The following is a 46,057-nucleotide window of genomic DNA, read 5'->3' as shown; positions in this document are numbered from 1 at the left end:
CCGGGCGCCACCGAGCCCGCCCTGGCCCAGGCCACCGACCAGGAGGCCGCCGGCGGCAGCACCGCCCGCGAGGCCACCGAGGGCCCCGCCTGCGCCGACTCCGATGGACCCGGCGGGCGACGCACCCACGCCGCCTCCGGCGGCCGGCGCGAGCGGACCCGCGCCACCGCCGGGCAGGCCCGGACCCTGCGGGACGCCGGGACCGGGGTTCGGGCCGGGGGTGAGACCGGGCCCCTCCCCGACCGTGACCGGCGGTGGGGTCGGCGTGGGCGTGGGGGTCGGCGTGGGCGTGGGTGTCGGCGTCGGGGTCGGGGTGCCCGTCGGCGTGTCCACCGGGTGGAGCTCCGCCAGCGGCGTCGGCCGACGGCTGCTGCTCGGCGGCGTACCGCCTCCGCCGCCGCCCGGCTGGTGCTTGATCGGCGGCTCGACCGGGTCGGGGATGCCGTGGATCTTTTTCATCACCTCGGTGGAGCCGGTGAAGGTCGTCTCCATGTGGGTGTTGGCGTCGCGGGCGACGCGCTCGTTGTGCTCGTAGTCGGCCCAGAACTTCGCGACCGCGGAGTCGTGGTCCTTCTGCGCCTGGACGTCCTGCTCGGTCGTCGACCCGGGGCTTCGCGACGGGGCCGTCGGCATCACCAGGTCGCGCAGCTGCGTCCTGGCCTTCTCGCCCTCGCGGATCGCCGCGGAGGCCGCTGTCAGCGCGATCTCGGCGTCCTCGAGCTCCTTGTGCTTCTTGCGCAGCGCCTCGGCGGAGACGGTGAAGGCATTGGCGACCTCCGGGCCGGTGCGGCCCTCCATCGCTTCGCGGGCGCGCGGTGCGACCTCGTTCTCCAGCCGGGTGGCCACGCCGTCGAGCGCGCGGGCGGCCAACATCCAGCTGCGCTTGCGGGTCTCGATGTCCTCGGCTGCCGAGGCGTCGATCGTCGCCTCGAGCCTGAGCTGCTCCGGCCCCTTCATCAGCCCTCACTCCCGCCCGGCGCGACGCACTGGGGTGCACTCGAGCTGTTCTGGTCCGCGATGGTCCCCGTGATGCAGTCGGTCGCGACCTGGAGCGGCGCGACGTTCACCGTGCTGACCTCCTCGTCGGTGGCGAAGACGTCCTTGCGGTAGCTGTCGACGTTCTCGGCGTAGGTCTTGAGGCCGGTGATCACGTCCTGGATCGCCTCGATGACGGTGTCCCGAGCCAACGTCGTGTGGTGACCGAGCTCCGTGGCGGCCGGGAGGTTGCCGAAGGAGCCGGGAGAGATCGACTCGACCGGCCGCGCCTTGATGTCCTCGACGGACTCCTCGAGGAACTCGATGACCTGGTTGACCTGGATGGCGTCGACCGCCATGTCGATCAGGCGGTCCAACCCGAGAATGCTCACCCGCATCTCCTTCTCTAGCAGCGCGCCCCGTCCGCGGCGGCCGATCCCTGCGACGAGGTGCTGCCTACCCGCTCCCGCGTCGGGCAAAACGCCTCGGTCGTCCCTTCGTTCCAGTGGACGACGATCGCGTCGTCCGCCCCACCCTCCGTGGCGGGCCGACCGGTGTCCAATCCGGCTGAGGTCCGGTCCGCCCCAGGTCCGCCGCCACCTCCCGATCGCGGGCGCCTGGCGACCGGGGCGGTCCTGGCTAGGGTGAGGCCGCCGCTCGACCCTCGCTTCCGGGAGACCCGCCCTTGCCGCACCGTCCCGCCCTCCGACGTGCCCTCCTGCGCGGCCACGCTGACCTTCGCCCTGCTGGTCGCCGGCTGCGGGTCCGGGGACGACGAGCCGACGGCCGACCCCGGCGCGTCGACATCGAGCGGAGCCACGGGCTCCGCGTCGCCGTCGGGCGACGGGTCGACGGCTCCCTCGGAGGACCCCTCGCCGTCCTCCACCTACTCGGTCCCTCCGGCGACCGGCCCGGAGGTGGAGTCCGACGCCTTCACCGCGAACCTCCCGAAGGGGTGGCTGTTCGACAAGGCGAACAGCTCGGGCACGATCAGCCTCGGCTACGAGCCGGGCATCGGCGCCGACGTGACCTTCGGCTACTACCCGACCGAGCCCGGCCTGTCGCTCGACGACTACGAACGGGCCGCCCTCAAGACGTGGACGTACGACGACGGCAGGCCGGACATCCGGCCGCGGGTCGAGGTCGACGGCGTGGAGATGTTCCGGCACACCGGGAACACCGGCGGCGGCCGGGTCGTCGAGGTCTACGGCGTGCCGTACGAGGGACTCGCCGTCGAGGTGGAGTTCCACCTCTCGGAGACCATCCCCCAGGCCGAGCAGAAGCGCCTGGTCGAGTCCACCCTCGCCAGCATCCAGTGGAAGTGAGCCCGCCATGACGACCAGACGAGCGCCCCGACACCTCCTGCCCGCTGCGCTCCTCGTGGCGCTCCTTGCGACCGGGTGCGGCTCCGACGACGGCGAGTCCTCGGCCGACCCGAGCACGCCCGCTGCCTCGACCGCCGACACCGCGTCGACCAGCCCGTCGGCCAGCGCATCGGCGTCGACCTCGGCGTCCACGTCCGCCGCACCGGCGGCCGGGGCCGCCACCGGGCCCGTCGTCGAGTCCGAGGTGGTCACCGTCAACCTCCCGGACGAGTGGGAGCTGGACGAGGTCAACAGCGACGACACGATCGTCATCGGCTACGACCCCGCGACCGGCGCGGACATGTCGTTCACCTTCTTCGAGGCCGCCAGCGGCACGGACCTGGACGGCTACGAGCAGGCTGCGCTGAAGACCTGGGGCTACGAGACCGGTCCGAAGGTCCGGCCGCGCGTGGACGTCAACGGCGTCGAGATGTTCCACCACACCGGCTCGAAGGGCGCGGGGCGGTCCGTCGCGAGCTTCGGGACGCCGTACGACGGTGTCGCCGTCGAGATCGAGTTCTACCTGCCGTCGACGATCCCCGGCCCGGAGCAGCGAGAGCTCATCGACTCCGTCCTCGCGAGCGTCGTCTGGAAGTGACCCCGGACCCGGAGTGGCCGCGCGGTCAGCGCGACCCGCTGACCGCCACGCGGTCCGACGGCTCCGGGACGACCGCCGGCCGGCGACCCCAGCCGCACGCGGCCGCCGCGAGGGCCGTCACCCCCGCACCCACGAACGCCGCGCCGAGCCCCACCCCGTCGGCCACGGCCCCGGCCGCGGCGGACCCGGCCGCCTGACCGAGCACCAGGGCCACGAACACGGCCGAGGTGCCGGCGGCCGCACGACCCGGCGCGAGCTCACCGACCCAGGCGATGAGGGCGGAGGTCGCCGCGACGAACGCCCACCCGAACATCGCGCACGCGAGCACGGCCCCCGGCAGCCACCCGGGTGCGGCGAGCCCCGCGACCGCTACGGCCACCCCGACGGTCGTGAGCATCCAGGCGCGGGGCGCGGGCCGGGCGCTCAGCGCGCCGGCGGTCACCACCGTCGCCGCTCCCCCGAGCCCGAGGGCGACCCAGGCCAGCACCGACCCGGTGTCGCTCGCGCCGGCCCCCACCAGGTGCGAGCGACCGTAGGTCCACACCGTCGCCGAGGCCGCGCCGAGCAGGAGGGCCCCGGCGAGCGGGCGTCCGAGCGCGCCCAACCACGTCCGACCGCCCGGCGACGTACGACGGGGGGCGGGGTCGGCACCCGCCACGTCCGTTCCCACGCGGTCGAGCAGCAGCACGCCGATCCCCGCGGCGGCGGTGAGTGCCGCGCTGATCGCGAACCCGGCCCGCCAGTCCGGCACGGCCAGCGCGAGCACGCCCGCGCCGACGAGCCCGGGCCCGGTGCCGGAGTTGACGGTCGCCTGCGCCCGGGCGACCAGGTCCGCGTCGAAGCCACGGGCGACGACGCCCACCATCCCCGGCGAGGCGAGACCGGCACCGGCCGAGGCGAGCACCACCGCCGGGACGAGGAGGCCCACACCGGGAGCCAGGGCCATGCCGAGCGCGCCGACCGACGCGGTGGCGAACGCCCCCACGACCAGCAGACGGGGGCGGTCGGCCGCGACCACGCCGACCACCGCGCCGAGGCAGTACGACGCGGACGCGCCGGACGACACGTAGCCCGCGAGGGCGGAGCCCAGCGGCACCGAGGCCTGGATGTCGGGCAGGAACAGGCCGTAGGCCAGCCGCACGAGACCGTAGGTCCCGGCGATCAGGCACGTGCCGAGCACCACGAGCGCCGTCGCACGCAGCGACCCGAACGAAAACGATCGTTTCACTTCGCCAGCCTAGACTCGGCCTGGTGAGCACCCGGGAGAGCACGCGCGCGCGACTCCTCGACGCGACCGACGAGGTCGTCTTCGCAGCGGGCGACGCCACGGCCCCGGTCGACCGGATCCTCGAGCACGCGCGGGTCTCCCCCGCGACGCTCTACCGCGCCTACGGCAGCAAGGAGGCGCTCGTCGCCGCGGCGCTCGACCGTCGGCACGCCGAGTGGCTCGACGTCTGGGACGCGTCCGTCGAGCGCGCGCGCACCGACCGCGACCGCCTGCTCGCGGTGTTCGACGCGCTCGACGACTTCCGCGGCCGCGCGACCGGGGCGCGGTGGTGCGCCTTCCTCGGCACCGCGGCGGCGTACGCCGACCCGCCGCCCGTCCTCGCCGCAGCCGTCGAGCAGGAGACCGCGTCGCTGCGCGCGCGCCTGCGCCGGCTCGCCGAGCCGGTGGCCGGGCCGCGCGCGGACGCGGTGGCCGACGCGCTCGCCCTGGTGTTCTCGGGCGACCTGGCGATGCGGCTGCGCGACGGCGTACCGCCGTCGGCCGGGACGGCGCGGAGGGTGGCCGCCCTCGTGGTCGACGCCGCCCGCCCCTGACCGCGCAGGAGGGAGGGCCCCTCCCCGTGCGGCATACTTCGGGGCGGATCGACGCCGGACGTCGAGGCTCTCGGTCCCCCGCCTCCGTAGCTCAGCTGGACAGAGCAGCGGCCTTCTAATCCGCCGGTCGCAGGTTCGAATCCTGCCGGGGGCGCCCACCACCAGCGCTGCACCCGCGTTGGTTCGCGGCGGCCCGCCGTGCTGTCCTGCCTGCCATGGCACGTGTTTCCAGCGCTGCCGATCCTCGGGCGCTTCCGCTCGCACTCGGCCCGCGCTGCCGCCCGGCGAGGGACGAAGCCCAGCAGGATCTGGCGCGTCGCGCGTGCGGGCGTCTCGCGGCGCCGTCGACGTCCTGGCACACGGTCGAACCTCTAGTCCTTCCGTGCCGCCCAGCGGCTCGGGTCCTGGGCCGGTGTGTCACCGCGTGGTGGTGAGGCGGCTGAATGCCTCGACGCGGTCGCGGGGTCCGGAGACGATGATGTGGTCGCCGGATCGGAGGACGGTGCTTGCGGTGGCGTAGGTGAACTCTCCGTCGGCGCTCTTGACGCCGACGACGGTGACGCCGTACTGCTGCCGGACCCCGTAGCCGGCGAGGCTGCGGTTGAGCAAGGCGGGCGGGGGTGTCGTCTTCGCGAAGGCGTAGCCGTCGTCGAACTCGATGTACTCGGCCATGCCGCCGCGCACGAGGTGGGCGACACGCCTGCCCATGTCGTGCTCGGGGCGTACTACGTGGTGGACGCCGATCTGGGACAGGATGCGGGCGTGGGCGCCGCTGATGGCCTTGGCCCACACGTCCGGGACGCCGAGGTTGATGGCGACCGACGCGGTGAGGATGCTGGACTCGAGGTCGTTGCCGACACCGACGACGACGATGTCGAGGTCAGCGATGCCGAGCTGGCGCATGGCGTCCTCGTCAGTGGTGTCGGACTCGACGACGTGGGTGAGGCGTCCGGCGAGGGACTGGACGATGCGCGGGTCGGCGTCCACGCCGAGGACCTCGACGTCGTCGCTGGCGAGCTCGAGGGCGAGGGAGCGTCCGAACCGGCCGAGACCGAGTACGGCGACGCCGCCGTTCGACTTCCTAGCCAATGATGGGTCGTCCTTCCGGGAGACGGTGCAAGGTCGGACGTTCGCGGAGGGCGAGCGCTGAGACCAGCGTGATGGGACCGAGTCGCCCCAAGAACATGAGCGCGGTGAGGACGAGCTGGCCGGAAGCAGGCAGGTCCGCGGTGATGCCTGTGGACAGGCCCACGGTGGCGAAGGCGGAGACGGCCTCGAACAGCACCGCCTCGGTGGTCTGCTCGCTCACTTCGAGCAGCACGAGGGTCGAGGCCACGACGGCGGCGACGCCGAGGAGCGCGATGGTGAGCGCCTGACGGATCGTGCGGTCACCGATGCGCCGCTCGAACGCCTCGACGTCGCGGTCGCCGCGCACCTCGGCCCAGATGACGAGAAACAACAGGACGAAGGTCGTGACCTTGATCCCCCCGGCGGTCCCGGCGGAACCTCCCCCGATGAACATGAGGATCTCCGTGGCCAGCAGTGTGCCGTCTCGCATCGCACCGTAGTCGACGCTGTTGAACCCCGCTGTCCGAGGCATCACGCCGTGGAAGAAACCTGCGAGCAGTCGACCGGGCGGGTCGAGCGCTCCGAGCGTGCCCGGGTTGCTCCATTCATTGGCGGTGACGAACACCGCCCCGGCGACCAGCAGTCCGGCTGTCGCGGCGAGGGTCATCTGGGTGTGCATGCTCCAGCGGCGGGGCTGGCGAACGTGTTTGTGCAGCTCGAGCCAGACGGGGAACCCAAGGCCCCCGGCGATCACTGCGAACGCGACGGGCAGGCAGATGTACGGGTCAGTGACGAACGGGGTCAGGCTGTCGGACCAGAGCGCAAAACCGGCATTGTTGAAGGCCGAGACGGCGTGGAACAGCCCGAGGTATGCCGCGCGGTCCCAGGGCTCGTCGTACCCGAGGGCGAACCGCGCAGCGAGGAGCGCGGCGGTGATGGCCTCGAAGACCAGGCTCGTGATGACCACACCCCGCACGACCGACCGCACGTCGCCGAGCCCCACGGCCTTGGTCTCCGCCGCAGCGGTCAGCCGCGACCGCAGCCCGAGGCGACGCCAGACCAACAAGCCGAGCAGGGAGGCGAAGGTCATGATCCCCAGCCCGCCGAGCTGGATGAGGACGAGGATGACGCCCTCTCCGAATGCGGACCAGTGCGTGGAGGTGTCGACCACCACCAGGCCGGTCACACACACGGCCGAGGTGGAGGTGAACAACGCGGTCAGCAGCGACGTCCCGCCCGGCCCTGTGCTGGACAGCGGCAACATCAACAAGCCCGCTCCCAGTGCCACAGCGGTAGCGAACGCGGCGACCAACGCCTGCGCCGGGTGCAGCGAGAAACGCCCGCCCTGCCCGGCAGTCGGCGCAGACACCCGACCCCCGCGTCGCGTCAAGACGATTGCCCTTCAACCATCGGAGTCAGCGGCCCAGCCACCGCCGTTGGCACCAAGCGCCGTCGAGGACGATAGACCTCCGGCCAGCGGCCCGTCGCAAACCCCCCGACAGCACCTCGGACGGTCCGCCTACCGGCCAGCGGAGGGTCCGGGAGATCCCGGTGGGCGAGCACGAGCACCTCGTGGGCCCCGAGCGCGTCGCCAGGGTCCGCCCCGCCTCCCCGCCGCCGAGGAAGGCGACCGACTCACGGGGACGCCACCACCGCGTTTCGTCCCACCTCCGGCCGGGCAAGTGCGCTCCGTCCGACGAACCGGGAGGTGCGGCGTGGCCGACGAGAACCACCGCGAGCACGCCACCCTCCGCCGCGGCGACGCCGCGCTCAACCGCGCGGTCAAGCGGATGTCGCTGTGGACGCTGCTGCGCGGCATCGTGCCGCTGCTCGCGGTCAGCGCCTCCCTGGCCGGCATCTACCTGGTGATGGGGCTCGGCACCAGCCAGGAGCAGACGCTGTACGGCGTGCCGCTGCTCCTCGGCGGGCTCGTCTGCGCGGTCCTCGGCCTGCGGCGGCGCCTGGCGGACTACCGCACCGCCGACGACCCGACCACCCATGGCTTCGGCCTGGTCTTCCTGGGCTGGGCGCTGACCGTGGTCGGGATGCTCCTGCCGTGGTACCTCGTCGCCTGACGAACGCGGGCGATCGTGGCGGGCGCGAGGGGACGTCCCGGCCACCGGGCCCACCCGACTCGTAGGCCGGGGCCCCCGGGCCGGTTCACGTCGGCGGCGCGCTGCTTGGCAGGATGGGGCGGCCAGCGACCTCACCCTTGTGGGCCAAAGGTGGCGAAAAGCGCCGGATCGCCCCCGGGGTGCCTGAGACTGTGCCCGCCGCACCCAGCACGATCCCAGCGCCACCCCCAGCCCGACCCCCAGCACGATCCCAGCCGACGCCCGTTCCCCCTCTCGGAGACAGCGACCTGCCATGACGTCCGACGCCTCGAGCGAGGAGCAGCTGAGCCTGCGCGTCGAGCACCTCGACGGGCACGCCGTCGTCGTCGGCCGCGGCGAGATCGACCTCGCGACGGTGGGCGGCTTCCGGCTGGTGCTCAACGACCTCATGGTCGACGGCCACGTCCGGGTGGTGGTCGACCTGACCGAGGTGCCGTTCATCGACTCCTCGGCGCTGGGCGCGCTCGTGGCCGCCCACCGGCGTGCCCGCGGCCTGGGCGGCTCGCTCGCGGTCGCCGGCATCCAGCCGCCGGTCGCACGCATCCTCGAGCTGACGGGTCTGGACCGGGTGCTCGCGTCGTACGCCACGGCTCGCGACGCGGTCGGCCGATGAGCGCAACCCCTGCCGGGACCTCGATGACGGAGGTCCTGCGGGCCTCCGGTCGGATCGGGCGGGACCTCCTGGAGGTGGACTGGTCGCGCACGACCGTGGGCGAGCCGGACACCTGGCCGCTGAGCCTGCGCAACGCGGTGCGGATCATGCTCAGCTCGAAGTTCTCGATGTGGATGGCGTGGGGCGAGGAGCTGACGTTCCTCTGCAACGACGCCTACCGCCGCGACACGCTGGGCACGAAGTACCCCTGGGCCCTTGCGCGCCCCGCCTCGGAGGTCTGGCGGGAGATCTGGCCCGACATCGGCCCGCGCATCGACCGGGTCATGTCCACCGGCGAGGCGACCTGGGACGAGAAGCTGCTGCTCTTCCTCGAGCGCAGCGGCTACGTCGAGGAGACCTACCACACCTTCTCCTACAGCCCGCTCTCCGACGACGACGGCTCTGTCGCGGGGATGCTGTGCGTGGTCACCGAGGACACCGAGGAGGTGGTCTCGACGCGTCGGATGACCACCCTGCGTGACCTCGGCATCCGGGTCGGCGCCGCGGGCAGCGAGGCCGCGGCGGTGGCCGCGGCCTGCGAGCACCTCGCGGGCAACTCCGCCTCGCTGCCGTTCGTCGTGGTGTACCTCTTCGGCGAGGACGGGGCCGTCGCCCACCGCCGCGGCCTGGCCGGCATCTCGCCGGAGCACCCGGCCGCCCCGCCGGTCATCGAGGTGACCGCGCCGGACGCCGTGTGGCCGCTGCACAGCGCCTGGCGCGGCGAGGACGTCGTGGTGGGCGCCATCGACGAGCTGTTCCCCGACCTGCCGACGGGCGCCTGGTCCGAACCGCCCACCCGCGCCTACGTGACCGCGCTGATGCAGCCGGGACAGGGCACGCCGTACGGCGCGCTGGTCGTCGGCCTCAACCGCTACCGCCCGCTCGACGGCGGCTACCGCGACTTCCTGGAGCTGCTCGCCGCGCAGCTGTCGGCCGCCATCGGGGACGCGCGGGCGATCGAGCACGAGAAGGACCGCGCGGCGGAGCTCGCCCGGCTCGACCAGGTCAAGACGGACTTCTTCACCAACGTCAGCCACGAGCTGCGGACCCCGTTGACCTTGCTCCTGGGGCCGGCCGAGGATGCCTTGAACGACACCGCCCAGCCGCTGCCACCCGGGCAGCGCGCGCGGCTCGACGTCATCGCGCGCAACGGGCAGCGGATGCTGCAGCTGGTCAACACCCTCCTCGACTTCTCCCGCCTGGAGTCCGGCCGGGACGCGTCGGACTTCGTCGCGACCGACCTGTGTGCCTACACCGCGGAGCTGGCGGCGATGTTCGAGTCGGCCGCCGAGCGCGGCGGGCTGGACCTGGCGGTGCACTGCGACGGCCCCCTCACGGCGTACGTCGACCGCGAGGCTTGGGCGAAGGTCGTGCTCAACCTCGTCTCGAACGCGCTGAAGTTCACCTTCGAGGGCGGCATCACCGTGCGGCTGGGCTCCGAGGACGGCCGGGCCGTGCTCAGCGTGACCGACACCGGCAGCGGCATCCCGACCGCCGACCTGCCGCGCCTCTTCGAGCGGTTCCACCGGGTCCAGGGCACACGGTCGCGCACCCACGAGGGCACCGGGATCGGCCTGGCCCTGGTCCGCGAGCTGGTCGAGCTGCACGGCGGTCGCGTCGGCGCGACGAGCCGGACCCAGGGCCCCGCCCGCGGCACGACGTTCACCGTCACGCTGCCCCTCGGCTGGGCGCACCTGCCGGAGGACCGGGTCCGCCACGCCGCCGACGAGCCGCTCGACACGGGCGCCGGCGAGCGGGCCCGGGCCTTCGTCGAGCAGAGCTTCCGCTGGCTGCCCGGGGCGGACTCGGCTCGTGACGGCTCCCCCGGCGGCACGGCCGGCGAGGTCGAGGGCGCCCGCGCCACCGGAGCGCGCGGCGAGGAGGACCGACGCGGCCGGGTGCTCGTCGTGGACGACAACGAGGACATGCGTCGCTACATTCACGACCTGCTGGCGCCGGCGTACGACGTCCGCACGGCCGTCGACGGGCTCGACGCCCTGGCGCAGATGGCCGAGGACGTGCCCGACCTGGTGCTGACCGACGTGATGATGCCCGAGCTGGACGGCTTCGGGCTGCTGCGCCGGATGCAGGCCGACCCGGCGCTCACCTCGGTCCCCGTCATCATGCTGTCGGCGCGGGCCGGCGAGGAGGGCACGCTCGAGGGGCTCGAGGCCGGCGCGAACGACTACCTGGTCAAGCCGTTCTCCGCCCGCGAGCTGCTGGCCCGCGTCCGGGTCAACCTCGAGCTCGACCGGGCGCACCGGGTCCGCATCGCCCTCGAGCGCAGCCGCGAGCTGCTCGACCAGGCACAGCGGCTGGCGCGCCTGGGCAGCTGGGAGGTCGACCTGGACCGCGACTCGATCACCGGCTCGCGCACGTTCTTCGACATGCTCGGGCTCACCCGCGAGGACGCCGAGGAGCGCGGCGCCCGCGCGACCATCACCCAGCTGGTCCACCCCGAGGACCTCGGGCTGGTGCTGGACCGGCTGCGGGCCGCGACCGGGGGCGAGACGATCGTCTACGAGGTCCGGATCGTGACGCCGTCCGGCGAGGTCCGGCTGTTCCAGTCCTTCGGCGAGCCCGCCGTCGGCCCGGACGGCAGCCGGCTGGTGCGCGGCTCCTTCCAGGACATCACCGACCAGCGGGCGCTGCAGCAGCGGCTCGTCGCCGCGGAGGCCGAGCGCGAGGTCGTCGAGCGCGAGCGGCACATCGCCCGCGACCTCCAGGCCAGCCTGCTGCCGCGCACGGACCCCGACGTCGCAGGCCTCGAGGTGGCGACGTACTACCGCGCCGGCGTCGTCGGCACCCAGGTCGGCGGCGACTGGTACGACGTGATCGACCTCGGCGCCGGCCGCACGGCGGTCGTCATCGGCGACGTCATGGGCCGGGGCGTCCGCGCGGCCGCGGTCATGGGCCAGCTGCGCGCCGCGACGCGTGCCTTCGCCAAGCTCGACCTCTCCCCCACCGACGTTCTCGAGCACCTCGACCCGCTCGTGCAGGACCTCGCCGGCGACCAGATCGTCACCTGTGTGTACGCCGTGTTCGACGCCTCCGACCACACGCTGACCTACGCCAACGCCGGGCACCTCCCGCCGGTGCACGCGCACGCCGACGGCCGGTTGTCCCTCCTGCGCGAGGTCGGGCCGCCGCTGGGTGCCGGTCACTACGGGCTCGCGCCGACGACGGTGCACCTCGGCCCGGCCGACGTCCTCCTGCTCTACACCGACGGCCTGGTCGAGCGGCGCGGTGAGGACCTCCAGCTGGGCCTCGAGCGGCTCAGCGCCGCCGTGGCGCCGCGGACGACGCTGCCGGCCTCCCGCCTGCTCGACGAGGTGGTCACCACGCTGACCGGCACGGGCGTCGACGACGACGTCGCGATGGTCGTGGCGCGCGCGCAGGCGGACCCGGTGGGCGGCGTCGCCCGGTTCGAGGTGGGCTCCCTGGCCGGCGTCCGCGACGTGCGCCGGGCCGTGGCCGACCAGCTCGAGCGCTGGTCGATGCCGGCCGACCGGGTCGCCGACGCCGTGCAGGTCGTCGACGCCCTGCTGGCCAACGCGCTGGTGCACGCGGAGCCGCCGGCCACGGTGCAGCTGCGCCGGCTCGACGAGGCCGTGCTGCTGGAGGTCCGCGACCCCGAGCTCGCGCGGCCGCGCCGGCGTCGTACGACCCCGGAGGACGAGTCCGGCCGCGGGCTCAGCCTGGTGACCGTGCTGGCCGACGACTGGGGCAGCCGGCCCACCGAGGACGGCAAGACCGTCTGGGCCCTGGTCGGGTGGGGCGCCGGCCGGCGTTGAGCGCCCCCGTGGGCGACAACACACCCCAATGGGTGGTGGTGGACCAGACCGGTTCCGGGCAACGTCGAGTGCGTGCCCGGACACCGGGCCGCGGATCGCACCCCACTCGGAAGGAGGCGGACCGCCCATGCACACGCCCCACACCGCTCTCGGCGTCGACCATCGCACGGTGTCGCGCGAGGAACGCTCCCGCCGCACCGCCGACCTTCTCCGTCGAGCCCAGGAGGCGACCGGCAGCGAGCGCGACGCGCTCCTCTCCGAGGTCGTGCTCCTCAACCAGCGCGTCGCCGACGCCGTCGCCAACCGCTACCGCCGTCGCGGCATCCCGCTGGAGGACCTCCAGCAGGTCGCCTACGAGGGACTGGTCAAGGCGGTCCACCGCTTCGACCCGACCGTGCGCGACGACCTGCTGACCTACGCCGTCCCCACCATCCGCGGCGAAATCCAGCGGCACTTCCGCGACCAGGGCTGGATGGTCCGTCCGCCGCGCCGCGTCCAGGAGCTGCAGCGCGACCTGACCATGGCCACCGACCGGCTCGAGCAGGAGCTCGGCCGCGAGCCGACCGCCGAGGAGGTCGAGGCCGAGCTGGGCATCACGCCCGAGGAGCACCGCGAGGCGCTCCAGGGCCTGGGCTGCTTCCAGCCGACGTCCCTCGACCAGCCGGTCGGCAACGACGCCGGCACCAGCCTCGGCGAGGTGCTGCCCCAGGAGCCCGACGAGGGCGCCGCCGAGGCGCGCGCCGTCCTGGCCCCGGTCATGCGTGGGCTGTCCGAGCGGGACAAGCGCGTGCTCTACCTGCGCTTCTACGAGGACCAGACCCAGCGCGAGATCGGCGACGAGCTCGGCGTGAGCCAGGTCCAGGTCTCCCGCGTGCTCACGCGGATCCTGGAGACGATGCGCGACCAGATCGGCGCGGAGCACCCGCCGGCACCCTGACGACCAGCCCGTCGCGCGGGGTCGTCGGCATCCGGGTCAGGTCGACCGCCGGGTCCGCCACCTCGTAGGGCACGCCCGCCAGCACCCGCAGCGTCGCCTCGAGCACCCGCAGGGTCAGCGACTCACCCGGGCAGCGGTGGCCGGCCGGGTGACCACCGCCCTGGGGCACCAGGTCGAACGCGCCGGGCGCGTGGTCGAGGAACCGCTCCGGGCGGAACTCGTGCGGCGCCTCCCACCGGGCCGGGTCGTGGTCGATGCCCATGATGTCGAGGACGAGCCGGTCGCCGCGTCGCACGCGCACGCCGTCGATCGTGGCGGGCCGCGTGGCCCGCGCCGCGAGCACCGGGGCGAAGGGCGTCGTCCGGCGCACCTCCTGGGCGAAGGCCATCCGGGCCAGCTCCTCCCCCGGGTCGGCGAGCCGCTCGCGCCATACCGGCAGGTCGGCCAGGCGCAGGGCGGCGAAGGTGCCGAGCCACGACACCGCGATGGTGGGACGCAGGATGTTGCCCAGCTCGACGCCGGCCGTGCGGTCGTCGGCGTCGATGCTCCGCACGAGCCGCGCCGCCGGGGCGTCCGCGCCCGTGCCGGCGCGCCCGGCGCGCAGGTCGGCGGCCAGCCCGGTCGCGTACCGGTCCCACCACAGCCGGGAGGCCCACCCGCGGACGTAGGCCGGGCCCGCGAAGCCGAAGCCGTCGACCTGCTGCGAGAGCCGCCGCGCGACCGTGTCGGCGCGGTCGTCGTCGAGGTCGAGGCCGGCCCAGGCCAGGACCGCACGGCCGTACGCCGACACGAGCGTCGGGTGGACCGAGACCTCGCGACCGGGCCAGGTCGCGGCGGCCCCGTCGAGCTCCTCGGCGACGCGGGCCACCAGCGGGCCGAGCCCGCCGGCGGAGAGGACGTCGACCATCGCCCGCTTGCGGTCGCGGTGCGGGTCGCCGTCCATGCCGTGCAGCGCGCCGCGGCCGAAGAGCAGCCACGCCAGCGGCGGCGGGACGACGCCCTTCCGCTCCGCGGCGGACTCGTCGTAGAAGAACCGGACCCCCGGCTCGCTGCGCACCACGACCGCCCGGCGGCCGACCAGCCGGGTGGCATGGGTGCCGGCGTCGGGCGGTACGCCGTGGGCGGCGCGGTCGGCGGCGACGGCGTCGTACCCGTGGCGGAGGAGGCGCAGGCTGAGGTCCATGCGCGCCCGGTGTCCCGTCGGGCCGCGGTCAGTCCACCGACGCGACCCGGCGGACCTTGTCGGGCGCGAACCCGTGGCTCATCCCCCAGCCGACGGCTTGGGCGCGGCGGGTCACCCCCACCTTGCGGTAGGCGGTGCGGATGTAGGTCTTGATCGAGTTGATCGACAGGTAGGTGCGCTCGGCGATCTCCTGGTTGGAGAACCCCTGGGTGATGAGCGCGAGGATCTCGGACTCCCGCGGGCTGAGGCCCTGCTCCTTGCCCGGCCAGGCGCCGTCGGTCAGCAGGTCCGGCGTGCCGTCCACCTGGCCGTCGGGGCGCACGACGTCCCCGTCGCGGACCTTCTCCAGCGCGGCGACGATCTCCTCCGCCCCCACGGCCTTGTGCAGGTAGCCCGCGGCTCCGCGCCGCAACGTGCGGTCGACGACGTCGGGGTCGGTGTTCCAGCTGTAGACGACGACCTTGGTGCCGGTGTCCTGGCAGTCGAGGAGCCCGTCGAGGTCGACGTGCTCCGCCTCGCCCTGCGCGAAGGTGTCGAAGAGGACGACGTCGACCTCGCTGGCGACCGGCAGCCCGCTGTCCATCTCGACGACCTCGACCTGCTCGCTGAAGGGTGCGAGCATCGCGGCGAGACCAGCGACGACCAGCTCGTAGTCGTTCGCCACCGCGACTCGGATCGGCTGCACGGACATGCTGGCCAGCATAGGACCGTCCGGCCGCGCAGGCGCCTGCTTGCGGTCAGGTCACCGCGGCCGGGTGCCGTCGGCGACGTACGCGTCGATCTCGGCGAGGACCCGCGTCTTGACGGCGTCCTCCGCGAAGGAGGCGCGGACGGCGGTGCGCGCGAGGTCGGCGACCCCGTCGGTGTCGAGGTCGAGCAGCTCCGCGGCGATCTCGTACTCCCGGTTGAGCGTCGTGCCGAACATCGGCGGGTCGTCGGAGGCGATCGTCACCGTCACCCCGGCGTCGCGGAACGCGGTGATCGGGTGCTCGGAGAGGTCTGCGACGGCGCGGGTGGCGATGTTGGAGGAGGGGCACACCTCGAGCGGTACGCCGGTCTCGGCGAGGTGGGCGAGCAGCGCGGGGTCCTGCGCCGCGGACGTCCCGTGGCCGATCCGCTCGGCACCGAGGAGGCGCAGCGCGTCCCAGACGGTCTCCGGGCCGGTGGTCTCGCCCGCGTGCGGCACGGAGTGCAGGCCCGCCGCGCGGGCAGCGTCGAAGTGCGGCTGGAACTGCGGGCGCGGCACGCCGACCTCCGGACCGCCCAGGCCGAAGCCGACCAGGCCGTCGGGCGCGTGCTCCAGCGCGAACCCGAGCGTGGCGTCCGCGCTGGGCAAGCCGGCCTCGCCGGGGATGTCGTAGATCCACCGCAGGACCAGCCCGAAGTCGCGCTCAGCCGCGACCCGGGCGTCCTCGATCGCCTCGGTGTATGCCTCGATCGCCATGCCGGGCTCGGGGTCGTGGGGACGCACCGAGGTGTACGGCGTGCACGTGAGCTCGGCGTACCGCAGCGACTGCCCCTCGGCCATCTCGCGGGCGACCTCGTAGGTCACGTAGCGGATGTCCTCGGGCGTGCGCACCAGGTCGACGACGGCGAGGTAGACCTCGATGAAGTGGGCGAAGTCGCGGAACTCGTAGAAGCGGCGCAGCTCGTCGATGTCGCTCGGCACCGTTCCGGGGTGGCGGGCGGCGAGCTCGGCCACCATCCGCGGCGACGCGGAGCCGACGTGGTGGACGTGGAGCTCCGCCTTGGGCAGGCCGGCGACGAACTCGGGGGTGACGCGCATCCCCGCATCCTCCGCCCGGGCCGGAGCGGCGGCCAAGTCGCCGGCGGCGCCGTCGTCGGTGGCTGCCCGTAGGGTGACCCCTCGTGAACGACCGACTCGTCTGGATCGACTGCGAGATGACCGGCCTCGACCTGCGCGCGGACGCGCTGATCGAGGTGGCGGCGCTCGTCACCGACTTCGAGCTCAACGTGCTCGGCGAGGGCGTCGACATCGTGATCCGCCCGCCCGACGAGGCGCTGGACCAGATGGGCGACTTCGTGCGCAGCATGCACGAGAGCTCCGGGCTCCTGGCCGAGCTGGAGAAGGGGGTCACGCTCGCCGAGGCCGAGGAGCGCACGCTGGCCTACCTGCGCGAGCACTGCCCGAGCGGCAGCCGGCCACCGCTCGCGGGCAACACGGTGGGCACCGACCGCGCGTTCATCTCGCGCGACATGAGCGAGCTCGAGGGGTTCCTGCACTACCGGATCGTCGACGTCAGCTCGATCAAGGAGCTCTCGCGCCGGTGGTACCCCCGCGCCTACCACCAGGCGCCCGCCAAGCGCGGCAACCACCGCGCGCTCGCCGACATCCGCGAGAGCATCGAGGAGCTGCGCTACTACCGCGAGGCGGTCTTCGTCCCGCAGCCCGGCCCGGACTCCGACACCGCACGCACGATCGCCGCCAAGCACGCCGGCGCCCTCGCCGGCGTCGCCGACCCGGATTCCGCGGCGGGCGCCTGAGTCCCGTATGCTTCTCGCGGCCTCCGAGCTCTCGGAGGACATGGTGGGTATAGCTCAGCTGGTAGAGCGCTGCGTTGTGGTCGCAGATGTCGCGGGTTCAAGTCCCGTTACTCACCCCAGTGCCGCACGGCACCAAGCGAGCCCCTGACCGGAGTCCCGGTCAGGGGCTCGCTGCGTCGCGGTCGGCGCCGCCGCGTCGCCACTGGTCGGTGCAGCGCCGGCACGCCCGTCCGCGGGACGAACCGACCGACCGGCCGCCTTCCCCGAGGAAGGCGGCCGGTCGTGGGTGGTAGCCGGCAGGAGTGCCAGGACCGGGAACCGTCAGCGCACGCGCCTCTGGTTCGTCAGGTCGCCCTTGTGGGCCTTCTGGGGGGCGACCTTGACGACGTAGGTCGTGAAGGCCCGGCCGTTCCTGTCAGTGATGCGGAACGTCCTGGCGCCGTTGCCGTCGAGCCGGCCGGTCCTCACGAGGTGGCGCTTGCCGTCCTGGACGCGGAACAGCTTGGCCCGGGCACCGGCTGCGACGTCGCTCGTCCTGACCGTGACGACGTCGCGCTTGCCACCATTGTTCGCACCGAACAGCTTGGCGACGATCCGCTCCTTGACCGGCTGGCCGGGCTGGCCGGGCTGGCCGGGCTCGCCGGGCTCGCCGGGCTCGCCGGGGTCACCGGGGTCGGTCGGGCCGCCCGGCGTCGTCGGCGCGGGCTGGCCCACGGCGAGCACGAACGCCCGGGTCGAGGGTGCGTGCCCGCTGTCACCGCCGTACTCGGCCGTCACCACGTGGTTGCCCGGAGGCGGCAGCACTGCCCGGTTGCAGGTAGCCGTCCCGTCCACCACCGGGGAGGAGCACAGCTCGTCCTCGCCGAGGAGGAACCGGACGACCCCGGTCGCCGAGGCGGGGGTGACCCGCGCGGTGAACGTCGCCCCCTGGCCGAAGGTCGCGTCGACGTCCTCGGCCGCGACGGAGGTCTGGACGCGCACCGGCTGGGCGACCGCGGTCACCCGCACCGTGCGCTCGGCCTGCGCCTGGTTGCCCGTGGCGTCGCTGACCGAGTAGAGCAGCGTGTACTGACCGACCTGGGTGGTGTCGACCGAGCCGATCACCGTGACCTTGTCGCTGATGTCGCCGTCGGCGTCGTCCGTGGCAGTGACATCGCCCAGCGGGTCGAAGTCGGAGCCTTGGGGCACGCTCGTGGCCGCGGGGAACTCAAGCACCGGAGCGGTCGAGTCCGTGCCGGCGACCGTCGCGACGAAGACGCCACCGAACTGGTCGGCCGTCCCCAGGTCCTCCCCCGAGGCGCTCGTGCTGGTGGCGGTCCAGGCGTACGTCGTGCCCGTCTCCAGCCCGGACCACGTCACCGAGGCCGGGAAGCCGGACGCCCGGGTGGCCGTCCCGATCACCGTGTCGGTGGGGGTGACGACCGTGAGCGCGTCGGTCTTGAACGACGTCGTCCGCGTGGAGAGGTCCACCGGGATCGTGAAGTTGTCCTCCGCGCCGTTGTACCGGGCCGACGTGTCGTACGGCGTCGCCCCGAACTCGTCGAGGAACGGCGAGTACGTGTCGACCGACATCGTCGACTCCAGGGTGTTGAACTGCAGGAGCCGGAGGAAGCTGGCTCCGAACAGCAGCTGGTTGGTGCCGGCGTGGTCCGCGGTCCCGTCGCCGTCGACGTCGATCGAGCCGTCGGGCTGGACCACGCAGGTCGGGCAGTTCTCCTCGGTGAAGATCTTCCGGACCGGGACCTGGTAGGCCTGGTAGTCCGCGAGCATCTCCACGACCTTGTGCGAGACGGTCGGGCCGTGGAAGGTCTGCAGGTTCGTGCCGACCCCGTGGTAGTGCCCGGAGAGCACCAGGAACACGTTCGGGTTCGACGCGACCACCTGCCGGAACAGCAGGCTGCCGTCGGCGGTGACCTCACCGTCCCGGCCGGCCGGGTCGGTCGAGGGGTTGACGTACCCGTGGGTCAGCAGGATGCCGTTCCGGTCGCTGTAGCGCTCGAACACCGAGCTGGCCCAGGTCCCCTCCTCCTTCGTGACGCCGTAGGAGAGCCCGACGGCGACGAAGTCGAGGCCACCGGCGGAGAAGAGGACGTAGTTGTTCTGGTTGTCCTCGCCACGGACGGCGACGGTGCCGTCGTCGTCCGTGGTCTCGTCCCAGGCGTGGTACGACGCACCCGCGGGCCAGCCGGACGCCTCTTCGTAGAAGTTGTCAGCCGAGAACGCGCGGCTGAACGTCGACTGGGCACCGGTCTCCTTGCCGATCCGGTTGTCGTGGTTGCCCGCGACCACCTGGTGCGGGATCCCGCTCTCCGCCAGGCGCTCGGTGACACCGGTCGCGAACTCGAACTCGGCGTCGATCTGCCCGCCGAGGCCGGGGTAGAGCAGCTCGCCCTGGGCGTCGGTGCTCTGGGGGTCAGCGGTGTTGCTGTTGATGAGGTCCCCGGTGTTGCCGGCGAAGGCGATCTTCTTCTCGTCGGCGTTGTCGACCGTCCAGTCCGCGATGCCGCGGTAGGCAGCCGCCCACAGCGCCTGCTCCTGGGCCGTCATCGTCCCGGGGTGGTCGGGGCTCGCCGGCCACTGGAAGTCGCTGCCCGTCGCACCCTCGGCGAGGAACTGCGGGTCGCTCCAGTGCACGAAAGAGAAGTCGTAGTCCTCCGGGTCCTCGAACCGGTCCTTGTTCGCCGGCAGGCCGGCCGAGGCGTCCCGCGGCGAGAGGTCGTCGGCGAAGGGGTCCTCGGCGACGACCATCACGTGCACGACGCCCGCATCGACGTGGTCGTCGGTGATGCGAGCCCGCAGCACGGTGTCACCGACGGCCTGCCCACGCGTGCTGGCGAGCTCGGTCCATGCCGAGGCGGCGGTGTCCCACGCCAGCAGCGTCGCGACGCGCTCCGGGTCGACGACGCCGCTCCACTCGACGTGGCGCCCGCTCTCGGCGTCCGGTACCGCCACGTCGTACCGCTGGAACGGCAGCTGGCCGTGGCTCGAAGGCGAGTCGGCCGTCTCGTCGTCCTCGACGAGACGGCCCGTGACCTGACCGCCCTCGCCGTACGGGAACTCCAGCGTGGAGGGAATCATCGGCACGACGCCCTGGACGCCGCCGCTGGCGACGCTCGCCTCGGCTGCCCGGAACGTGGTGGTGACCTCCGCCCCGGCAGGGTCCTCGGCGACTGCGGACAAGGTGACCTGCCCGCCGCCCTGGCCGGTCTCGGTGCCGCCGGCCCTCGGGATCGCACTCGAGGTGAACGGCACCGTCCAGGCCAGCTGCCGGCCGAACATGTCGGTCGCAGAGATGGCGATCGCGTGGTCGCCGGCGGCCAGCCCCGCGCCGATCCGCTCCCCGGGCTGCACGGGACGGCCGTCGAGCGTGTAGCGCCACCCGGTGGCCGCTCCCTGGTTGGTGAAGGCGGGCGAGAAGACCACCGGTCGTTCGAGCCGCTCGCCGGCCGCCGGCCGGCTGGCGTCGAGCGACACGTCGACCCGACGGGCCCCGAAGCCGTCGTAGTTGAGCCGCGAGACCTGCTTCGGCCTGAGCGCGGACGACCAGATGCGGGCAGCCGCGACCGCGGAGTGCGACGGGAACTCGGTGAAGCCACCGGCCTTGATGTCGGAGCCCACGGCGAAGTAGCGGGCGTCCCCGACGGGCAACCCGGGCGTCCCCGTCACCGACGCCGCGGCGACCTGGCGTCCGTCGACGTAGAGCCGGATGGTGGAGCCGTCGTAGGTCGACACCGAGGAGTACCAGACACCGGACTGCAGGGGCGGCGAAGTCACCGAGCGGTAGGCGCCGTCGATGTGGAACGCCGCTCGCAGGCTGGAGCCAGTCATGTAGACGCTGTAGCCACCGCCGTTCTTGCCCGAGCAGAGGTCCCGCTCACGAGGCACCGGCAACGGGTCGTTGAACCGGAAGTCGCACTGGATCGACGCGCCCCCGAGGATGTTCGGGGTGTGCCCGGCGTCCCAGGCGTCCTCCATCGGGTAGATGATCGAGTCGGTCTGGCCGTTGAAGGTGGCCACGGACCGCCCGAGGGCGGGGTCGGTCACTGCGCTGGCGCGACCGGTGATCAGCGGGATCCGCCCGGCTGCACGGTCGGTGAACGTGCCGTCGCTGAAGTCGACGTCGAGGACGTCGGCCTCGGGGACCTCGGTCGCGGTGGTGGTGCGCTGCTCGAGGAGGGCCACCTGCTCGGCGTCCAACGGCGTGCTCCACAACCTGGCGGTCGCCACCGAGGCCTTGGCGAAGAACTGCGCGTTGCCGCTGGAGTTGTTGTCCCCACCGACCGTGAAGAACGTGCCGTTCGGCACGGTCGCTCTACCCGGGTGGGTGGTCGCCGCGGCCAGCTCGCCGTCGAGGTAGAGCCGGATGTCGCGCCCGTCGAAGGTGCCCACCACGTGGTACCAGGTGTCGGCGACGATGGGAGCCGACGCGGCCCGGTAGCCGCCGTCGATGTGGACGCCCCACCGGACCTGGGAGGTCCCACCGGGGACGTACAGGCTGTAGCCGCCGGCCTCCTTGCCCGAGCAGACCGCGTGCTCACGTGTCTGCGGCAGCGTGCCGTCGAACCGGAACCAGCACTCGAGCGTGATCGAGTCGGTGATGTCGTCGGCGCGCGTGGTGTCCCAGGCGTCGGACATCGGGTAGACGATGCCGTCGCGCGCCCCGTCGAAGGCTGCGGTGACGTGGTCGATGTCGTCGTCGGCCCGGTAGCGCGGTGCACCGAAGACGGCCGGTTCCCGGTTCGCCGCGTGGTCGGCCGGCGAGCCGTTGGTGAAGTCGACGTCGAGGAGGTCGGCGGTCGGCACCGTCACCGGTCCGCCCGGCTCGCCCGGCTCGCCCGGCTCGCCCGGCTCGGTCGGGTCAGGGTCGGTCGGGGCCCCAGGAACCAGGGCACGGTGGATGTCGCCGACCTGGTCGTCGGTGAGTGCCCGGCTGTACACACGGGAGAGTGCGACCGCACCGTGGGCCCAGCCCTGGGCGACGCCACCGGCCTTGATGTCCGCGCCGATGCCGAAGTGCTGTGCGGCGGCGGCGGGGGCGCGCAGAGCGCCGCCGACCTGGGCCACCCCCGAGAGCCGGCCGTCGACGTACAGCGCCAGCTTCGTGCCGTCGTAGGTGCCGACGACGTGGTACCAGGTGTCGGACTTGATCGGTGCCGAGACGGACCTGTACGTGCCGTCGATGTGGCCGGCCCACCGGATGACGTCGGTGTTGTTGGCGACGTAGAGGCTGTAGCCACCGGCCTCCTTGCCCGAGCAGAGGTTGTGCTCGCGGTCCACAGGAACGCTGCTGTCGAACCGGAACCAGCACTCGACCGTGACCGACCGCGTGATGTTGGCAGGGTTGGTGCCGTCCCACGCCTCCTGGAACGGGTAGGTGAACCCGTCGGCCATGCCGTCGAAGGTCGCGACGGTGCGTCCGAGGATCGGGTCGGTTGCGAAGCCCGGCGCGCCGTACGTCGTCGCGGTCAGGTCGTTCGCGTCGTCGGTCGCGGCACCGTCGGAGAAGTCGACGTCCAGGACGTCCGCCTCGGGCAGGCCGTCGGCGGGCTCGCTGGGTGCCGGCTCCGTCGGGGTCGGCTCGGTCGGCTCGGTCGGCTCGGTCGGCGCCGTGGGCGCCTGCGCCGTGAAGAGGTCGGCGACCTGGTCCGGGGTCAGCGCCTCGCTGTAGATGCGCGCGGCGGCGATGGTGGCCGGCGCGAACGCCTGGGCGACGCCTGCGGCCTTGATGTCCGAGCCGATGCCGAAGTAGCGCGCTGCCTCCCCGGGAACGGTGGCTCGTCCGGCGTAGGAGGTGGTGCTCACCAGCTCGCCGTTGACGTGGAGCTCGAGGTCGGCACCGTCGTAGGTCGCCACCACGTGGTGCCATGCGTCGGCGACGAGGGGTGCCGACGCGGTGCGGTAGCCGCCGTTGATGTGGACGCCCCAGCGGACCACCGAGGAGTTGGCGGGCACGTAGAGGCTGTAGCCGCCGGCCTCCTTGCCGGAGCAGAGGTTCCTCTCGGTGCTCGTCGGCAGGCTGTCGTCGTAGCGGAAGAAGCACTCCACGGTCACCGACCGGGTGATGTTCGCAGCCTGGTTCTCGTCCCAGGCGTCACCCAACGGGTACGTGTAGGCGTCGGCGGTGCCGTTGAAGCTGGGCACGGCACGCCCGATGGCAGGGTCGAGCGCGTACGTCGGGGCGCCGACGGTCGTCACCGGGCGGTTCTGTGCCCGGTCCGTCGGGGTGCCGTCGGAGAAGTCCACGTCCAGCACGTCCGCGACCGGCAGGTCGGTCGGGGCCGATGCCTGCTCGGGGTCGACGCTCGAGGTCCCGGGGGCCGCCTGGGCCGCCACGGCGGACAGGCCTCCACCGACGACCAGTCCGGCGAGCACCACGGCCATGAGCTGCCGCCAGGTCCAGGCCCTGCCTTGTTGTCGTGTCGTCACGACGTCTCCTTCTGAAGTTCTCGGGCTGAGGTGTATCGGGCTGACACGCCCAGGGGACATCCACTGCGGCTGCTGCTCGGGAGATCTCAGGTAGCCGACAGCTGCATCACCGCGAGTGAGGTGATGCCGCAGCCGAGGAGCGCGATGCCCACGGCTGCGAGTGCGGGGGCCACCGTCGTGGCCAGGCGGAAGGCGGCGCGGGACTCGGCCGCCCGCACGACGAGGCTGCGACCGCTCAGCGCGAGGAGCCCGACCACGAACAGGACGAACGCCAGGCCGAGGCCGAAGCAGATCACCAGCACGAGCGCCAGCCCGGCGCGGCCGGAGAACAGGCCGGTCACCAGCACGGTGAATGCGGCCGGCGAGGGCGTCAGCCCGCCGGAGATCCCGAGCAGGGCGAGTCCGGGTCGGGACGTCGGGGCGGAGCTGCCGTGACCGTGCCCATGGCCGTGCCCGTGGCCGTGGCCGTGGCCGTGGCCGTGACCGTGCCCGTGCGGCTCCCCCGAGCGGATGGCACGGAGGTGTCGATGGAGCAGCCACAGCCCGGTGCCGACGACGAGCACCCCGGCGACCATCTGGAGGCTCGTGGTGAGGGTCTCCATCTCGACCAACGAGGAGAGGGAGAAGAAGGTCCACGCGACGCCCAGCACCAGGCAGGAGAGCGTGTGCATGACGGCGACCGACCCGCCCAGCCACAGCGCGTCCCTGACCCGGCCGTCCGAGCCGACCAGGTACGCCGCGGCCAGGGTCTTGCCGTGGCCGGGAGCCAGTGCGTGCGCGGCTCCGGCGACGACCGCCACGACGACGGCGACGGGAGCGAAACCGGGTGAGGTCACGTAGTGCTGGAGCTCCTCGGCCGGAGCGGCGAGGTCCATGAGCCACGGCAGGAGGGGTCCGAGCACCTCAGCCCACCCGTTCCTGGCGGCTGGAGCCGCGGCGCCGGTGCAGCTGCGCGAGGCCGGCGACCAGACCGATCCCGCCGACCACCGCGCCCATCTGCACAGCGGCGCTGCGGCCGGTGGCCGCCTCCTCGGCCGTCGCAGCGAACGTCCACTCGTGGACGGGGTTTTCGGAGTCGTAGACCGCCCGCTGGCCGCGTAGGCCGGTGGCGAGGGTCCGGTACGCCGGGTGCAGGTCGGTCAGCATCGTGACCTCGACCTCGGCCGACGTGACCGGATCGGCGCAGGAGTAGCCGATCAGGACGCCCTGGTCCGCCACCTCGTCCTTGCGGAGGATCTCGCCGGTGCATCCGCGCTCGTCGCTGTGGACGAGGATCCGTTCGAGGAGGTAGGCGTCGAACCTGGCCGAGGCCTGCAGGACCGCGGCGTCGGAGTCCTCGAAGATGATGGCGCCGTCCAGCATCACGCGCTCCTCCGGCACCAGACCGAGACCGATCGCGAGGACACTCAGGTCGTCGGTCATCCCGACGTTCCACCGCACCAGGACCCGGTGCGGATCGCTGTCGTCGCGGCTCACCTCCACCGTCTGCGGATCGCCGAAGGGATGCGCCTCAGCAGGTGTGGTCACCGGTGTGCCGACGATGGTGAACAGGACCACGACGGCCAAGGAGAGGCAGCGCAGCATCGAAGGCACGGGGGCGTCTCTCCAGGTGTAGGCAGGCAGAAGCGGCGCCGATCGGCGGGTGCCGACCGGCGCCGTCGAACAGTCCCGGGCCTGGGTGAACGGCCCGTCCCCTGATGACCAACGGGAGGCCTACTACCGCCGAACGACTCGCTCGCACTGCCTCGGAGGAGGGGCCCGCACTCCTCCGAGCCGTGCGCTCCTCCGCCCGAAGGGGACGTCGCGCGCCCCTACCGGCTGCCTACGTGCTGGTCGTCGCGACCGGCGCGCGCCCGGCTGCGTGCAGCCGGGCGGTGGCGTCGGTCACCGGCTCAGGTGTTGTAACGGGTCCAGGTCAGCACCGCCACGATGAGCGCCACCGCGACGACGAGGCCGACGACGGCGATGATCGCCGGGAGCCGGCGTCGGGGCTGGCCGCCTATCGGGTGGTTGGTCGAGGGCAGGCGGTCGGACTCGGGACGGTTGGGGTGCTCGTTCGACATGCACCCCCGGTTCCCGGCCGGCGCGACGGCAGCCGTCCGGCCGGCCTGCGGTCGCCGCCCAGCGGATGACCACAGGGTGAACGGTCGATGTCTGGGCGGCGGCGATCCGGGGTACCTAGGGGCTCCGCACCTCCCGTGCCGGGTCCTGTCCCCAGGAGGTTCTCCGTTGCTCCATCCGACCCCGACCCCTGTGCTGCGCGGCGGCACGCGGGCGCCGGCGGCCGCGCTCCGCCTCAGCCTCGACACGGTGCGGACGCTCCCGCCTCAGGTCGCCCGCCCGACGTACGACGTCGGCTCGCTGCGCGCAGGGGTGGTGCACCTGGGCGTGGGGGCGTTCCACCGCGCCCACCAGGCCGTGTACCTCGACCGCCTCGCCGAGCTCGGCCACCGCGACTGGGGCGTGCGCGGGATCGGGCTGCGCAGCAACAGCCACCGCGAGGAGCTCGCCGCGCAGGACCACCTCTACACCGTGGTGGAGCTCGGCGCCGGCGAGCCGCGGGCGCGGGTCGTCGGGGTGCTGCGCGACTACCTGCCCGCCGGCGGCGCGGCCGAGACCGCGGCCGCGGTCGCCGCGCTGGCCGACCCGCTGACGCGGCTGGTGACCCTGACGGTGACGGCGCCGACGTACGCCTGCGCGACCTCGGCGCCCGGCGCGCCGTCCACCGCGTTCGAGCTGGTGGCCCGGGCGCTGCAGGTGCGACGACGCGCCGGCCGGCCGCCGTTCACCGTGCTCTCCTGCGACAACCTGCCCGGGAACGGCGCCGCCGCCCGCCGCTGCGTGGTGGAGGCCGCCGAGGCGCTCGACCCGCGCCTGGCGCTCTGGATCGAGCAGCACGTGGCGTTCCCGTCCTCCATGGCCGACCGGATCACCCCGCCCACCGCGCCCGAGCACCGCCGGATGCTGCGGCAGGACCTCGGCGTCCACGACCGGGCCCCCGTGGTCACCGAGCCCTTCAGTCGGTGGATCGTGCAGGACTCCTTCGTCGGCGACGCCCCGCCCCTCGCCGAGGCGGGGGTCGACCTGGTCACCGACGTCCGACCGCACGTCGAGGCCAAGATGCGGCTGCTCAACGCCGGCCACGTCGCGCTCGGCTTCCTCGGCGCCGCCACCCGGCACGGGACCACCGACGAGGCGATGGCGGACCCCGCGACCGGCACCCTGGTCGAGCGGATGCTCGCCGACGAGGTGTGCCCGCTGCTGGACCCCGTCCCGGGCCTGCACCTGCCGTCGTACCTCGGCGAGGTCCTCGACCGGCTGCGCAACCCGGCGATCGCCGACCCGCTCGGCCGGCTGCGGCGACGCGGCTCGGTGCGGGTGCGCAACTACGTCCTGCCCTCGCTCGAGCGGGCCGTCCTCGAGGGCCGCCCGCACGCGCTGCTCACCGACGTCGTCGCGGCCTGGGTCGACCAGCTGCGCCGGGCCGCGCTCGCGCTGGAGGAGGGACGCGCCCGCTCCGCCGACCTGGCCGACGAGCTCGCCGACCCGGCGCTCGCCGACCTGCTGGGCCCGGCTTCGCGCGCGGCGCACGACGTGCGACCCTTCCTCGCGGCCGCCGCAGGCTTCGAGCGGCTGGCCACGCGGCCGACGTTCGTCGCCGCGCTCCAACGAGCAGTGACCGACAGGGAGGTGGGTGCGCGTGCCGCAGCCTCCTGACCTGCGTGCGGTCCGGACCCTGCTGCTCGACGCCGACGGCAACCTCTTCGCCTCCGAGGAGCCGGCCTTCGCAGCATCGACGGGCGTGACCAACGACCTGCTCGCGCACCTCGGGTCCGACCGCCGCTGGGCGGCCCCGGACCTGCAGGCGGCCGCCCTCGGGCGGAACTTCCGCAGCCTGGCGACCGACCTCGCCGCCGAGCTGGACGTCGAGCTCGACGGCGACGACCTCGAGCGTTGGGTCGCCCGCGAGCAGGACGTGGTCACGCGGCACCTGGCCGGCACGCTGCGACCCGACCCGGCGGTGACCGAGGCGTTGCGGCGGCTGGCCCAGCGCTTCGAGCTGGCCGTCGTCAGCTCGAGCGCGCTCGGCCGGCTGGCCGCGTGCTTCACCGCCGCGGAGCTCGACGACCTCCTGCCGGCGGCCGCGCGCTACAGCGCCCAGGACTCCCTGCCGGCCCCCACCAGCAAGCCGGACCCGGCCGTCTACCTCCACGCGCTCGAGCAGCTGGGGCTGGCCGCGCACGAGGCGCTCGCCGTCGAGGACGCCGTCTCCGGTGCCCGTTCCGCCGTCGCGGCCGGCATCCCCACGGTCGGCAACCTCGTGTTCGTGCCCGAGGCCGAGCGCGCCGAGCGCCGCGAGGCGTTGCTGGCAGCGGGCGCTTTCGAGGTGGTGGACGGGTGGGCCGACCTGGTCGCCCTGCTCGACGCGAGCCGGCCCCGGGCCGAGGAGGTGCCTGCGTGAGGATCGTCTGGAACAGCTTCCACGGCCGCTTCTCCGACAACCCGCGAGCCCTGTGGGAGCGGGTGCACGACCGCCCCGGCCACGAGCACGTCTGGCTCGCCGACCAGGCGCACCTCGCGGCGTTCCCCGACGGCGTCACGACGGTCGACATCGACTCCCCCGCCGCGCGCGAGGCGCTGGAGTCGGCCGACCTGCTGGTCGCCAACACCCACACCGAGGTCGAGTGGACCAAGCCGGCGGCCACGACGTACGTCCAGACCTGGCACGGCACGCCGCTCAAGCGCATCCACCGCGACGTGCTGTGGGCGCCCGAGGGCCGGCTGGACCGCCTCGACCACGACGTCGCCAGGTGGGACCTGCTGCTCTCCCCCAACGCGGTGAGCACGCCGCGGCTGCGGGGCGCCTTCGGGTACGACGGCGAGGTGCTCGAGTCCGGCTACCCGCGCAACGACCTGCTGTCCTCGCCCGCGGCGCGCGACGTGGGCGCTCGGGTGCGCGCCGAGCTCGGCATCCCGGGGTCGGCCACGGTCGTGCTCTACACGCCGACGTGGCGCGACGACGAGGCCTTCGCCGAGGACCGGCCCGAGGTGGCGCTCCGGCTCGACGTCGAGCGGTTCGCGGCGACGCTGGGGCCCCACCAGGTGCTGCTCGTGCGGGCCCACAACATGGTCACCGGCCGGTCGCGGATCGCGGCCACCCCCGGCGTGCACGACGTGTCGTACCACCCCGACGTGCGCGACCTCTACTGCGCCGCCGACGTGCTGGTGACCGACTACTCGTCGACGATGTTCGACTTCGCGATCACCGGGCGGCCGATCCTGCACTACGCCTACGACCTCGAGCGGTTCCAGGACTCGGTGCGCGGATTCTACTTCGACCTGCTGCCCGAGGCGCCCGGGCCCGTGCTGCGCACCGAGGACGAGCTGCTCGCCGCGCTGGGCGACCTGGACCGGGTCGAGAAGGAGCACGCCGAGCGGTACGCCGCGTTCCGCGCCCGCTACACCGCGCTCGAGGACGGCCGGGCGACCGACCGGGTGCTGGCGCGGCTCGGGCTCTGACCCTCGTGTCCACAGGGATGCCGCTCCGACGGGTGGGCACCGGCCGGGCATGTCGACCACGCCGCTGACCGTCGGCATCATCAGCCCGTACGAGCTCGTGCTCACCGGCCTGTCGGCGATGCTGCGGCGCCACCCGTCGCGGGTGACCGTGTGCGACACGTCCGCGTCGGACGGGCACCTGGCCGGCCTCGACGTGGTGCTGTACGACGCCGCCGGGCTCGACCCGGTCGACGCCACCGGCGGCAGCGACCTCGACCACCTGGTCCGCAGCAACGCCCGCGTCGTGGTGCTCGCCCGCCCGCAGGAGCCGGCCCTCGCGGCGGCCGCCCTCGAGCACGGCATCGCCGGCGTCGTACGCATGGACGCCTCGACCGCCGAGGTCATCGACCTGGTGGCCCGCGTGGCCCGAGGCGCGCCCGGCGGCAGCCCCTCGACGCGGCACGTCGACGCCAAGCTCCTGTCGCTCCCCCAGGGCCTGACGGTGCGGGAGTTCGAGGTGCTGGGGCTGGTCGCCGCCGGCCTCTCCAACGCCGAGATCGCCGAGCGCCTCTACGTCAGCATCAACACCGTCAAGACCTACGTCCGCGCCGCCTACCGCAAGATCGGAGTCGACCGCCGCGCCCAGGCCGTCGTCTGGTGCGCCCACCACGGCGTCGCCGCCAACTGACCCCTCCCCGCTGGTCGAGCAGCGAGCCCTCGGCGAGCGTCGGCGAGACCTCCGCCAGCCGACCTTTGGCCTGCGGGCCGTGGGTGGTTGCGGTGGAGGCAGCGATGAGGACGGGGGTACGCCGTTGGTCGCGGCTGCTTCCCTGCTCGCGGCTGGCGAACTCAACGCGAAAGCGGCTGAGGTTCTTGTCCGAATAGTTAGCCTGAACTGGGGAAACAATTCCTTCGTTGTCGGTGGTCACTGCTTGAGTAGACCCATGGCCAAGGACTCCCGACACAGCGCGCACCCGGTGTGCCGCGCGGTCGCGAAGTCCCGCAAGAAGGCTTGCACCGCGGCCGGTGCGCAGCTCTGGACGATGTCCGACGACGAGGTCGCGGCAACCCTCCTCGAAGCCACGCGACTGCGTGCCCAGGTCGAGGCGCTCGAGCTGCGTCTGGCCGCCGAGGCCGGCCGTCGGGCGGTCGGGGACCGGGTCGGCGCGACGGACACCGCGTCGTGGTGGAGCCACGAGACCTGCCAGGACAAGCCGGCTGCGAAGCGCCGCATGCGCCTCGCCGAGTTCCTCGACCGCCACACCCCCACCGCGGCCGCACTCGCAGAAGGTGCGATCAGCACCAACCACGCGAAGGTGATCGCCGAGTGCGTCGAAGTTCTCCATCCCGACCATGCAGGGCGCGATGCTGAAGAAGATGCTGCTGGCGTTCGCGGCATCGAAGCACCAGGTCAGCAAGAAGGCCGAAGAGGACGCACCGGAGGTCGCTGAGCGTCGGCCGTCACCGGAGCGCCTGGGCGACGCGTTCTGCGAGCTCATCGAACGGCTCCCCGCCCACAGGCTCCCGAAGCTCGGCGGGGTCAACGCCTCCATCGTGGTGCTGATCGACTACACCGGGCTGAAGAGCGACGTCGGCCGCGCGGTCCTCGAGACCGGCGAACCCATGTCCGCGTCCCTCGCCCGGCGAATGGCGTGCGAGGCAGGCTTGGTCCCCGCCGTCCTGGGCAGCCGGTCGGAACTCCTCGACCTCGGCCGCACCGCACGGCTCTTCAACGGCGCTCAGCGCCTCGGCCTCGTCCTCACCCAACGGGTCTGCACCGCACTCGGCTGTGGCTGGCCCGCACACCTGTGCCACGCCCACCACGACGACAGCTGGCTCTCCGGCACGGTTCGAGACCACCATCCACCCCGACAACCACGTCATCTTCCACATGCGGACCTAGACCAACGCACCCGCCCGCCGACCGCAACCACCCGCCGATCCCCTCCCTCACCGCGACCACAACAGTCGACCCGCGCCCACCGCGAGCCGACGAGCAGCCGCGCCCAAGCGTCTCGACCACGGCGGCGCGCGACCACCCCTCACGACCTAGCGGCCGGCGGCGGCACGGGGAAGGAAGGCCAGCTGGGCGGGCTTGGTGGAGAGCTGCACGACCGGTCCGAGCTCGAAGCCGAGACGGCGGACGAGCGCGACGGCCTTGTCGTTGCGGGCGTCGGGCTCGACGACGAGCCGCTGCACGGCGGGGTCGGCGAAGACCTCGCCCAGCAGGAAGTCGACGACCTCGGCGGTGAAGCCGTGGCGCACCGACGTGGCCGGCGCGAGCATGAAGTGCACGCCGAGGTCGCCCGGACGGACGTCGTACGTCGAGCCGACCTCCTCGGCCGTGGGCTGGTAGTCCTGCAGCAGCGCGACCGCGGTGTCGTCGCCGTCGCGGACGAACCACACGTGGTGGGTCGGCTGCTCGTCGAGCCAGGTGTAGATCTCGCGGACCTCGTCGAGGGCGTGGTCCTGCATCATCCAGAACTGCGCGCGGTCCTCGACGACCCACGAGTGCAGGACCTCGCTGTCCCGGGCGGGGTCGAAGCGGTCGAGGCGGAACGACGCGGACGTCACGGGCGGGTCTCCTCGGTTAGGCGGTCCCAGTCGGTGACCACGGGGGCCAGGCGGCCGGCGGCCCACAGCGGCAGCTGGTCGCGGGCGTGCGGGCTGGCGGGGTCGCCGGCCGCGCCGAGCGGGACGACCCAGGCGCTGGCCTGGCGGTCGGCCAGGTCCCAGACGTACCGCGCGACCGAGCCGCGGTAGCACTCGTCGGTCCACCCTGGCACCGAGCCCGTGCACCGCACGCAGTCGCTGTCGCCGTCGATCGGCAGCCGCGGGAGCGGTGGCGGCCGGAGGTCGTCGTCGGCGACCTCGAAGGCGTGCACCGGCGTGGCGACGTGGGTGGCGCCCCAGGTCGCCGGGTGGCCGGCCGCGTCGTCCAGCGCGTCGCAGGCGATCCGCCGCAGGTCCAGGCCGAACGGGGTGCCTGCGGCGGCGAGGGTCTCGAGCGCGTGGCCGATCCGGCCGACGGGGTCCATCCAGGGCAGGAAGACCAGGTCGTGGCGCGGGTCGGCGAAGGGCGCGAATACCGGCTCGGCCGCGATCCGGCGCACGAGGGCTGAGCGCCAGGCCGCGAAGGCGGCCGCCCCGGCCGAGCCCGCGGTCATCCGGCCGTCCCAGGCGAGGATCGCGTCGCGGACCGCGACACCCGCCGGCGAGGGCTCCTGGTCCTCGACCAGCGAGTCGCGCAGCGCGAAGGCAGGCAGGAGCAGCGCGTCGTCGTGGATCGCGGCGAAGTCCTCGCCGGTGAGGCCGGACCGGCCGTCGAGCAGGGTGGCGATGCGGCGCGCACGGTGCGGCGGGGCGAAGGCGGTGCCGACCGCCTCGCTCTCGGGGCCGCGCCGCTCGTTGGCGGTCACGACCTGCCCGTCGGGAGGTACGTCGTGGCGCGGGAGCGGCTCGAGCCAGCCCGTCCAGGCAGTGACCGGGTCGGCGGCGTCGACGATCCCGCGCCGGTTGGCGTCGGGCCGCAGGGGGATGCGCCCGGCGAGGCGGTACCGGACCGCGCCGCGGCTGTCCGCGACCACCACGTTGTTGACCGGCTCCACCCAGCGGTCGAGCGCCGCGTCGACGTCGTCCACGCTGCGGGCGCGCAGCAGCGGCAGGAGCGCGTCGAAGCCCAGGTCACCGAGCACGTCGGAGGCGAACCGGACCGACAGTCCGGTCCCCTCCTCCACCGATCCCTCGAAGACCGGTCCCCGCGGGGTGACGACCACCTCGACCGGCTCGTCCGCCGCGCCGCGCACCGCGATCGTCTCGACGCGGCTCCGCACCGGCTCCCAGCCACCCGGGCCCAGCGCCTCGGCACCGGACTCGACCCCCGCCAGCGAGCCGTCCGCTCGCCGCAGCCGCTCGTCGTACACGTCCTGGTAGTCGGCCATGCCGTTGGTGATCGCCCACGCCACGTCGCCGGCGTGCGCGAAGTGCTGCACGCCCGGGACGCCGGGGAAGGCGAAGCCGACCACGTCGAAGGCGTCGTCGGGGTCCTCGCACGCCAGCCGCACCTGCATGTAGCCGCCCGGCGCCTCGATGACGCGGTGCGGGTCGCCGCCGACGAGGGGCGCGCCGGAGGCGGTGCGGTCGCCGCCGACGGCCCATGCGTTCGACCCGCTGGCCGACGGCCCCTCGTGCGAGAGCAGCCGCGCGTCCTCGCCGAGGACCTCGCGCGCCCGGTGCGCCCACAGCTTCCCGGGCAGGCTGGCGAAGAGCAGGTGCTGGGCGAGGAAGACCGCCAGCGGCGTCCACTCCTCCCACGGCTGGGCGTCGGTGTCGAGCCGCTCGAGCTCGTGGACGGTGCCGCGGGTGGCGTCGAGGCCGTCGTTCACGCCGCGGACGTACGCCGCGACGAAGGCCCGCGTCTCGTCGGCGAGGCCGGCGTGGGCACGGCGGGCGACGTCGACGAGGCACGTGCGGCGGGCCAGCCGGTCCCAGGGCAGCGCCGGCGCGCCGAGCACCTCGGCGGTCGTGCCCGTGGCCCGGCGCCGCAGGTGCTCGAGCTGCCAGGCCCGGTCCCGCGCGGTGACCTCGCCCTGCCCGTGGGCGAGGTCGGAGACCGAGGTGGCGCGCACGTGCGGCACGCCCCACGCGTCGCGGTAGGTGCGGGCCATGAGCCCGGACCCTAGCGAGCGGGTCGCTCAGGCGCAGACCGGCATCCGCACGCGGAACAGCGTGCCGTGGTCGACGGCCGACTCGACGTCGATGACGCCGCCGTGCTTCTCGACGATGGCGCGGGTGATGGAGAGGCCCAGGCCCGACCCGGGGATCGCCCGCTGCTGGGCGATGGAGCTGCGGAAGAAGCGGGAGAACAGCTGCTGGATCTCCTGCTGCGGGATGCCCATGCCGGTGTCGCGGACGTCGATGCGGATCTCCCCGCCCTCGGGCACGTCCGGGCCGGCGTCGACCACTCCGAGGTCGACCGAGACCGATCCGCCCTCGGGGGTGAACTTCACGGCGTTGCCGACCAGGTTGACCACGGCCCGCTCGAGCATCTCGCGGTCGCCGACGAAGGGCACCGGCTCCGCCGGCAGGTCGAGCGAGACGTCCAGCCGGCGGTGCGCCCACGCCGGGGCCACGACGTCGTACCCCTGCTGGACCACCTCGCGCAGGTCGAAGGCGCGCGAGCTGAGGGCGAGCCCGTCCTCGCTGAGGCGGGACAGGGTCAGCAGCTCGTCGATGAGCCCGAGCAGCCGGTCGCTGTTGTCGGAGACGCGCTGGAGGGCGCGGGCCTGGGCCGGCTCGAGCGCGCCGTACGAGCCGTCGCCGAGGAGCTCGAGGTAGCCGAGGATGCTGGTGATCGGCGTGCGGAGCTCGTGGCTGACCGAGGAGACGAACGCGTCCTTGGCCCGGTCGACCTCGCGGAGCCGGTCGACGGCGTCTCGTTCGGCCTGGAGCGCGTCGTGGAGCCGGTCCTGGGCTTCGACCTGGTCGGTGACGTCCTCGGAGGTGCTGACGTAGCCGATGGCGTCGCCGCGCTCGTCGACGATGCGGGTCAGCGTCATGGAGTGCATCCGCTCGACGCCGTCCTTGCGCAGGAAGCGCATGTGCGTGCCGGCGTGCTCGGCGCCCACGATCTCCCTGACGACCGAGTCGAAGTCGCGGGCGGTGCCCAGCTCGTCGGCCTTCTCGACGACCGACCGCATGGTGTGCAGGACCCGCGTCGAGCGGCCGAGCAGCTCCTCGGCGCGGTAGCCGAGCAGCCGCTCGGCTCCCGGGTTGACCAGGGTCAACAGGCCCTGGGGGTCGGCGCCGATGATCGCGATGCCGGTCGCTCCGTCGACGATGCTCCGCACCTTGTCGCGCTCGCTGCGCGCCTCTCGCGAGGTGACGATGTGTTGGCCGACCCGGATCATCAGCGGGACGACGATCAGCGCGCAGGTCGAGGCGAACGCCGCGAGCAGCACCCCCCGGGCGTCCGGCGAGAGGGCGAAGACCTCCGGGACCGCGGCGAACGGCCCGCGGCCGTACGTCGTCATGAGGATCGCGAAGAAGAGGAGCGCCGCCATCTGCGCGAGCGCCTCGAGCGGACGGATCCGCAGCGCGCCCCAGGCGAGCAGCGGGACGACCATGAAGGCCATCGAGGGCAGGTCCTGCGGGTAGAAGACGAGCGGCGTGATGACGAGGATCGCCGACCACTGGGCGACGCGTTCGAGCGGCCCGCCGACCGACCCGTGCCGGGGCAGCCGCATGAAGAACGGCAGCAGCGTGAGCTGCGAGGCCAGGTGCGCGGTGCCGAGCGCCAGCGCGACCGCCTCGGGCCGGCCGAACCCGGTCACCCACGAGGTGAGCGCGCCGGTGGTCGCGGCGACCCCGCCGGCAGCGGCGCAGGCGGCGAAGTAGCGCCCCAGGTCGGCGTCGCTGACCAGACGCGGCCGACCGTCGCTCCGGGCCCGGCCCCGGGTGAGCACCGCGAGGACCACGGCCGTCTCGAGCGTGATCCCCACCCCGTAGCCGACGGCCACGTCGCCGGGCCGCCCGCCGAGCCAGATCGTGCCGACCGCGACGCCGAGGACGACCGCCAGCAGGACCGGCGCCCACCGGCGCCTCGCCTCGATGAGGACAGCGGAGGCGACGCCGACCGGCCAGATCCCGATGACGTGCCCGTCGTCGGGGGCTGCGTGCACAGCAAGGAACCCGCTCGCGACCAGCGCAACGAGCAGGCCTCCGACCCGCAGCGCCGGGTCCAGCCTCACAGCCCCACCCCTCCCCGAGCGGACTCTCCGGGTCAGATGAAACACCAACCACTCCGCGCCTCGCAGGCGGACCGGCCGTTTCGTGACCTGCCCGTGTCCGAAGCGCGGCGGCCCCTCCCCTGCGCGAGGGGCGGACCCGGCGGGCGGCGGCGGGCCATGGCCTAGGTTGGGCCGGTGACCTCGGCAGATGCGGACCTGACCGGCACCACGTACGACGTCGTCGTGGTCGGCGGCGGCCACAACGGACTGGTCTCGGCGGCGTACCTCGCGCGCGCCGGGCTCTCCGTGCTGGTGCTGGAGCGGCTCGCGACCACCGGCGGCGCGGCGGTGTCCGCGGCGGCGTTCCCCGGTCGCGACACCCGGCTCTCGCGCTACTCCTACCTCGTCTCGCTCATGCCCGAGGCGCTCATGGCCGACCTCGGGCTCGACGTCACCCTGGTCTCGCGCTCCACCGCGTCCTACACCCCCGTGGTCCGCGACGGCCGGCCCGGCGGCCTGCTGGTCGAGCGGCCGGAGGGTCCGGCGACCGCCGCGTCGTTCCGTGACCTCACCGGCTCCGACGACGAGTACGCCGCGTGGCGCGAGTTCTACGCCGACGTCACCGACCTCGCGCACGTCGTCGCCCCGACCCTGCTCGAACCGCTGCCGACGGAGCGCGCCCTCCGCGACCAGGTCGACCCGGGCATCTGGCGCGACGTCGTCACCCGCCCGCTCGGCGAGGCCGTCGAGCGGCGGTTCCGCGACGACACGGTCCGCGGCGTGGTCGCCACCGACGCGCTCATCGGCACCTTCGCCTCCCTCGACGACCCGTCTCTCATCCAGAACCGCTGCTTCCTCTACCACCTGGTCGGCAACGGCACCGGGGAGTGGCGGGTGCCCGTCGGCGGCATGGGCGCGGTCACCGACGCTCTCGCGCGGGCGGCCACGGAGGCCGGCGCGACGATCCGCACCGGCGCCGGCGTCAGCGCCATCCGCGCGCACGACGACGGCGCCGAGGTCGACTGGCACGACGGCGAGCGCCGGCGGACCGTCGGGGCCCGGACCGTCCTCGCCAACGTGGCGCCGTGGGTGCTGCGGATCCTGCTCGGCCAGCCGGAGGACCCGGCGACCAAGCCGGTCGGCTCGCAGCTGAAGATCAACGTCCTGCTGGACCGGCTCCCGCGCCTGCGCTCGGGTGTCGACCCGGCCGTCGCGTTCGCCGGCACCCTGCACCTGGCCGAGGACTACAGCCAGCTCGCCCGCGCCCACGCCGAGGCCGCGGCCGGGCAGGTGCCGACCGTGCTCCCCGGCGAGGTCTACTGCCACTCGCTCACCGACCCCTCGATCCTCGGCGACGTCCCGGACGGCACGCACACGCTGACCTACTTCGGCCTGCACACGCCAGCGACCCTGTTCGACGCCGACCCCGACGCGAAGGCCACCGCGGTCGCCCGCGCGATCGCCTCGCTCGACGAGCACCTCGTCGACCCGATCGAGTCCTGCGTGGCCCGCGACGCCGCCGGCAACCCGTGCATCGAGGCGAAGATCCCCCAGGACGTCGAGCGCGACCTGGCCATGCCCGGCGGCCACATCTTCCACGGCGACCTCGACTGGCCCTGGGCCGCCAACCGCGCCCGTCTCGACACCCCGGCGCAGCAGTGGGGCGTCCAGACCGACGTCGAGTCGGTGCTGCTGTGCGGCTCCGGCGCCCGCCGTGGCGGCGCCGTCTCCGGCATCGCCGGGCACAACGCGGCGCAGGCCGTGCTCGCTGCCCGCTGACTCGCCTCTCGATTTCTCCCGGCGGCCGGCCGCTGGTAACGTAGTCGTCGCTTCACCGGGCGCCATTAGCTCAATTGGCAGAGCAGCTGACTCTTAATCAGCGGGTTCGGGGTTCGAGTCCCTGATGGCGTACCACTTCCGGCTCCGACCAGCAGCGATGCAGGTCGGAGCCGGTCCTCGTTTGCGGGCAGCGCAGGCGGACAACGGATCCGCATGACTGTGCACTGGGAGGTCGACGGCCGCGCGCCGACGCTGTGGACCCGGCTCTACGTGCTGGGCATGCGGGCGCGTCGCGACAAGCAGGCGTTCGAGGGCGAGGAGCACACGCTCGCCAAGGCGCGCCAGGCGCAGCGCCGGGGCGACGCGCCGCCGACCCGCCTGACCCGGTGGGTACGACGCGTGGCCACCGCCCCGGAGGCCGGGCAGCGCGACGGGATGACCACCTGGACGGTCCGGCCGCGGCGGACCGCCCCGCGAGCACGGGTGCTCTACGTGCACGGCGGCGGCTACGTCCACCCACTGACCACGGACTACTGGCGACTGGTCCGCGCGCTGTCCGGCCGCTCCGCCGCCGCCGAGGTCGTCGTGCCGGCGTACCCGCTCGCGCCGGACGCCACCGTCGACGACGCGCTCCCCTGTCTGCTCGACCTGGCCCGCGAGGCGGCCGCCGACGACCTGCCGCTGGTGCTGATGGGCGACTCGGCCGGTGGCGCGCTCGTCCTCGTCCTGGCCAGGTGCCTGCGCGACGAGGGCGGCCCGCAGGCGGACCGCGTCGTCGCGCTCAGCCCTTGGCTCGACCCCACGCTCGACGAGGACGCCGTGCGCGACCTCGAGGCGACCGACCCGATGCTCGCCGAGTCCGGACTGCGTGCCGCGGCCCGCTGGTGGGCGGGGCGCCGACCGGTGACCGACCCGCTCGTCGACCCCCTCCGCGACGACCTCGACGGCCTGCCGCCCCTCCACCTGCACATCGGCGACCGCGACATCCTGCGTCCCGCCGTCGACGCCCTCGCCGACCGGGTCCGCGGCAGCCACGGCGACCCCGGCGACCCCGGCGAGCGCATCGACCTGCGGGTGCACGAGGTGCCCGCGATGTTCCACGTCTGGATGACCCGGGCCATCCCGGAAGCCGCACGCAGCCGCCGCCAGCTGGCCGCGCTCGTCCGGGAGGTCGGCGCGACCAGCTGAGCCGCCCGGGTCAGTCGCAGGCCGGGCAGGCCATCCGCACCGGCGAATCGGCGCACAACGGCCCCGCCTCGTCCGCCGGGCGTGCCGTGGCCGTCAGCTGCGGCAGCAGGGCCTCCCCGCACCGCGGACAGACGCTCGGGTCACCCCGGTGCCGGTCGTCCTTCTCCTTCGTCCTGTTGGTCATCCGATCTCCCTCTCCCTCGTTCCCCCGGTGACCGCCGGTGACGTCCGCCACCGGCGCCTCAGCCGCGGCCCCGGCCCCTCCCGCCGTTGCCGCGGCCCGGGTGGCCGTGCTGGTGGCCCTTGGCCTTGCCCTGTGGGCCGCTCCGGGCTCCGTTCCCGGGTCCTCCCGGGGCCTTGTCCTCCGCCTTCCCCGGCGACTCGTTCCGGGGCTCGCTCCGGTCCCTCGCCCCGTCTGTGCCGCGGGCGCGTCCGTCGGTCCCTCCCCGGACCGACGGACCGCGGGGCGCGGTCGTTCGCTGCTGGGTCGCGTCGTCGGTGTCGGCGTCTGTGGTCGCGGTGCGCGCGAGCTCCGACGCCGGCTGGATGCGGGCCGGCGGTGGCGTCGGCGGCTCGTCGCTGATGGCCGGCTCCGGCGACCCCAACGTCCCGAGCGCGGCGACCGCACCGACCACGAGCGCCGCGGCCACCCCCACCCACCGCGCCGTACGTCGCCGGGCGGGCGCGCCCGCGAGCCGGACCGACCGGGTCGGTGGCCCGGCGGTCGCGGCGTCGACGGTGGGGGCCGGACCGGGCAGCGGCGCGGTGACCGGGCCGTCGGTCGCGAGCGCGCGCAGGGCGGGGGCGACGGCCGCGGCCGGCGGCCGCTCGGCGGGGTCGCCGGCCGTCATCGCGGCGAGGAGCCGCGGCCAGCCGGGCGGGAGCGACAACGGGATGGTCGGGCCGTGGTGCAGCCGCGCGAAGGCCGACTCGGTGGACGTCCCCGGGAACGCCCGCGCGGCGGTCAGCGCCTCGAGGAGGAGCAACCCGAGCGCGTAGACGTCCACGGCCGGGCCGACGCCCTCGCCGCGGACCTGCTCGGGCGCGAGGTAGGCGATGGTGCCGACCGTGTGGCCGGTGCGGGTCACGCCGATGTCCTCGCCGAGGAGGCGCGCGATCCCGAAGTCGGCCAGCTTGGCAGCGCCCTCGGAGGTCAGCAGCACGTTCGCGGGCTTGACGTCGCGGTGGACGACCCCGCGGGCGTGGGCGTGGGCGAGCGCCTCGGCGACCTGCGCGCCGACCCGCGCGACGAGCGACGGGTCGAGTGGCGCGTCGGGCAGGAGCGCCGCGACGGTGCCGCCGTCGACCAGCTCGAGCACGAAGTACGGGCGGCCACGCTTCGTACCCACGTCGAGGAGCCGGACCAGGCCGGGGTGGTCGAGCCGGGCGAGCAGGCGCGCCTCCGCCTCGAACCGCAACCGCGCCGTCGTCTCCTCCTCCAGCGCGCTCGGCGCCAGCAGCAGCTTGACGGCGACCTCACGCTCGAGCACGCGGTCCCAGGCGCGGTGGACCTCGGCCGATCCGCCGCGGCCGAGCACGGCACGCAGCTCGTAGCGCTCGTCGAGCAGCTCCATCCGGTCCTCCGGGCAGGGTCGGGCACGGCACGGGCGGCCGGGGGACCGCCCTCGCGCGGCGGGGGACCCGCGCTCCGGGTCCGGTGCCCACCGGAACGGGTCGCAAGCACCGACGACCGCTCGGATCGGCCGGGTGCCGGCGCGGGTCCCGGGGTACCTCTCCCCCGCGCCACCACGACCCGGGAGGAGACCCCCAGATGCGCTTCGGATACTTCCTGTCCTGTGAGGAGTACACCCCGCAGCAGCTCGTCGAGCAGGCCGTCGCGGCCGAGGAGGCCGGCTTCGAGGCGCTGTGGATCAGCGACCACTACCACCCGTGGAACGACGAGCAGGGCGAGAGCGCGTTCGTCTGGTCGGTGATCGGCGCGCTGTCTCAGGCCTCATCGCTGCCCGTGACCACGGCGGTCACCTGCCCCACCGTGCGCGTGCACCCCGCGGTCGTCGCCCAGGCCGCGGCCACGGCGTCGGTCATGCTCGACGGCCGGTTCACCCTCGGCGTCGGCACCGGCGAGGCGCTCAACGAGCACATCCTCGGCGGGCCGTGGCCCTCGCTCGACGTACGCCTCGAGATGCTCGAGGAGGCGGTCGACCTCATGCGCGAGCTGTGGACCGGCGAGACCGTGACGCGGCAGGGCAAGCACTACTCGGTCGACACCGCGCGGCTCTACACCCTCCCCGACCAGCCGGTGCCGGTCTACGTCTCGGCCTTCGGCCCCAAGGCGCTGCAGACCGCCAAGGCGATCGGCGACGGCTTCATCAGCACCGCTCCCGACGCCGACTCGATCACGGAGTTCAAGGACGCCACCGGCGGCAAGCCCGCCCAGGGCGGCGTCAAGGTCGCCTGGGCGGCCACCGAGGACGAGGGCGTCGACCACGCCCACCGGCTGTGGGCCAACGCCGGCCTCCCCGGCGAGCTCGCCCAGGTGCTGCCCTCCCCCAAACACTTCGAGCAGGCTTCACAGCTGGTCACCCGCGAGTCCACCGCCGAGAGCATCGTCGCCGGCCCGGACATCGCCCGGCACGTCGAGCAGCTCCAGCAGTACGTCGACGCCGGCTACGACGAGGTGTACGTCGCCAACATGGGCCCGAACTACCTCGACATGATCCGCGCCTACGGCGCCGAGGTGCTTCCTCAGCTGCGCGGCTGAGCCGGTCCCGGGCGAGGGGGCGGGCCGGGTCCGGGCCGGGTCCGGGCGCCACTTTCCTGCCTTCGTGCCCGCTTCTCGGCCATTGCGATGGCAGGAAAGCGTCGGCATCCCACGTTCACTTGGGATGCTGGTGCTTCCCTGCCTTTCTGCGCCCGAGCCGCCCGAGCCGCCGCCTCAGGCGGGGTACGGCGCCGCCTTGAGCAGCCTTGCCAGGTGGGCGCTGTTCTTGGCGGCGGTGTCGTTGGTGCCGGCGGTCTTCTCGGGCGTCTCGTCGTGGTCGGCGTAGTCGACGGCCTGCATCGCCTCGCCGACCCAGTACGTGCTGCCGTTCGCGGCGATCGAGAAGCCGGTGTCGTTGAGCGCCTGGAGGCACTCGGCCACCACGTGGTGCGCGCCGTCCTCGTTGCCGACGACCGCGACGGCGGCGACCTTGCCGTAGGTCAGCATCCGCCCCTCGTCGTCGGTCTCGCCGAGCTCGGCGTCGAGCCGCTCGAGCACCATCTTGCAGACCGAGGACGGCTGGCCGAGCCAGATCGGCGTGGCGACGACGAGGACGTCGGCGGCGAGCATCTTCCCGCGGATGGTCGGCCACTCGTCGCCGTCGCCCTCGTCGGTGGTGACGCCGAAGCGCACGTCGTGGTCGACGACGCGCACGACCTCGCCGGGGGCGCCGTACGCCGCCAGCCGGTCGAGCACCTGGGTGCCGATCAGCTCGGAGCTGGAGTCCTCGCCACCCTTCTTCAGGGTGCACACGAGGACGAGCGAGCGGAGGTCGTCGGTGGGGTTCGCCATGCCGGGCCGGTACCCACCCGCCTCAGGCGCGCTCCCACCCGTCGGCGGTGCGCCGCACGAGCCCCTGCTCCTCGAAGGCCATCAGCCACCCCCGCATCGGCCACTCCCCCCACCGCTCGTGGAAGAGCGCGCCGTTGCGCAGGATGTCGTCGAGGTGCCGCACCGGCGGGCTCTCGACCGGGTGGTGCTGGTGGTAGGCGCGAGCGCCGCCGACCCAGCCCAGGTCCAGCCCGGCGGCGACGGCCGAGCGGCCGAAGTCGGTGTCCTCCCCGCCGTAGCCGGCGTAGTCCTCGCAGAAGCCGCCGACCCGCGTCCACCCCTCGGCGGACACCGCGAACGAGAGCGACCAGAACAGGTCGGGGTCCGCGCCGGTGACCAGCTCCCCGCGCGCCGGAGCGGGCCGCGCCGGGTGGGGGTCGTCGAGCTCGTCGAGCCGGTCCAGGTCCGCGCCGCCCCGCCCGGGCGGCAGGTAGGTGACCGGGCCGGACCACAGCACCCCGGCCCCGCGCTGCGCCGCGTCGGCGTACGCCGCCACGAGCTCGCGCCCCGGGAGGCAGTCGACGTCGAGGAACACCACGACGTCCGCGCCGCGCTGGATCACCTCGCGGCCTCCACGGTTGCGGGCGGCGGCCAGCGGGAGCCGGCCGTCGGGCGGGACGGCGACCGGCACCACCCGCGACGGCAGGCCGTGGACCACGCGGGAGGTGATCTCCGGGTCACCCATCGCGACCACGACGTAGTCGTCGGGCAGCCGGTCGGACCGGGCCAGCGCGCGGTGCTGGTGGCGCAGGTGCTCGTGGCGGCCGTGGGCGACCGTGACCACGCCGACCCGCACCGGGCGGCCACCGCCGGCCGGAGAGCCGGCGGGAGATCCCTCGACGGCCGATGCCGTCGTGCTGGACGTGCCGGGCATGCTCACCCGGTTCCCTCGTCGACCACGCGACGTACCACCGCGGCGGCGCGGGCCGCGGCGCCGTCGTCGCACCACCCCGCCCACGCGGCGCCGTCGAGCGCACGCGCCTCGTCCAGCAGCGCGGACCACCCGGTCACCGGGAACGTCTCGCGCGCGATCGCCGGCCACGGACCGGCGTCGAGCAGCCGCGCGGTGGTGCGTTGCTCGTCGTGCGGGCGGTCCTGGGGCACGACGACGCAGGGTCGGCGCAGCGCGGCGACCTCGGCGAGCGCGTTCTGCCCGGCGTGGGTGACGACGACATCCGCCTCGGCGATCGCGGAGCGCGGGTCGTCGACCCAGGGCGCGGTACCGCCGAGCACGGACCACTCCCAGTCCGGCGTCTCCCGGCGGGCCTCCGCGAGGAGCACCGGGTCGAGCTCGTGGCCGCCGGAGCCGGCCAGGTAGGTGACCCGCGGGGCGCCCGGCCGGCGCGGGGCCGGCTCGGCGACGGCGTACCGCGCCAGACCGCCGACCGCCGTCACCCGCTCGGCGAGCGACGCCGGCCGCACCATGCCGAGCGCGGTCGCCTCGGCTGGCCAGAACGCCAGGAGGGCGTCGGCCACGTCGGCGCCGAGCAGGTGCGGGTCGTCGTCGCGGACGCCGGGCAGCACGGCAGAGACGACGGGTACGCCGTGCAGCCGGGCGAGCAGGCACACCTCGACCGACACGTCGACGACCATCGCCCGGGGCGCGGTCGCCCCGATCCATGCCGAGATCGTGGCCATCCGGTCGCGGAGGCCGGCGGCATGGCGCGGCACCCAGTGCAGCCTGCCGCCGGCGGTCACGGCGTCACGCGCGGCGTCGACATCCTCGTCGTCGCGCGCGAGCTGCACCCACGGACCGGGCCAGCCGGCAGGTTCCGGCAGGGTCGAGAGCCCGGTGACCTCCACCCCGTCGCGGGCGAGCTCCGCGGCGATCGAGCCGGCGCGGTGCAGGTGGCCGCGGCCGACGTGGTGGACGTAGTAGCCCACCCCTGGAACGACCCCGGTCATGCAGCGAGCGAGCGGTCGACCAGGTCGGCGTAGAGCCGTTCGTACTCGTCGGTCATCCGGGTCAGCGAGCAGTGCAGCTCGGCGTGGCGCCGGACGACGGCCCGGTCGCAGTCGCGGGCGGCCAGCACGGCCCGTGCCAGGTCCTCGACGTCCCCGGGCCGCGCGAGCACGCCGGCCTCGGGAGCGACGACCTCGGGCAGCGCGCCGCGGGCGTACGACGCCACCGGGGTGCCGCACGCCATCGCCTCGGCCGCGACCAGCCCGTAGGGCTCGTCCCAGGCCGGGGTGGTCACCGCCACCGACGCGTGCCCGAGCAGACCCGCGAGCGCGGCGTGGTCGAGGTGGCCGACGTACGTCGCCCCTTCACCCAGCCGGGGGGCGATCTGCTCCTCGAAGTACGCCGGGTCCGACATCGGCCCGGCCAGCAGCAGCGGCACGCCCGCAAGCCGGCACGCGTCGACGGCCTCGTGCGGCGCCTTCTCCGGCACCAGCCGGCCGGTCCACACGGCCGGTCCACCGCCCGGTCCGGGTCGCCAGGACGTCACGTCGACCCCGTTGTGCACAGCGGTGGCGTCGGCGACGTGCGACCACGCCCGCGCGGTGGCCCGGCTGACCGCGACGAAGGAGGAGGTGTCTGGCGCCAGCGCGATCGCCGACTCCAGCCACGGCAACGGCGGGGTGTGCAGCGTCGTCACGACCGGGACCGAGAGCGACCGCGCCATCGCGACCGGCAGGTGGTGCAGGCTGTTGTTGTGCACCACGTCGAACCGGCGGTCCTCGCCGCCGGCGAGCGAGAGCATCAGCGACAGGTAGGCGTGGTGCTCGGCCATCCAGTGCCGCGACGGCGCGTTGACGTCGCCCATCGCGACCTCGCTCGGCTCGAACTCCGGCAGGTCGAGCAGCTCGACCGGCAGCGCCGGGTCCGAGCCGGGTCCGGCGAACAACGAGACGTCGTGGCCGCGGTCCACCAGCTCACGGGCCAGGGCGTGGGTCATGGCCTCCAGCCCACCGGCGAACGGCTCGGCCACCGGGAACCGGCTGGAGGCGATCAGGCAGATGTGCACCGACGACCCGCCTTCTCCAGCGCCGCGGCGTACACCCGGTCGTGCGCGGCGGCCACCTCGGCCCGCTGCCGACGACGCTCGTCGATCGAGGCGCCGAGCCGCGGCCGGGTCTCGTAGGCGGTGCGGACCGCCTGCGCGAGGGTGTCGGCGTCGTACGACTCCTCGGCGTGGACGTAGGACAGCACCGGCCCCTGGTCGGCGTAGTAGCCGCAGGTGGGCGCGACCACGGTCGTGCCCAGGTCGCGGCAGGCCTCGAGCCAGCCGGAGTGGGTGCCGAAGCGGTAGGGCAGCACGGACACGTCGAGCGAGGAGAGGTACGCCCACAGCTCGGCGTCGCTGAAGTAGTCGTGGACGCGCAGGTCGACGAGGCCGTCGCGCTCGAGACCACGGAGGTACGTCGCCAGGCGGTCGTCGCGGCGCGCGCCGTCGTCGTCCATCACGTCGTGGTGCGCATCGACCTGGAGCACCGCGCCGGGCAGCGCGGCGATCGTCTCGACCAGCGCCGGCAGGATCGTCATCGGCGCCATCCCGGCGCGCAGGCTCTTGACGTGGAGGCCGACCCGGAAGGCGTCGGTGCGGCGGCGGGCCCGGGCGTCCTGCGCCACCGCCATCGTGCGCAGGTCGACGACGTGCGGGTGGGGCACCACCGTGGCGGTCCGGCCCCAGCGGCGCTCGATCTCTGCGGCGGCACCGCGCGTGAGCGTGACGAGCTCGTCGGCGGCGGGGACCAGCACGTCGAGCTGGGCGTCGTGGAGCGTGCGGTCCTCGTGGTGGGGGTTGCGCAGGTCGTGGACGGTCTGCACGAGCGGGCGGCCGGTCTCGCGCAGCGCGCGCACGAGCTCGGTCAGCTGCTCGGGGCTGCGGGCGTCGAACCCGAAGTGCAGGTGGAGCAGGTCGAAGTCGT

General features: G+C 73.9%; 37 protein-coding genes, 3 tRNA genes and 1 pseudogene (1 of these 41 running past the window's edge). 19 read left to right on the top strand and 22 right to left on the bottom strand.

Annotated elements, in window-relative coordinates; genetic code table 11:
• Positions 1-957: pseudogene (locus tag H7344_RS20240) on the bottom strand (hypothetical protein); the annotation flags it as partial.
• Complete coding sequence (locus H7344_RS10040) at positions 957-1,367, bottom strand: hypothetical protein (RefSeq protein WP_186345854.1); 411 nt, start codon at positions 1,365-1,367, stop codon at positions 957-959. The pseudogene H7344_RS20240 and the gene H7344_RS10040, both read right to left, overlap by 1 nt.
• Before the next feature lie 318 nt (positions 1,368-1,685).
• Here H7344_RS10040 and H7344_RS10035 point away from each other — a divergent pair, with 318 nt between their 5' ends.
• Positions 1,686-2,300: a hypothetical protein gene (locus H7344_RS10035; RefSeq protein WP_186345853.1), complete on the top strand. Its 615-nt coding sequence runs from the start codon at positions 1,686-1,688 to the stop codon at positions 2,298-2,300.
• Positions 2,301-2,307: 7 nt separating this feature from the next.
• Positions 2,308-2,937, top strand: a complete 630-nt coding sequence (locus tag H7344_RS10030; protein WP_186345852.1) for a hypothetical protein — start codon at positions 2,308-2,310, stop codon at positions 2,935-2,937.
• A 25-nt stretch (positions 2,938-2,962) separates the two neighbouring features.
• On the opposite strand, the gene H7344_RS10025 is transcribed toward H7344_RS10030, so the two are convergent.
• Complete coding sequence (locus H7344_RS10025) at positions 2,963-4,165, bottom strand: MFS transporter (RefSeq protein WP_186345851.1); 1,203 nt, start codon at positions 4,163-4,165, stop codon at positions 2,963-2,965.
• A 23-nt stretch (positions 4,166-4,188) separates the two neighbouring features.
• Between H7344_RS10025 and H7344_RS10020 the strand changes: the two genes are divergently transcribed.
• Positions 4,189-4,758, top strand: a complete 570-nt coding sequence (locus H7344_RS10020; protein WP_186345850.1) for a TetR/AcrR family transcriptional regulator — start codon at positions 4,189-4,191, stop codon at positions 4,756-4,758.
• Between the two features lie 80 nt (positions 4,759-4,838).
• Positions 4,839-4,912 (top strand) — tRNA-Arg (locus tag H7344_RS10015).
• Positions 4,913-5,175: 263 nt separating this feature from the next.
• On the opposite strand, the gene H7344_RS10010 is transcribed toward H7344_RS10015, so the two are convergent.
• Together H7344_RS10010 and H7344_RS10005 are read right to left on the bottom strand one after the other, a co-directional pair.
• Positions 5,176-5,847, bottom strand: a complete 672-nt coding sequence (locus H7344_RS10010) for a potassium channel family protein (RefSeq protein ID WP_186345849.1) — start codon at positions 5,845-5,847, stop codon at positions 5,176-5,178.
• Complete coding sequence (locus H7344_RS10005; protein WP_229706882.1) at positions 5,840-7,195, bottom strand: TrkH family potassium uptake protein; 1,356 nt, start codon at positions 7,193-7,195, stop codon at positions 5,840-5,842. The genes H7344_RS10010 and H7344_RS10005 overlap by 8 nt, the downstream gene beginning before the upstream one ends.
• A 346-nt stretch (positions 7,196-7,541) precedes the next feature.
• Between H7344_RS10005 and H7344_RS10000 the strand changes: the two genes are divergently transcribed.
• The 4 genes from H7344_RS10000 to H7344_RS09985 all read left to right on the top strand — a co-directional run bounded on the left by H7344_RS10000 (position 7,542) and on the right by H7344_RS09985 (position 13,323).
• Positions 7,542-7,901, top strand: coding sequence for a hypothetical protein (locus H7344_RS10000; protein WP_186345848.1), 360 nt, complete (start codon positions 7,542-7,544; stop codon positions 7,899-7,901).
• 292 nt (positions 7,902-8,193) lie between these two features.
• Positions 8,194-8,553: an STAS domain-containing protein gene (locus tag H7344_RS09995; RefSeq protein WP_186345847.1), complete on the top strand. Its 360-nt coding sequence runs from the start codon at positions 8,194-8,196 to the stop codon at positions 8,551-8,553.
• The gene (locus tag H7344_RS09990; protein ID WP_186345846.1) at positions 8,550-12,386 is read left to right on the top strand and encodes a SpoIIE family protein phosphatase; all 3,837 of its coding nucleotides are present in this window, start codon (positions 8,550-8,552) and stop codon (positions 12,384-12,386) included. Before H7344_RS09995 ends, H7344_RS09990 begins: the two co-directional genes overlap by 4 nt.
• Before the next feature lie 127 nt (positions 12,387-12,513).
• The gene (locus H7344_RS09985) at positions 12,514-13,323 is read left to right on the top strand and encodes a sigma-70 family RNA polymerase sigma factor (RefSeq protein WP_186345845.1); all 810 of its coding nucleotides are present in this window, start codon (positions 12,514-12,516) and stop codon (positions 13,321-13,323) included.
• Here H7344_RS09985 and H7344_RS09980 read toward each other — a convergent pair.
• Genes H7344_RS09980 through H7344_RS09970 form a run of 3 tightly spaced genes read right to left on the bottom strand, consistent with a single transcriptional unit; the run spans position 13,262 to position 16,292 of the window.
• On the bottom strand, positions 13,262-14,506 hold the full coding sequence (locus H7344_RS09980; RefSeq protein WP_186345844.1) for a cytochrome P450: 1,245 nt from the start codon (positions 14,504-14,506) through the stop codon (positions 13,262-13,264). The two genes, H7344_RS09985 and H7344_RS09980, sit on opposite strands and share 62 nt — an antisense overlap.
• Positions 14,507-14,534: 28 nt before the next feature.
• Positions 14,535-15,197: a response regulator transcription factor gene (locus tag H7344_RS09975; RefSeq protein ID WP_186345843.1), complete on the bottom strand. Its 663-nt coding sequence runs from the start codon at positions 15,195-15,197 to the stop codon at positions 14,535-14,537.
• 51 nt (positions 15,198-15,248) lie between these two features.
• Positions 15,249-16,292: an adenosine deaminase gene (locus H7344_RS09970; RefSeq protein WP_186345842.1), complete on the bottom strand. Its 1,044-nt coding sequence runs from the start codon at positions 16,290-16,292 to the stop codon at positions 15,249-15,251.
• A gap of 83 nt (positions 16,293-16,375) precedes the next feature.
• Here H7344_RS09970 and orn point away from each other — a divergent pair, with 83 nt between their 5' ends.
• Positions 16,376-17,011 (top strand): oligoribonuclease, encoded by a 636-nt coding sequence (gene orn, locus H7344_RS09965; protein ID WP_186345841.1) that lies wholly within the window; start codon positions 16,376-16,378, stop codon positions 17,009-17,011.
• A 43-nt stretch (positions 17,012-17,054) separates the two neighbouring features.
• Positions 17,055-17,130: transfer RNA gene (locus tag H7344_RS09960), tRNA-His, on the top strand.
• A 202-nt stretch (positions 17,131-17,332) separates the two neighbouring features.
• Here H7344_RS09960 and H7344_RS09955 read toward each other — a convergent pair.
• The 4 genes from H7344_RS09955 to H7344_RS09940 all read right to left on the bottom strand — a co-directional run bounded on the left by H7344_RS09955 (position 17,333) and on the right by H7344_RS09940 (position 25,500).
• A complete protein-coding gene (locus H7344_RS09955; RefSeq protein ID WP_186345840.1) occupies positions 17,333-23,437 on the bottom strand; it encodes a LamG-like jellyroll fold domain-containing protein in 6,105 nt (2,034 codons plus the stop codon).
• 86 nt (positions 23,438-23,523) lie between these two features.
• Complete coding sequence (locus H7344_RS09950) at positions 23,524-24,339, bottom strand: HoxN/HupN/NixA family nickel/cobalt transporter (RefSeq protein WP_229706883.1); 816 nt, start codon at positions 24,337-24,339, stop codon at positions 23,524-23,526.
• A 1-nt stretch (position 24,340) separates the two neighbouring features.
• Positions 24,341-25,030, bottom strand: a complete 690-nt coding sequence (locus tag H7344_RS09945; RefSeq protein WP_186345839.1) for a hypothetical protein — start codon at positions 25,028-25,030, stop codon at positions 24,341-24,343.
• A 299-nt stretch (positions 25,031-25,329) separates the two neighbouring features.
• Complete coding sequence (locus H7344_RS09940) at positions 25,330-25,500, bottom strand: hypothetical protein (protein WP_186345838.1); 171 nt, start codon at positions 25,498-25,500, stop codon at positions 25,330-25,332.
• Positions 25,501-25,666: 166 nt separating this feature from the next.
• Between H7344_RS09940 and H7344_RS09935 the strand changes: the two genes are divergently transcribed.
• The 5 genes from H7344_RS09935 (at position 25,667) to H7344_RS09915 (ending at position 30,387) form a co-directional block, all read left to right on the top strand.
• Positions 25,667-27,154 (top strand): mannitol dehydrogenase family protein, encoded by a 1,488-nt coding sequence (locus H7344_RS09935; protein WP_222130448.1) that lies wholly within the window; start codon positions 25,667-25,669, stop codon positions 27,152-27,154.
• Positions 27,138-27,899, top strand: a complete 762-nt coding sequence (locus H7344_RS09930; RefSeq protein ID WP_222130447.1) for an HAD family hydrolase — start codon at positions 27,138-27,140, stop codon at positions 27,897-27,899. Before H7344_RS09935 ends, H7344_RS09930 begins: the two co-directional genes overlap by 17 nt.
• The gene (locus tag H7344_RS09925) at positions 27,896-28,957 is read left to right on the top strand and encodes a CDP-glycerol glycerophosphotransferase family protein (protein ID WP_186345835.1); all 1,062 of its coding nucleotides are present in this window, start codon (positions 27,896-27,898) and stop codon (positions 28,955-28,957) included. Before H7344_RS09930 ends, H7344_RS09925 begins: the two co-directional genes overlap by 4 nt.
• A gap of 49 nt (positions 28,958-29,006) precedes the next feature.
• The gene (locus tag H7344_RS21165) at positions 29,007-29,624 is read left to right on the top strand and encodes a helix-turn-helix transcriptional regulator (protein ID WP_222130446.1); all 618 of its coding nucleotides are present in this window, start codon (positions 29,007-29,009) and stop codon (positions 29,622-29,624) included.
• Between the two features lie 256 nt (positions 29,625-29,880).
• Positions 29,881-30,387, top strand: a complete 507-nt coding sequence (locus H7344_RS09915; protein WP_186345834.1) for a DUF222 domain-containing protein — start codon at positions 29,881-29,883, stop codon at positions 30,385-30,387.
• A gap of 10 nt (positions 30,388-30,397) precedes the next feature.
• Here the strand turns inward: H7344_RS09915 and H7344_RS09910 are convergent, their stop codons facing one another.
• From H7344_RS09910 to H7344_RS09895, 4 genes are all read right to left on the bottom strand, one after another.
• The gene (locus H7344_RS09910; RefSeq protein WP_186345833.1) at positions 30,398-30,829 is read right to left on the bottom strand and encodes a hypothetical protein; all 432 of its coding nucleotides are present in this window, start codon (positions 30,827-30,829) and stop codon (positions 30,398-30,400) included.
• A gap of 156 nt (positions 30,830-30,985) precedes the next feature.
• On the bottom strand, positions 30,986-31,510 hold the full coding sequence (locus H7344_RS09905; protein ID WP_186345832.1) for a GNAT family N-acetyltransferase: 525 nt from the start codon (positions 31,508-31,510) through the stop codon (positions 30,986-30,988).
• Positions 31,507-33,603 carry a penicillin acylase family protein gene (locus tag H7344_RS09900; RefSeq protein WP_186345831.1) on the bottom strand — a complete coding sequence of 699 codons (2,097 nt, stop codon included), beginning with the start codon at positions 33,601-33,603 and terminating at the stop codon, positions 31,507-31,509. Before H7344_RS09900 ends, H7344_RS09905 begins: the two co-directional genes overlap by 4 nt.
• A gap of 27 nt (positions 33,604-33,630) precedes the next feature.
• A complete protein-coding gene (locus H7344_RS09895; RefSeq protein ID WP_186345830.1) occupies positions 33,631-35,685 on the bottom strand; it encodes an ATP-binding protein in 2,055 nt (684 codons plus the stop codon).
• 174 nt (positions 35,686-35,859) lie between these two features.
• Here H7344_RS09895 and H7344_RS09890 point away from each other — a divergent pair, with 174 nt between their 5' ends.
• The 3 genes from H7344_RS09890 to H7344_RS09880 all read left to right on the top strand — a co-directional run bounded on the left by H7344_RS09890 (position 35,860) and on the right by H7344_RS09880 (position 38,631).
• Positions 35,860-37,443 carry a phytoene desaturase family protein gene (locus H7344_RS09890; protein ID WP_229706884.1) on the top strand — a complete coding sequence of 528 codons (1,584 nt, stop codon included), beginning with the start codon at positions 35,860-35,862 and terminating at the stop codon, positions 37,441-37,443.
• 59 nt (positions 37,444-37,502) lie between these two features.
• Positions 37,503-37,578: transfer RNA gene (locus H7344_RS09885), tRNA-Lys, on the top strand.
• A gap of 78 nt (positions 37,579-37,656) precedes the next feature.
• Positions 37,657-38,631, top strand: a complete 975-nt coding sequence (locus H7344_RS09880) for an alpha/beta hydrolase fold domain-containing protein (RefSeq protein ID WP_186345829.1) — start codon at positions 37,657-37,659, stop codon at positions 38,629-38,631.
• Positions 38,632-38,873: 242 nt separating this feature from the next.
• On the opposite strand, the gene H7344_RS09875 is transcribed toward H7344_RS09880, so the two are convergent.
• The gene (locus tag H7344_RS09875; RefSeq protein WP_186345828.1) at positions 38,874-40,205 is read right to left on the bottom strand and encodes a serine/threonine-protein kinase; all 1,332 of its coding nucleotides are present in this window, start codon (positions 40,203-40,205) and stop codon (positions 38,874-38,876) included.
• A 197-nt stretch (positions 40,206-40,402) separates the two neighbouring features.
• On the opposite strand from H7344_RS09875, the gene H7344_RS09870 reads away from it, so the two are divergent.
• Positions 40,403-41,353 (top strand): TIGR03557 family F420-dependent LLM class oxidoreductase, encoded by a 951-nt coding sequence (locus tag H7344_RS09870; RefSeq protein WP_186345827.1) that lies wholly within the window; start codon positions 40,403-40,405, stop codon positions 41,351-41,353.
• A 174-nt stretch (positions 41,354-41,527) separates the two neighbouring features.
• Here H7344_RS09870 and H7344_RS09865 read toward each other — a convergent pair whose 3' ends face one another.
• The 5 genes in view from H7344_RS09865 to H7344_RS09845 are tightly spaced (at most 22 nt apart) and all read right to left on the bottom strand, a layout consistent with a single transcriptional unit that may run on beyond the window.
• On the bottom strand, positions 41,528-42,145 hold the full coding sequence (locus H7344_RS09865) for a flavodoxin family protein (RefSeq protein ID WP_186345826.1): 618 nt from the start codon (positions 42,143-42,145) through the stop codon (positions 41,528-41,530).
• A 22-nt stretch (positions 42,146-42,167) separates the two neighbouring features.
• Positions 42,168-43,058, bottom strand: coding sequence for a glycosyltransferase family 2 protein (locus H7344_RS09860; protein WP_222130445.1), 891 nt, complete (start codon positions 43,056-43,058; stop codon positions 42,168-42,170).
• Positions 43,059-43,060: 2 nt separating this feature from the next.
• Positions 43,061-44,089 (bottom strand): glycosyltransferase, encoded by a 1,029-nt coding sequence (locus tag H7344_RS09855; RefSeq protein ID WP_186345825.1) that lies wholly within the window; start codon positions 44,087-44,089, stop codon positions 43,061-43,063.
• The gene (locus H7344_RS09850) at positions 44,086-45,153 is read right to left on the bottom strand and encodes a glycosyltransferase family 4 protein (protein ID WP_229706885.1); all 1,068 of its coding nucleotides are present in this window, start codon (positions 45,151-45,153) and stop codon (positions 44,086-44,088) included. The genes H7344_RS09855 and H7344_RS09850 overlap by 4 nt, the downstream gene beginning before the upstream one ends.
• Positions 45,138-46,057: the 3' portion of a glycosyltransferase family protein gene (locus tag H7344_RS09845; RefSeq protein WP_229706886.1), read on the bottom strand. Its footprint extends 151 nt past the window's final position; 920 of the gene's 1,071 nt are visible here — the last part of the coding sequence; its start codon lies beyond the right edge, outside the window — the gene reads right to left on this strand; its stop codon occupies positions 45,138-45,140. The genes H7344_RS09850 and H7344_RS09845 overlap by 16 nt, the downstream gene beginning before the upstream one ends.

This window comes from Nocardioides deserti (assembly GCF_014266025.1).
In the GTDB taxonomy this organism is placed as follows: Bacteria; Actinomycetota; Actinomycetes; order Propionibacteriales; family Nocardioidaceae; genus Nocardioides; species Nocardioides deserti.
Note: the sequence above shows the minus strand (reverse complement) of the source record. Positions and strands in the feature narration are given on the sequence as shown.

Coding starts and splice junctions, on each gene's coding strand:
- H7344_RS10030 (WP_186345852.1), top strand. CDS start 2,308: ATGACGACCAGACGAGCGCCCCGACACCTCCTGCCCGCTGCGCTCCTC.
- H7344_RS09995 (WP_186345847.1), top strand. CDS start 8,194: ATGACGTCCGACGCCTCGAGCGAGGAGCAGCTGAGCCTGCGCGTCGAG.
- H7344_RS09990 (WP_186345846.1), top strand. CDS start 8,550: ATGAGCGCAACCCCTGCCGGGACCTCGATGACGGAGGTCCTGCGGGCC.
- H7344_RS09985 (WP_186345845.1), top strand. CDS start 12,514: ATGCACACGCCCCACACCGCTCTCGGCGTCGACCATCGCACGGTGTCG.
- H7344_RS09980 (WP_186345844.1), bottom strand. CDS start 14,506: ATGGACCTCAGCCTGCGCCTCCTCCGCCACGGGTACGACGCCGTCGCC.
- H7344_RS09975 (WP_186345843.1), bottom strand. CDS start 15,197: ATGTCCGTGCAGCCGATCCGAGTCGCGGTGGCGAACGACTACGAGCTG.
- H7344_RS09970 (WP_186345842.1), bottom strand. CDS start 16,292: ATGCGCGTCACCCCCGAGTTCGTCGCCGGCCTGCCCAAGGCGGAGCTC.
- H7344_RS09940 (WP_186345838.1), bottom strand. CDS start 25,500: ATGTCGAACGAGCACCCCAACCGTCCCGAGTCCGACCGCCTGCCCTCG.
- H7344_RS21165 (WP_222130446.1), top strand. CDS start 29,007: ATGTCGACCACGCCGCTGACCGTCGGCATCATCAGCCCGTACGAGCTC.
- H7344_RS09915 (WP_186345834.1), top strand. CDS start 29,881: ATGGCCAAGGACTCCCGACACAGCGCGCACCCGGTGTGCCGCGCGGTC.
- H7344_RS09910 (WP_186345833.1), bottom strand. CDS start 30,829: ATGTGGAAGATGACGTGGTTGTCGGGGTGGATGGTGGTCTCGAACCGT.
- H7344_RS09900 (WP_186345831.1), bottom strand. CDS start 33,603: ATGGCCCGCACCTACCGCGACGCGTGGGGCGTGCCGCACGTGCGCGCC.
- H7344_RS09880 (WP_186345829.1), top strand. CDS start 37,657: ATGACTGTGCACTGGGAGGTCGACGGCCGCGCGCCGACGCTGTGGACC.
- H7344_RS09875 (WP_186345828.1), bottom strand. CDS start 40,205: ATGGAGCTGCTCGACGAGCGCTACGAGCTGCGTGCCGTGCTCGGCCGC.
- H7344_RS09870 (WP_186345827.1), top strand. CDS start 40,403: ATGCGCTTCGGATACTTCCTGTCCTGTGAGGAGTACACCCCGCAGCAG.
- H7344_RS09865 (WP_186345826.1), bottom strand. CDS start 42,145: ATGGCGAACCCCACCGACGACCTCCGCTCGCTCGTCCTCGTGTGCACC.
- H7344_RS09860 (WP_222130445.1), bottom strand. CDS start 43,058: ATGCCCGGCACGTCCAGCACGACGGCATCGGCCGTCGAGGGATCTCCC.
- H7344_RS09855 (WP_186345825.1), bottom strand. CDS start 44,089: ATGACCGGGGTCGTTCCAGGGGTGGGCTACTACGTCCACCACGTCGGC.